Below are 55,470 nucleotides of genomic sequence, written 5' to 3'. Positions count from 1 at the left end.
TGACGCAGATCCTCATCCTTGCTCGTGATTTGATCCCGGCGCGGGCAGGTGCGCTGGCTCAACGTCTATTGGAGATCGAGACGTACCGTACCTTGGCGTTGCTGTCTCTGCCGTTGACGCGATCGATGACGTCGGAGCTGCGACGCATGGAGTCGCGCCTTGCAGCGATCACTGACGAGATGTGTACGAGTTTGGTAGAACGCCGCGATAGCGACGTGCTGCTTTCCGAATTGACCGGTCTGGCCGCCGAACTGGAAGCTGGCGTCGCGGCAAATCTCTATCGCTTCGGCGCCAGCCGTGCCTACTACGAGATCGTCGAGGAAAGGCTGGCTGCGCTTTCAGAAGTGGCCGTATCCGGATACAGCACCTGGGCGGATTTCCTGCAGCGTCGCATCGCTCCAGCCATGCGGGAGTGCCAATCCGTAAAGGAGCGCCAGGCCAAGCTCTCCGACAAACTGACCCGAGCCATCGCGTTGCTGCGTTCGTGGATCGACGTCGAACTTGAACGCCAGAACCGCGATCTGCTGGCTTCGATGAACAACCGGGCCAAGTTGCAATTGCGCCTTCAGCAAACCGTCGAAGGCCTGTCGGTCGCGGCAATTTCTTATTACGTCGTGAGTCTTCTCGGCTACCTGCTCAAGGGCATTCCGATCGTTCACGACAGCGTGGCGCCGGTGATGGCGGTTCTGGTACCTGCGGTGATGCTGACGATCTGGTGGATCGTCCGCAGGATAAGACACGCCCACAGCGACACGGCGGCGGAAGAGAAATCTTCCTGACGAGCTGCCGTCCTGGCGCGCGATAGCTGCGCCGTCCGTTTGAACAGAGGAGAACAACATGCCAAGCAATTCTTTCGGTGAATCCTCTTGTACCGCTGCGGCCTGCATTGAAGCGTTTGTAGACCTTATTCCAGTAGCCAAACGCCTTGGGCAGGTCTCTCCAGGGACATCCCGTGCGCATGCGGTACAGCATGCCCTCCACGGTCATTCGTAGATCACGCTTGTTGTAGATGGCCTTGTGCAGCAGAATTTCCCGCAGCTTCGACCAATGCTCATCGCTGAGCAGTAATCGGGGCATTGCAAGCTCGTATCGATGTTGGGTCAGAGCTTCAACGATACGGGCTTGCTCTTATAGATCAATGGGTTAGCGCGAAATGGCAACAGACCCTAGCAAACCAGTTCAAATAACGTGGCGCAGTAGTTTTATCAGGTCCAAATGCGCCGTTTGGCCTGCGTCAGTTTCCCGGCGGTCTCCAGCTGTACATACACCAAACGCCTCTGGTCATCCACCGCGTCGCAACTCCCTGACACCCCGGCCCAGCTTGCGGCGCAACAGGGCCCGCAGGGTCACCCCATCCGAGTACCCGACCTGTGCGGCGACTTGGTCGACGCTCGCGTTTCCGGTGCGCAAGAGATGGACGGCATGCTCCACGCGCAGGTCCTGGAAATACGACAACGGTGTCTTGCCCAAAACGCTTTGCAGCCGCCGCGCCAAGGTGCGCTCGCTTGTGCCCGCGGCGCTGGCCGCCTCGGCCAGCGAGAACCCCTTCGCGAGCTGACTTCTGGCCCAGCACTCGAAGCGCCCCACCATCGGGTCGGCATGCGCAAGGTGGTCGGGAATCACGAACTCGGCTTGCGAACTGCGTGCCTCGACCAGCAGATAGCGTGCTACTAGGGCCGCCAGCGCCGGACTGCGCCCCCGGATGATGCGCAAGGCCAGGTCGACGTGGGCCAAAGCGGCACCCGCGGTAGTGAAGTGTGTCGAGTTCACGATCATGCGTGACTCGTCCAGCGTGACGTTCGGATAGCGCTGCCGAAACATCGGCCCCAGCCACCATGACGTCGTCGCACGATGCCCATCAAGCAGGCCACTCTCTGCAAGCAAGAAACTACCGGAGCAGGCGGCACCAAGGTGCGCGCCAGCGGTGGACCACTGCTGTAGCGCGGCGACCGCATCGGGCACGTCGGGGCGTGTGAGCCGAGCCGAGAGCGTGTCGGGCAGCTTGTCACCAAACGCGGGCACGAGCACGACGTCTGGTTCCGGCACACCACGCGCAGGGACCACGGGGACCGTCAAGCCTTGCGCAGTTCGGATGCGACGCCGCACGCCCACCAGCGTGAGCTCTATGTGCGCGGGAGCCTGTGGAAGCGAGCCCGCCATCGCATTGGCCAAGCCCACTGTGTCGGTGAGCGCCGCAAGCCCCAGATCAAACACGCCGTCACAAACAAGGATGTGGAGTTTCATGGCAACAATGATATCAATATTGTCATTATTGTCTATAGAGATGGCTGTCATGACGACTTAGACTGCAGGCTCGTCGATCCATTCACCTAACCCATTTACCCAAAGGATTACAGTATGACCAAGCTCGCCCTGTTTGTTCGCCTCGAAGCCAAACCCGGCCAGGAGGCTGCGCTTGCCGACTTCCTGGCCAGCGCACTGCCGCTCGCCAACGCCGAGTCCGGCACCACTGCCTGGTTCGCATTGAAGTTTGGCCCTTCGACGTTCGGTGTGTTCGATGCCTTTGCCGATGAGGTAGGTCGCCAGGCACATCTGAACGGCCAGATCGCCGCGGCCTTGATGGCCAACGCCGCGACCTTGCTCAGTTCTCCGCCCAATATCGAGAAGGTCGAACTGCTTGCAGCCAAACTGCCTGCATGACAACCCGGCCTTGACCCAATCAGGTCACGCTGCAGGATGGGGGGCACAAGCTCTACGCAGCGATCCCCCCCCTCGATTGCACTTGCCCAGGGAGCTACCTTCCACAGCGACGGGGGGCAATATTGCAGCCAGAACTTCCAAGCTGCGTCAGCAAGCAGGGGCAACATCAGGGCTGGCTGTGATGTTCCGATTCGTCGGGTAGTTATCGAGAAGTACCGACTGTTTGCAACGTGTCGGTACCGAGAGCCGTCTGGGCGAGCCAGATTTCCGGCCCATTGGAAGTCCGCAGTCCGCAAGCGCGGATCGATCGAGCGATTTGTTGAAAATCAACGACCTAGCATCGGGCCGTTCGGGCCGTTCGGGCTAGTGAGGGTTTCTGGGGGGGCGTAACGATTCGAACTCCTGCAGGGGCTCGGTGGGGTGGAACCCTGCGCCAAACCTATGTAACTCAGCGCCTTGCGACCGCTGCAAACTCCTGCGGAAAGGTGCGGAATCCGGACCTTGATGCCCGCAATCCTACCAGTTCTGCCCTGGTCGGGTCACCAACCGAGCGCATCAGACAGGGCGCCAGTTCTATTCCCGTTTGGGAATTGAACCCGCGTCAGCATCCACTCATCCGACGTTCGATCAGGCGGTGACGAACCGCTCCCGAAATGCTCGCCGGACCTGGTCGTAAGGCACAGGGCTGGTGGCGTGCGGGACCAGCGCGCTTCTGTCGCCGATGAGGTAGTTGATCCGGTAGGTGCAGTTTCCGGAGGGGTGCAGCATGCCGGCAATCACCCGGTCGGGATTCAGAACCCGCTCCTGGATCAGGCGGTCCAGCACGCTCTGGACCTACGGCCCCAAGCCAACGAACATGGCATCTTTCAGTTCTTCGACTTCCGCCGCGAAGTGCTACAGCAGGTACTTCCTCAGCAAGGGGTGCTTGGTCATATCCGGTGAGCCACGGTAATCGTCGTCCTTTACGAATACCGGATAGCGCAGACATTGATTTTCGTGCGTTAGAGAGGGCCTCGCTGCCCAAAAGCCTCACGCGCAAACTCCAAGAAGCTGCGCAGCTTTGGAGTCATTCTTCGGTCAGGGGCATAGAGGATGTGCATTGCGGTATTCGGCACCGGGTACTGCGGCAACAGACGCACCAGTGTCCCATCGCGCAGTGCATCGCTAACCAACTCTATCGGCTGTAGAACCACGCCTAGACCAACTACAGCCGCTGCCAGCAGTGGATCACCTTGATTGATCGTTAATTTGCTTGTAATAGGAACATCTATACGCCCCTCCGGGCTGTCGAAGCTCCAGTGTGAGCGGCCATCAGAATAGGTAAACCCCAGACATTCCTGCTGCTGTAGATCCCACGGATTGATGATGGGAGGGCGACGTGCAAGATAGGACGGCGCAGCGCATAAAACCATCTGATAGGGCTCCAGTGGCAATGCCTTCAACCCACTGCTCGCCAGCTCGCCGATGCGAAATACCACGTCGTAACCATCATCAACGATATCGACCAGTTCGTTCGATAACGTTAGGTCAACAGACACCTGAGGATACCGAACCATGTATTCCAGCAGGCGTGGCGAAAGCGTGCGGATTCCGAACGTGACCGGCGCGTTGATGCGAAGGCGGCCGCTTGGTGTGCCCCGAGTGAGGGCAGCCAGGCTCTCGGCAGACTGCATGTCTGCAAGGATCAGTTTTGCTCGCGGGTAGAACGCCCTGCCGAAGTCGGTGAGGCTTTGCCTGCGCGTAGTCCGGTGCAGCAGGGAAACACCCAGATGTTGTTCGAGCATTTTCACCTGTTTCCCTACCAATTGAGGGGACAGATTCAGGTCGTCCGCAGCGGCGCTGAATGAACCCAGCTCAACTGTTTTGACGAACGTGGCCATCTGGGTCAGGCGATCCATTATAAACACTCTGTTTCTAGTAATACGCCATCGTAGGCATTTATCTAGCGCCAACCAATGACTAAATTTTTGTCACCTTTCGAGTGCCCGGATACCTTCCGGATGTACGTCGAGGCCCATTGATAAACGAGGTATTTATGATGGCACGCATTGTCAGAATTCATGAATACGGTGACGCCAGCGTTCTGAAGCTGGAAGATCTGGAAGTATCGGCACCAGCAGCAAACGAGGTGCAAATTAGTGTTAAAGCTTTTGGCTTGAACCGAGCCGAAGTGATGTTCCGCAATCACGCATACCTACAAGAAGCGGAGTTCCCCAGCCGCTTAGGCTACGAGGCCGCAGGCATCGTAACGGCAGTTGGGAGCGACGTAACCGAGATCACGATTGGTGACTCGGTCGCTCTGATCCCACCTCTGGATATTGCTCGCTGGGGCACCTACGGCGAGTTGGCCAACGTACCGGCCCACCTGGTGGTAAAGAGCCCTGAGAACTTGTCCTTTGAAGAGGCTGCGGCGTCTTGGATGCAGTACGTCACCGCCTGGGGGGGATTGATTGAACAGGCGAAGCTACGTCAGGGCGATTTTGTCATCGTTACCGCCGCGTCAAGCAGTGTTGGCTTGGCCGCCTTCCAAATGGCTCGTATGGTCGGCGCCACATCGATTGCGATCACTCGAACTCACGCGAAGAAGCAAGCCCTACTTGATGCAGGCGCTGCGCATGTCATCGTCAGCGATGAAGAGGATATCGTCGAGCGTGTTATGACGATAACTGCCGGTCAAGGCGCTCGCGTTGTATTCGATCCTGTAGGCGGGCCGTCCTTGGAACCTCTCACGCAGAGCATGGCGCGGGGCGGAATTTTGCTGGAGTACGGCGCACTTAGCTCTGAACCGACACCATTCCCACTGTTTACCGTGCTGGGCAAAAGCCTGACTTTGAAGGGCTATCTCTACGCAGAGATTGTGGCCGACCCTGAAGCCCTAGAGAGAGCAAAGGCTTTTATTCTGCAAGGGTTGGAGTCCGGTGCGTTGCGCCCGATCATCGCAAAGACATTCACACTTAGCGACATCCAGGATGCCCATCGTTTCCTTGAAGCCAATCAGCAGATCGGCAAGATCGTGGTAACTGTCTGACCAGCAATTATGGGGCTGAGAGCGTAATCCTTCGGCCCCGATTCAAGCCAGCCCTGATGACCGCTTTTGGCCGATTGCCGCCGGTCGCCAACGACGACTTTCGGCCAAAAGCAGCCACTTAACAGATCTAAGATAAGATGTGGCCGGCGCCTAAAACTTACCAATCGTTACGTGCAAGCGATTAGCAAGTCATTGCACGTAACAAGACAACTTTCCGCCTTTTAGTCGTGAGAATGACCGTGACTTTCGACTTCAGCTTGCGTCTCCGGCTCGCTGCCGCCACATGCCGACAGCAGACCTAGTAAACAAACCAGCAGCAGGGAGCGGCTCAGCGTAATTGAATTTGTCATGATGTATTCCTTCAATATCGATCAGGGATGTAAAAGCCCCGGCGCCCGTGACGCTGGGGCTATTTCTCTTAGATAACGCGTTTGACGCTCAGGTACTCACCCTTGGTCTTGAGCGTAATCGTCACGTCACGGTTGCTACGGTTTCGCCAGAACCAGCCGTGGGTGCCATCGAAAATGGCAGTGAATTCGCCTTTATCACCTTTGACCTGCTTGGCCTTGCTGTAGCTGTGGTAATAGCCCTTGGGGCCGTTGTAGGGCTCGCCATGGGTGTCGTGATTGACCGGAACGCCATCGGTTGCCCACTCGTAGCTGACCGTGGCCTTGTCCAGCATCTCCAGCTTAATTTCACTGGCCTCGCCCGGCTTCAGCGTGACAGTCACTTCATCGGACTTCAGGGCGGGCTGTGGCTCTGCTACCGGCTCTGCCACAGGGGCTGCCGCAACTTGCTCCTGAGGCGCCACCTGACTAGGCGCGGGGGCTTGAGCGACTGGAGCCGCAGCTGGCTGAACAGCTGCATCAGCGGCCGCTTCTTCGGCAAGTATTTCTTTCATTTCACCCATCTGGGTCAGGCCCAGTACGCGGCCGACGCCCGTGGGGTCGATGGCATATTCAGAAGGCATCACTACGGTGACCAGTAAGGCTGCGGCAACACCCACGGCGATCACAGTGGAGCGCAGCAGCTGGCGGCTGGTTGGCAGTTCACTCTGGGTTGGAAGCTTGGTATTGAACATGCTGAGAAATCCTTACTGAGAGACGATCAGGCCGGTGAGCTGGTAACCCATCAAGAGGAAACCGGCGCTCATCATGGCGACGTTGGCGGTGTAGGCATGGCGCCAGAAGCTGGCGGTTCGTCGCCAGTAGCCCATGACGATCAGAATGGCGCTCAGCGCCAGTAGCTGGCCAATTTCCACCCCGACGTTGAAAGCGATCAGGTTGGCAACTAGGCCATCCGCCGAGATCTCGTACTCCTGGATCTTGGTCGCCAGGCCGAAGCCATGCAGCAAACCAAAGATCAGCGTGGCCGCCTTGGTATTGGGCTGATGGCCGAACCAGCGCTGGAAGGCGCCCAGGTTATCCAGCGCCTTGTACACCACCGAAAAACCGATGATGGCGTCGATCACATAGGAACTGATGGTGATTTCCGCCAATACACCGAGCAGCAGCGTCACCGTGTGGCCCACGGCGAACAGGGTGACGTAGAGCCCGACGTCCTTCAGGCGGTAGAGAAAGAAGATCACCCCGAACAGAAACAGCAGATGGTCGTACCCGGTGAACATGTGCTTGGCGCCCATATAAATGAACGGCAGCACCATCACCCCGGAGCTTTCCTGGATAAAGCCCTTGTCGCCCTCGGCAACAGCGTGGGCCAGCGCGTCAGGCATGCCGAGAAATAGCAATGCGGTGAACAAGAGCAGCAGTATTAGCGAGCGGTTTGGGCGCGCGGAAAATGCGCCCATACCGCACATGGATAGCGAATGCATGGTTGAGTCCTACGTGACAGTGGATTGGCCGCATAGCGGCCGGTGTCAGAGCGCAAATCTTGGGCGTGGTGGCCGCTCGATCAGGAAGATCGGACTGGGAGGGATGGCGTAGCGCGTGGCTTCTATCGGCTGCGGACGCTCTGGCAGCGTACTGACGGTGAGAAGCGTGGTCAGGTATGGCGTTTCGTGCACGTGGTCGGCGGTAAGCGTGGAGTGGTAGTGATCCGCGCATCTGGCACAGACCGAAATACCCATGCTGTGGGAATGAGCATGAGCACGGTCCTCGCCGTTCCACGCACCTTGGCTCACCCCAGGGCCAAGCGCGGCGCTATGCCCGGCCCATGCCATCAGCATGACGAGGGCTAGGACAAACGTTAACTGAGCGCTGACCGGTTTACTGAGCATGGATGTGTCTTCGTTTACAGATTCGGCTGGCCGCCCGACGACAACGACAGGTTTGCCATATCCCCCCCAGGGGGATAGGATCGAAGCGTAAGTCATCGAGGCATGGGACTCAAGGCATGAGCGATCAAGAACACGCCCATCAGCACCAAAGTCATAGCGATATCATCAAAAGGTTGAAGCGTGCCGAAGGCCACCTGCGCAGCATTGTCGGCATGATCGAGGTCGGTCGCCCCTGCGTGGACCTTGCCCAGCAGCTACACGCAGTAGAAAAAGCGGTTTGCCAGGCCAAGCGCACCTTGATCCAGGACCACATCGATCACTGTCTGGAGCACGCGCTCGCGGCCACCGAACAGGGTGACACCACCGCGCTGAGTGACTTCAAGCAGATCACCAAGTACCTCTGATCTTCTTTCGCAGCACCGCGGAGCACGTCATGACCTGGATAGTGACCAAGTACCTGATCACTGCACTGATGGTGGTCTTGGTATCCGAAGCGGCCAAGCATGGCGACCGTATTGGCGGTGTCATCGCCGCCCTGCCCATAGTTACGGTGCTGACCTTGATCTGGCTGCACATTGAGCATCAGCCGGGACAAAAGATCGCCAATCATGCCTGGTACACATTCTGGTATGTGATCCCCACGCTACCGGCGATGTTGATGTTCCCACTCCTAATGTCTCGCTTCGGCTTCTGGCTGGCACTGGCGGGTTACGCATTGGCCACGTGCCTGTGTTTCGTCCTGTTTGCTCTAGCAATGCGCCGCTTCGGCATCGAATTGCTGTAATGGGCAGCCATCCTTGCCCAGCAGGCTCACCGCATAGCTTGGATCGCCTCATGCAACATGAGATGCCCACCCCCTCTGGATAAGACTTTGACCGACCGCTTACTGGCCGAAAGCAGCCCTTCGCGGACGACATCTATCGCCGACCGCTGAACACTGCCGTGCCTCCCGAAAATATCTCAAGCAGCGCTAAGTTGGGCTCAAGCGTGCCATCGAAAGGCCGGGGATGGATATACCGACACGAGAACCCTCTCGTTTTCGTTCCGAAAGACTCGACGCTGACGGCGTGGCTGGCGGCACCTAACGGAGGTGGGCGCATTGGCTAGGCTAACGCCATAAGCCAGTTGCTACGTCTATTGGAGCCAGCTCTCAACCGTGTCGTTGCCGAACTCTTTCTTCCATGCTTTGAGTGTTTTGTGGTTGCCACCTTTTGTCTCTACCACCTCACCGGTATTGGGATTCTTATACCGTTTTAGAGTTCTTTCTCGTCGTACGGCTTTGCCAGTCGGTGCGGTCGCTTGCTGCGAGGTCTTGGTTGAGCCTGGCTCAAGGATGTTAATCACGTCGCGCAGAGTCATGTCGTACTTTTGGAGAAGGCCGTTTAGCTTTTGCTCAAACGCTATTTCTTTCTGAAGCGCGTCGTCTCCTTTAAGGGCTTCTAAGCGCCTCAGATGCTCACCGATCTGAGCTTCCAACGCCCTAAATTCTGCTATTTTTGACATGTCACCACCCGTTGAAGTTTGAGAAATAGCTAAACGCTATACTGGGACTCAATTAACAATCGTATCTAAACCACGTTGGCTACAAAACAATTGGCCGCCGTGGAGGTCGCCATGCCTAATGGACCTTCCGCCCCATGCATGCGCCTGCGTACGCTTGGGCGTAGGCTTCTATTTCTGCTTGCGATAGCTCAGGTCTGGCCGCATCCTCCGCCGAGACGCCAACTGCACAAAAGGTCCCATCGACCTTGATTCCATTTCTCCGTCCATCTTCAGCGTATCGCTTGCCGTCTCGCTCACCCTCTTTTCTGATTGAATCAACGTTGTTAGCTGCGTGAGCTGTCGCAACGCATCCGATAGCGGAGACCAAAGCTAATAGTTTTATTATGTGCATTGATTCGTCTCTTTGAAAATTTAGGAATGAGACTAGAGCTTCAAGCAATAGCATCCGGACACTGTAACGGATGAGTATATGTTTACACACGCTGTATTGTTGTATCTGCTCGCTCAGCTACGTTACGTTGACAACGTTTCGCCAAGCAGATATCAGCGAGAGGTTGCAATCAATAGACAAGAACCTGACGGGTAAGCTGGTTGCATAGAGACTCACTGATTATAAGGCGGAGCTAGTTTCGGACGCGGATGAATGACGTCCTGGTATCAGGTTTCCGGATCTGTGCTTGACGGCCTGGGTGAAAACCTCGCGCCACGGAGCCCCACTGATGTTGTCCCGGGTCGAGAACTCGACGATATAGGGTTCAGCTGAACTGAATTCGATATCGGGGACTCCGAACCCGCTTCTAGCTTCTCCTGTCCCTAACGCATCATTGATATCCAGAACCAGCTTAGCTAGTGCTTGCCAGACGCTTGCGAACCACGACTCACTCTTCCTCGCCGCTGCCGCCAGCGGGACGCCAACGTTTGCCTTCATCGGCAATTGCCTGCCTTTCGATAGCCGGCTGCTGCAGCTTCGGTCTCAGAACGGAAAAGCACCGTGTTATTAGCCGACACTTTGTTATAGCTGGGGCATCCCTCGGCTAGGTGATAAACCTTGCTGTTCCGATTGCCGATGATTGCGTCGCCGCTGCGAGTCTTCGGCGCAGGTGCTGCAGAGCCCCGGACAGGAACAGCGCTCACGATTCCCTCGCGGGAAGGCTTGTGCCCTAAGCTCCAAGTGCGGTCACCAGTGATGAACAGGTTCGCGTGCCCCATCACGCTGGCGGTGCGGCGGTTCCACTCTTTCTCCCAAGCTGACACCGGCTGTATTGAAATCCTACAATCGACAGGAAAACCAGTACCAAAGTAATAGAGATCATGCCGTCCGCCGTAAGGCAGCGTGCTGCGGGTTGAAGCTGAGCACGGCGAACAGGCTGAACAGGAGCGTCAGGCCGAAGCAGACCGCCAACGCCATCGGGTTGAGACGTTCGTACAGCGCATAGCGCACCAACTCCACCGCGTAGGTGAAGGGGTTGAACGAGCAGATCCAGTACAGCCATTCGTTGGCCTCGCGCATTTTCCACAACGGGTACAGCGCGGAGGATAGGAAGAACATTGGAAAAATGACGAAATTCATCACCCCGGCGAAGTTTTCCAATTGACGAATACCATTGGACAGCAGCAGTCCCAACGCACTGAGCATCAGAGCCACCAGCAGCAGTGCAGGCATTGCCGCGAACAGGCCAGCGGCCGGTGGCTGCACTCCATAGAACCAGGCGACGAGAAGAAACGTATAAACCTGCAGCAGCGAGATCAGCGCGGTCGCCAGCAGCTTGCTGGCGAGCAGGAAACCGCGTGGCAGCGGGCTGGTAAGCAGCACACGCATGCTGCCCATCTCGCGGTCATAGACCATCGACAGCGAGCCCTGCATGCCGTTGAACAGCAGGATCATGCAGGCCAGGCCGGGGACGATGTAGGTTTCGTAGGTGATGTAGGTGTCGTACGGCTCGATGATTGCGATGCCCAGCGCCGCGCGAAAACCGGCCGCAAACACCACCAGCCACAACAGCGGCCGCACCAACGCACTGAAGAACCGCGAACGCTGCTGGACGAAACGCAGCCACTCGCGCCAGACGATGGCACGCAGGCATTCCCAATAGGCAGTCATGAGTAATGCTCCAGAAGTGGAAGAGGGCAGGGCGCCGGCGCTTCACGCCGCGGCCGGCTGGCGGGTCAGACGGCTGAATGCCTGCTCCAGACTGCCATCCACGGCGGACAACACCTCGGCACGGCCCTCGGCGGCCAGGTTTCCACGATTGAGGATCAGCAGATCGTCATCGGCGCGGATTTCGTCCAGCAAATGGGTGGTCCAGAGCACGCTCATGCCTTCATCGCGACAAAGCTGGCGGACGTGGTTGTTGAGGGCCTGGCGACTGGCCGGATCGAGTCCGGCGCTGGCTTCGTCGAGGAGCAGGAGGCTGGGTTCGTGCAGCAGGGCGCGGGCGATTTCGACGCGACGACGATGGCCGCCGTTGAGCTCGCGGACCTTGGTCTTGCGACGCTCGCCGAGCTGCTGACGGTCCAGTTCCAGCTCGATACGGTCGTTCGCCAATTTACGTGGCATCCCATGCAGCGCGGCGTGGTAGCGCAGGTTCTGTTCGACGCTGAGGTCCAGATCCAGGGTGCTCTGCTGGAACACCACGCCGAGGCGGCGAAGCGCCTTGCGCGGCTGATCGCGCAGGCTATATCCGGCGACTTGAATATGTCCCTGCTGCAGGTCGTAGAGCCGTGTGAGCAGCGCGATCAGCGTGGATTTGCCGGCGCCGTTCGGGCCGAGCAGGGCAGTAAAGCGTCCGGCTGCGGCACTGAAACTGACATCATGCAAAGCCTGACGGGCACCGTAGGCGAAGCCGACGTTCTCCAGCTGCAGAGCGGTCATGGCGCAACCACCACGCCCCAGGGGTAGCGGCCAACCTTGATCGACTTCACCACCTTGAGCGTATCCACATCGATGACCGAGACGTCGCCGCTGACGCCGTTGGTGGTCAGCAGTCGGCTCTCATCGAGATTGAATGCCATGTGCCAGACGCGCCGACCGACCAGCAGGTAATCGAGCACCTCGTAGGTCTTCGCATCGACTACTGCTACATGATTGGCGGGGCCGAGGGCGACGAAGGCGTGCTGGCCGTCTGAGCTGAGCTTGACTCCGACCGGCTGAACCTTATCCCGATGCACCCCCTTGATCTCAAAATTGATGGTCTTGAGGATCTGCCGCTGGTCGACGTCGACCACGCTGACCGTGCCGCCGATTTCCGACGACGCCCAGAGCACCGTGCTGTCCTTGCTGAATTCGACATGGCGCGGGCGTTGGTCGACCAGGGTGTTGTCCACCAGCGCATTCGTGGACGTGTCGATCCAATGCAGCATGTTGGTGGTTTCGCTGGTATTCACCGCCCATTTGCCGTCCGGGCTTACGGCCATGCCTTCGGGCTCCACGCCGACGTCGATCTGGGCGAGCACTTCTTCGTTGTCCACGTCCACCACGGTGACCAGCGCATCGTCCTCGTTGGAGATGTACAGCCAGCGGTTGTTGGGGTGCAGGGCGAATTGCTCGGGGTCCGCGCCGGATGGCAGCTGCTTGATGATTCGGCGCGTCGCCAGATCCATGACTTGAACGGTGTCCGAGTCGCTGGCACAGATATAGAGCAGCTTGTTGTCGTGCGAGAGCGTCAGGCCGCGCGGGCGTTGACCCACTTCGAACGTTTCCACCGTTTCGAGGGTTTCCAGGTCGATCACGCTGATGCTGTCGTCCTTCTCGTTGGAGACGTAGGCGGTGGCGGCCAGGGTCGATCCGCTGGCGCAAATCAGCGTATAGGTGATGGCTGTGGCAAGTAGAGTTCGAATCATCTGAAAGTTCTCTTGTTGTTGTGTGGCGCCATCAGCGGGTGGCGGAATCTGATTGCTGATCCATGTGTTTCAGGTAGTCGTCGGCCTCGGTCTGGCCGCCCTTCGATGCGCTCATCAGCCACTCCCGAGCCGCCTGCCGATCGATGGCGACGCCACGGCCTTCAGCCAGTGCGACGCCCCAGTGGTAACGCGCAAGGCTGACGTAGCTGGCGTCGTCGGGCTGCTCGGCGCCGCGCTTGAGCAATGTCGCGGCGCGTTCGAGATCCTTGTCGACGCCGCTGCCGCTCTCGTACATCTGCGCCAGCGAAATCATCGAGTAGATGTCCTCCCAGCGCCGTACACAGTCCTCGAAGATCTGCCTGGCTGCATCGAAGTTGCCGGTCTTGGCGGTGACGTAGCCGTACAGGCATTTGATCCGCTTGGGGCTGTCGATGTAGGCCTCGTATCCCAGCTCGTCGGCTCGCCCGGCGGCTGAGGTGAAGATCAGTGCTCCGGACAGCACGGCTGCAACGAGGCGCACGGCGGGAACCGTGTTCATGATTTGGCCTCGCTTAGCCGGCATTCACTTTCCGGTCGATCGAAGCCCAGGGTGTCCAGCTCGCTGGTGGGATGCAGAAAACCATCCTGCGGCGAGTTGGAAACCAGCCCGCGCGGATGCACCAGTGGAATCGGCTGACGTAGCTGACCATTCCAGGGGCGGAAGGTGAGTTTGCGGCCCTTGAAGCCATCCATTGGCAGGGTGTCGCTCAACGAAACCTGACGAATAGTCTGCGGGTCGGTCACACCGAGCTTGGTGATCGCGGTGGCCAGGCTGCGCACGCCGATCCAGGCGGCGAAGTCGCGATCGTTCATCCAGCGATTGGCGAGGGCTTCGAAACGCTTTTGCAGCTGCGCGGCGCCATAGGTCTCGACTGTCTTGTGCCAGCCGGTCGGGGTCATGCCCTGCGTGCCGACTACCGGGCGCGGCAGCCAGGTGTGGTAGGGCACGTACTCGCCGAAATCGCCGCGCTCATCCGCGACCACCACCACGTCGTAGTCGTCGGCTTGGGTGAACAGTGGCATGTCCGCCTGGGCGGTGCGGCGCTGGTCGTTATCGAACGACCAGGGCTTCTCTTCGATGATTTTGTGACCGAAGCGCTTGGCCGCGCGCCGCAGTGCCTCTGCGTAGGTCTGATCCTCTGGCGTCGGGCCGCTGATCAATAACCAGCGGTTCCAGCGGCGTACGGCAAGAAACTGAGCCAAGGCATCGGCCAGCATGCTGCGGCTGGGCAGGGTATGCAGCACATTGGCGAGGCAGTTTGTGGTGCGCAGTTCGTCGCTGGCGCTGCCTGCGTTAATGAGGAGGCTGTTGGGCATTGCATTGGCGAGCTGGCTCAGGTTGGCGGCCGGTGCGTTGACCACGAATAAACGTAAGCCTTCCCGATGCAGCTGACGCGCGTCTTCAAGGAGTTGCTCGGGAGTATCGCTGTTGATGGTCGTCAATGTGTAGCTGTGCTTGAGAAAACGTCCGGTGGTGTTGCTGTCGATGATGGCCAACTCGGCGCCACGCTGCCCGGCATCGATTGGCTCGGGAATCACGTTGGAGAGAAGCGGACCCGGATCCGGGCGGTAACCCAGATACCCGATCCGCACCGACAACGTCTCGCCGGGCCCCGGCGCAGCGGTGGCAACAAGCGGGGCGCAGGCGAGGGCGATGAGGTAGCCGGCTCGTTGTACAAAATGGCGCATGGGCAGCTCCTATGGCGTTGCGGCCAGCATAGGAACCATGGCGGGGTGGGGAAATATGCAGAAAGTTCCAGTCACTGTGTACCAAGGTAGAAAATAAGCGTCCCGCGGCTGCTCATAGGATAGGGCCACCGATAACAATAACGAGCAGACCCCTATGCCTCCATTCAAAGCGCTGGCGCTCAATTTGCTATTCCTCGGCAGCTTGATCGGCTTCGATCATGCTCACGCGACGGGTGATTTGACGTTGCGCACCCAGGCGCTGCCTGACCTCAAGTTCGGCTCCGAGGAAACGGACTACGCGGTCTCGCAGAAGGAATACCAGCTGGAAACCGGCGTTGCCTATCAGCTCAAGGTCATCACCGACGGGCAAAAGGAATGCGCGTTCCAGGCGCCCGAGTTCGCCCGGTCGATCTTCCTGCGCAAAGTCGAGGCAGGTGGCGTGGAAATCAAGGCCGTTACCCTGGTCGAGCTGGAGTTCGAGGAAGCAGGTGAGGCGGAGATCTTCTTCTTGCCGGTCAAGCCGGGCACCTACCCGTTCTACTGCAAAGGCCTGCAGAACAAGGGGATGGAAGGCCGGTTCGTGGTGAAGTAGCGCGCTCGGCCATGAATCCGGGCCTGCGCAGCGGTCCCACGACGCCGGAGACCCCATGTATGTCCGCTCTCTGGCGAATCTATTTACTGGTCACGCTGTTTTTCGTTCTGGTGGCGGCCGTCTGCCTAGCGGTGCTTTTACGTCAGGCCAGCCATGATGTGCAGCGCGAGCTCAATGCCGCGGCGGCCGTCGTCGAATACCTGAGTGAGATGGCTGAACGCGATCCCGAATCGTTGCGACCAGGGCTCACCGATAGCTTGCGGCATGTTCGCGTCAGCTGGCTGACGGCCGAAGATTCGACAGGGCATGGTGTAGATCAGACGTTCAACGACGGTCTCAGCGCCTGGCTGTATCCCGCCGAGTCGGCGCCGGCAACCGAGCGGTTACTCGCTGACGGCCGGCATCTGCGGATCAGCGTCGATCCGCGCGATGAGGTTGAAGAAGTTCGGGATTCGCTGTTGCAACTGCTGACGCTGTTTGCCCTGGCGCTGTTGCTCAGCCTGCTGGCGATCCGCTGGGCGGTGCGCCCGGGCGTGCGCGTGCTGACCGAGTTGCTCGGCGCGCTGGTGCGCATCGCCGAAGGCCGGCTCGATACTCGACTGTCGTCGCACCGCCTGCCCGAGGCGCGCCGATTGACCGATCACTTCAATCACATGGCTGCAGCCCTCGAGCAGGCGCGGGGCGATAACGATCAGCTCACCCAGGCGTTGATCGCCTTGCAGGAGCGCGAACGCACCCAGCTGGCTCAGGCCCTGCACGATGACCTCGGCCAATATGTCGCTGGTATTCGTGCACGGGCTTGTCTACTGCGTTTACAAGCCGACAAGCCGGACGCAGTACGCGATACCGCGCATCATCTGGAGCAGCACAGCCTCGATCTACAGAACGGCTTTCGCATACTGGTGCGCGATCTCTATCCGGTGATGCTCGACCACCTTTCGCTGGAAAAGGCCATCGAGCAACTTGTCGAGCAGTGGCAGGGCTCGCTGGGAATCGAGTGCCGGCTCCAGCTCCGAGGACCAATTCCGGTTTTGTCCATACAGAACAAGCTTCATCTCTATCGACTGGTGCAGGAAGCGCTGACCAATGTGGCTCGCCATGCGCAGGCCAGCAGCGTTCAGCTGCACCTGCGCGGAAGTGCGAACGGTCTTCGATTGCTGCTTCGTGATAACGGCCATGGTCAGCCGCCAGCTCGGGCAGGCGTTGGTCTGCGGTCGATGCGCGAGCGCGCCCGCTGCCTCGGCGCTCAATTGCGCTTCCGGCATCGCCCTGGAAGCGGATGGGCGCTTTATCTCGATCTGCCATTCAAAGGAGCATCGTCATGAACATCCTGTTGGTAGATGACCATGCGGTGGTTCGGCAGGGCTATGCCAGCCTGCTTACAGCCTTACTGCCGGAGGTAGTCGTGACCGAGGCCGCGAGCGGGGAGCTGGCACTGCAGCGGGTGCAGGAGGTAATTCCCAGCCTCGTCGTACTTGACCTGGGCCTGCCTGGAATCAGCGGACTGGAAACCTGTCGGCGGCTGCGCCAGCGCCTGCCGCTGCTGCCGGTGCTGATTTTCAGCATGCACGATGAGCTGGCGCTGGTCCGCCAGGCTCTCGATGCTGGCGCATCCGGCTATCTGACCAAGCGTTGTGCGCCAGACGTATTGGTCGAAGCGGTGCGCAAGGTGCTTGCTGGACAGCCATTCATCGAGCAGCCGTTGGCGACCGAGTTGGCCTGCCAGCGGCCTTCGGCCACTCCTATGAAAGGCCGTCTGGCTGAAATGACGCCACGCGAGATGGAAATATTCCTCATGCTCGCCCGTGGTATCGGCAAACGCGAGATTGCCGAGCGGCTCTGCATCAGCAGTAAGACCGTTTCCAATCACATGGCGCTGCTCAAGAGCAAACTGGCGGTCAGCTCCCAGGCGGAGATGGTGCATCTGGCCATTGATCACGGGTTGCTGCGCGTCGGTGATCGCACACTATGCGAGGCTTGAACGTTGGATCAAAAGAAGCGCTTGAGCGGTTTCGGCTTGTTCATGTTCTTGAGCTTGGACAATTGATGGTCGGCTCGTCCCGGCCGTTGCGGGCTTTTTACGAGCCCGTTCCTGATAATTTTTTCTAGCGCTCGACGTCAGGCGCACGCGCCCTTTTTCGAAAATCCGCACTGCCTCAGGTCGACTAGCTGAAGCCAATAGAAAGGGCAGCCTCACCAGGGCCCCGGTATTCCAAAAAATCGTATGGACGGTCGGCGATCAGCAGGCCAGAGCCGGCATTGCATCGAGCATCTGGTTCGAAGGCCTTCGTTCCGGATTACTCCGGCGGTAGTAAGACCAATCGCCACGGGGTCGGGAAAAATTCCCGGCAGCACCGGGAATTTTTCCCTATCGGCGGTGCGCGGAAGCTCTCGATAATCAGTTCTGGCAGTTTGCCAGCCGACATCGGCCAGCATGGAGAGTCGCCCGCAAACCCGCCCCGGCACGATCCGCCAAACAAGAACAAGGAATGCCCATGCAATATCAGATCTGCCGCAGCTGGACGCCCCGTCGCACGCTGCTTTCGCTCGCCGTTGCCGGCTTGTTGCCTGGTTTCGCCCAGGCTGAGGAGCCACTCGAGCTCAAGAGTGATGAGGTTGTCGCCACGACTCCGCTGCCCGGCATCGATCTGCCGAAGGATCGGGTTCCGGCCAACATTCAAACCCTGGACGACGAGCGCCTGCGCAAGCTGGGAGGGCAGTCTCTGGCAGAAAAACTGCAGCGCGGTCTGCCGAGCGTCAACCTCAACGAGACCCAGGGCAACCCCTATCAGGCAGACCTGAATTACCGGGGCTTCACCGCTTCGCCGCTACTGGGCACGGCCCAAGGCCTATCGGTGTTTCTCGACGGCGTGCGCATCAATGAAGCGTTCGGCGACGTGGTGCACTGGGACCTTATTCCCCAGGCCGCCATCGCTGGGGCGGCTCTGGTGCCTGGCTCCAACCCACTGTACGGCCTCAACACACTCGGCGGCGCCCTGGCGCTGGAAACCAAGCGGGGCGACACTCATCCTGGCGGCGCGGCGCAACTCTACGGCGGCTCCTTTGGCCGCTACGGTGGCTCAGTGGAGCATGGCGGCCAACATGAGGAGTTTTCCTGGTACTTGGCGGCCGAAGGGATGGATGAAGACGGCTGGCGCGACCATTCGCCGTCTGAGGTAGGCCAGCTGTTCGGCAAATTCGCCTGGACCACAGACAGCACGGACCTGGCCCTGACGCTGGCTCATGCTGACAACGATCTGATTGGTAACGGACTGATCCCCGAAAGCATGCATGAGCAGGACCGCGACGCGATTTTTACCTATCCCGACCAGACTGAGAACCGTAGCCACCTAATGGCGTTTTCCGGCAGTCACTGGCTGAGCGATAGCGACCGGCTGTCCGGCACCGTCTATTTGCGGCGCACCCGCACAGCGACCCTTAACGGTGACGGAAACGATGAGTACGAAGACGAATATGAAGAGTGGGAAGACGACGGCTTCCTGGCCGGCGAGGGTCCGGAAACCGGCGTGCTGAACCGCACCCGTACTAGCCAGCGCGCCTACGGCCTGGCCCTGCAGTGGTCCCGTCATGCCGGGGCCCACCAGTTCGCCTTTGGCCTGTCCCACGACAACACCCGCGCCAGCTTTCACCAGAGCGAGCAAGGCGGTGAGCTGACCGATAAGCGCGGCATTCTTGCCACCGAGGCCGAAGACCCAGCCAATAGCCTGTTGGGTCGCACCCGCACTTCCAGTCTCTACGCCACCGACACATGGTCGCTAACCGACGCGCTGCAGCTGACCGGCTCGCTACGCTACAACCGCACCCGGGTAGTCAACACTGATCGCATGGGAGATGACCTCAATGGCGATTTCACCTATCGCAAGCTGAACCCGGCGCTGGGGTTCGCCTGGCAGTTACAGCCCGCGGTGACCCTCTACGGCGGTTACTCCCAAGGCAATCGGGCGCCGACGCCGATCGAACTGGGTTGTGCCGATCCGGAAAATCCCTGCAGCCTGCCCAACGCCATGGCCGCCGATCCATTCCTGGAACAGGTCGTCACTCGCACCCTGGAATTTGGCGTGCGCGGCCAGCTGGCCAGCGGCACCGAATGGAACGTCACGGCCTTCCGCAGCCTTAACCACGATGATCTGCTGTTCGTCGGAACCGGTGGTAGCAAGGGTTACTTCACCAACTTCGGCCGCACAAGGCGCCAAGGTATCGAGCTGGGCCTGGCCGGCGAGCAAGGGCCGGTCGATTGGCGGGTGGATTACACCTACTTGCACGCCACGTTACAGTCCTCTGCATGCATCCTGGCCGAGAACAACAGCACCGAGGGCGAGGGCGGCTGCCCGGATGACGAGATTCACATCTCCCGTGGCGACTACCTGCCAGGGTTGCCGAAACACAACCTCAAGCTCGGCTTGGACTGGAATCTGAACGATCGGCTTCGTATCGGTACAACTGTGCTGGCGTATTCCGAGCAGTATGTGCGGGGCAATGAGAACAATCGTCATCAGTCCAACGACGAGGTCGAGGGCAGCGGCACACTGCCGGGTTATGCGGTGGTCAATCTGAGTGCCGATTACCGCTTCGCTCGTGACTGGACTCTGTTCGGTCGGGTCGACAACCTGTTCGACAAGCGCTATGCCACGAGCGGCGCCTTGGCCGAAAACCCTTTCGTAGGCGCTGGCAATGCCTTCGAAACCGACCCGGAGGAGTGGCGCCACGAGCAGTTCATCGCGCCCGGTGCGCCGCGTGCTGGCTGGTTGGGCGTACGTTACGTTTGGGATGCGTTGTAAGCGTAAAAAACGACGGCACAGGGAGGTGCGTGTCGACGATAAAATCATTGGCCGGACCTCTCAGCAGTCGCGGAGAGGTCAGCCAGATCTCGGTTCAAGCTGCAACACAACGTGCGAAAGGACATCCAGCGCCGGATAGACGTTGGGGCAGGGATTGCGAAAGGAACCCGGCAATCCTTCGTTGAGTATGCATTTCAGGCCGGACGGTCCGTCGTCCAGGCCGAGCCTCATATCACTCGATCCAGTAGCAACGCTCGCGACTGCGCATCCAATGCAAGAAATACCATCAGCGCGGCATAGGCATCGTTGGCGGCATAACGCTGCTGCGCTTCGGCCAGATTTTTGTTAGCCCAGTTGGAAGTCGACACGCTGCGTGACTTGCTTATACCGGCACCCAGTACCGCCGCCACCGCACCGCGAAGCCCGACCTGACCCTTCTTGCCGTGATATCTCAGCGCCGAACCAAGATCGACGCTGTGCCGCAATTCGATCCCCAACCGGGTGCGTAGACGGCTGCGATCGGACGCCAGACCGAATCCGACTTTCAATACTTGGTCCGTCTCCAGCACCCGCTTAGCGGCCTCGACGCAACCGGGTATTCCGATCTGAAAAAGATAGGCTTTTGTTGGCGTTGCGAACTGAATGAGGTGAGGCCCGCTGGACAGCTCGCCTACTGTGAAGGTGGGTTTGGATTCGGTATCGAACCCGATCTGTGCAAAGGTCAGGATGTCGTCGACGGCCTGGGCGAATTCCTCGGGCGTCGACGGCGTGACGATACGGTCGAGGGCGAGACCGTCGAAGCGGGGCAGGCGCTCGAGGTCGGTCAACTGGGGAATGCGGATATCGATAGGGCCTCCACTTCAAGCCGCTGAATCGTCGCCCCTGGGAACGTGCGCGCACCTGCCATTAAAGCGCATGGCGCGCTGGTTCGATGCACCCGTCCTATTACTTCTCCCAGTCCACTGGGCAATCGAAGCAACCGTCCATATTGCTGCCTTGAAAGGTTGCATAGTGTCGGCGTGCGCCAGTCAGGGTCGCGTTGCCGAGATTGGCATCGTTGAGCTTGCCTTCCTGCAAATTAGCGTCGGTCAGATTCGCATGGTCGAGGCTGGGCGGAACTCAACCGTGCAGGATTGTTGCCAAGCAAAGAACAATTGGTGCGTGCCGAGCGCATCACCAATGAATGGCGCGACAAGCTCGCCGCCGAGAACCATCCCTGCAAGCTGATCTTCGTCACGCCCGACTATTACGAAGAGCGTCCCAAGGGCTGCATGAACGGCTGGGGCAACCTGTTTCTCGACATCACACCGCTACCTTGTCACAGCGCGCGTCAACTGCCGATCAGCTTCCCTAACGTTCGCGAGCAGAGCATCGAGCAGATCTGGAAGCATTCTTTTGGCTTCAACAAGTTTCGCGGTTTCGATTGGATGCCCGAGCCTTGCCAATCCTGCGGCGAGAAGGAAAAGGACTTCGGCGGCTGCCGCTGCCAGGCTTTCATGCTCACTGGCGATGCGGCCAATGCCGATCCGGTGTGCAGCAAGTCTGCGCACCACGACAAGATTCTTGCCGCCCGCACCGAGGCCGAAGAAGCGCCACGCGGGCTTGATGAGCTGACCTTTCGTAACGAGAAGGCATCGAAGCTGATCCTCAGGGTATAAGGTCATCGATTGACGCCTAACCGACTGGAACCGTTTGGATGACCAAGACCGCAATCCCCTATGGCTTCTGGCCCAGCGACTGGACTGCCGAAGATGCCGCCTCTGCAAGTTGTGACTTTGCCGAGCTTCGCGCTGGCCATGGGGGCGTGTTCTGGGTTCAGTACGATCCGGCCGATGCGCGTTCCACGTTGTGGTATTGGCACGCTCGCGGCTTGCGTAGCCTCACGCCGCCCGGGTTCTCGCTTCGCAGCCGTGTATACGAATACGGCGGCGGTGCCTTCTGCCTGACCGACGCCGGGGTTGCGTTCGTCAACGAGCAGGATCAGCAAATCTACCTGCAGGGCCTATCTACGGACGCAGCGACGCCGCCCATCGCGCTGACCGATGACGACGCTTGCCGGTACGGTGATCTGCAGTTCGACACGCGCCAGCGGGCCATTCTCGCCGTGGAAGAAACCGCCGAAGAAGCTCGCTCAGAGCATCGTCTGGTCAGCGTTTCGCTGGTTGATGGCAGCCGAAGCGTACTTATCGAGGGGAGCGACTTTTACTCGTCACCGACCTTGGATGCGACAGGCCAACGTCTTGCCTGGATCGAGTGGCAACGCCCCGAACAACCTTGGACGTCCACCAGCCTCTGGATTGCCGAACGTACCGAAAATGATCGCTGGGGAGCGCCGCGGTGCCTGGCCGGCGCAGCGGGAAATGAGTCGCTGCAACAGCCGCGCTTCGCTCCGGATGGCGCCTTGTATTGCCTGACTGACCGCGAAGGCTGGTGGCAGCCTTGGAGAATGCAGGACGACAGCCTTGTTCCGGTAACCGGCGCGGCTGCGGCTGGGTGTGATCATGCCCCGGCGCCCTGGCAGCTGGGAACGGTGAGCTATCTACCCTCGGCGGACGGCGCTTTGCTGTTGACACGCATAATGGATGGCTACGGACTGTTGTTCGAACAAGACAGCCAAGGTAATGAACGCCAGCTGGCGATGGAATTCAGCCGTTGCCGCCAACTTGCTGCCGACGAGCGACACTTTTACTGCATAGCAGGCTCGTCGGGCCTGACGCCTGCCGTGTTAGCAATCGACAGGGTTACCAGCTGCATCGAAATGCTCGCCGGAGGCGAACAGCCTTTGGCGGCCGATCAGTTGTCGTGCCCCCAGGCGTTCAGTTTCGCTACCGGGCAAGGCGAGGTGGCGCACGCATTTTTCTACCCGCCGAGCAATGCACAGTGCCAAGGTCCTTCACAAGAACAGCCATCGCTCGTGGTGTTCATGCATGGCGGGCCTACGTCCGCCAGCTACCCGGTCTTCGATCCGCGCATCTAATATTGGACTCAGCGCGGTTTCGCCGTGGCTGATATCAACTACCGCGGCAGCAGCGGTTTCGGGCGTGCTTATCGTCAGCAGTTGCGAGGCGAATGGGGTGTGATCGAAGTGGAAGACGCCTGCGCCGCGGTGCAAGCGCTCGCCACGAACGGCCAAATCGATCCGACGCGAACGTTCATCCGGGGTTCGAGCGCGGGCGGTTACAGCGCGCTCTGCGCACTGGCTGCCAATGCTGGCTTCAGCGGCGGTGCGAGCCTCTACGGCGTCAGCGATCCGCTGGCGTTGCGCCGGGTGACGCATAAGTTCGAGGCCGATTATCTGGACTGGCTGATCGGCGATCCCGAGGTCGACGCCGAGCGCTATCGGCAGCGAACACCGTTGCGCAATGCGGCGCTGATTCAGGTGCCGGTGATCTTTTTTCAAGGCGGGCAGGATGCGGTCGTGCTACCCGAGCAGACCGAGTCCATGGTCGCCGCGCTGCGCGAACGGGGCGTGGAGGTCGAGTATTGTCTCTACCCGGAAGAGCGCCACGGCTTCCGGCAGGCGACCAACCTGGCCGATGCGCTGGAGCGGGAATGTCGCTTCTATCAGGAGCTTCTTCGCTGAGCCGGCTGGCATTCATGGCCGTATGCACCGTTGTGGATTGCTTTGATCGTAGAAAACAGTAGGCTTGGCGAACGTAACAAAATAATAACTATAGGCCGTTGTATGAGCCCCAATCATAGTCTGCAGCGCAAATTCGTTTCCCCCGAGATCGTGTTTGGTGCGGGTTGTCGGCACAGTGCTGGCAACTACGCGAAGAACTTTGGCGCACGCAAGGTGCTGCTGGTTTCCGACCCAGGTGTGGTTGCCGCAGGGTGGATCGGCGACGTCCAGGCAAGCCTGACCCGCCAGGACATTGACTACCATCTGTTTACCCAGGTCTCGGCCAATCCTCGTTCCGAGGAAGTGATGCTGGGCGCTGAGGTCTATCGCAACGAAGGCTGCAACGTCATCGTCGCGGTAGGCGGTGGCAGCCCGATGGACTGCGCCAAGGGCATCGGTATTGCGGTCGCACATGGTCGCAACATCATTGAATTCGAAGGCGTCGACACGCTGCGCGTGCCGAGCCCGCCGCTGATTCTGATCCCAACCACGGCCGGCACCTCCGCAGATGTTTCGCAGTTCGTGATCATCTCCAACCAGACCGAGCGGATGAAGTTTTCCATCGTCAGCAAGGGCGCCGTACCCGATGTGTCGCTGATCGATCCGGAAACGACCCTCAGCATGGATCCGTTCCTCTCGGCCTGTACCGGCATTGATGCGCTGGTGCATGCCATCGAAGCCTTCGTCTCGACCGGCAACGGGCCGCTGACCGACCCGCACGCATTGGAAGCGATGCGCCTCATCAATGGTCATCTAGTGCAGATGATCGCCAATCCGGCAGATATCGAGCTGCGCGAGAAAATCATGCTCGGCAGCATGCAGGCCGGGCTGGCGTTTTCCAATGCGATTCTCGGTGCAGTGCATGCGATGTCCCATAGCCTTGGCGGCTATCTCGACCTCCCGCATGGCTTGTGCAACGCAGTGTTGGTCGAGCATGTAGTGGCGTTCAATTACAGCGCTGCGCCCGAGCGTTTCAAAATTGTGGCGCAAACATTCGGCATCGATACGCGCGGCATGACCCATGCGCAGATTCGCGATGGTCTGGTCGCTCATCTGGTTCAGCTCAAGCAAGCCATTGGTTTCAACGAAACGCTGGGGTTGCATGGCGTGAATCTTTCGGACATCCCTTTCCTGTCGCGGCACGCTATGCAGGACCCCTGCATCCTGACCAATCCTCGCTCGTCGACCCAGCGCGACGTCGAAGTGGTATATGCCGAAGCACTCTGAGCAGGACGACGCTCTCGCTGGCCTGCTTGGGCTTGGCACGCATTCGGCTCGTAAAAGTCACTATCCAGAACTGGTTGCGCGCCTCGAAGAGCTGGAAGCCGAGCGCAATCGCTACAAATGGCTGTTCGAACATGCAGTGCATGGCATCTTTCAAGCCAGCCTGCAGGAAGGCATCCGCGCGGCCAATCCCGCATTGGCAGGTATGCTCGGCTACGACAGCCCCTCGGACGCGCTCTGGGGGCTAACCGATCTATCGCATCATCTATTCGTCGGCGGTGAGGAAGAGCTGAACCGCATCCGCCGCATTCTTAGTGATCAACGGGGCCTGTTTGGCTATGAGACCCGCTTGCGTCGCAAGGACGGTAGCGCGATCGACGTAATAATGAACTTGCTGCTCAAACCGGATGAAGATGGTTTGGTCGAGGGTTTCGTTGCCGATATCACCGAGCGCAAATTGGCCCAGCTGCGGTTGCTGCAGCTCAACGAGCAGTTGGAACAGCGCGTCGCCGAACGAACTGTCGAACTGCGCAAGGCCCGTGATGCAGCCGAGGCGGCCAACCAAAGCAAGGACAAGTATCTAGCGGCGGCCAGCCACGATCTGTTGCAGCCGCTCAACGCGGCGCGCCTGTTGATATCGACCTTGCGCGAGCGGAGTTTGCCCGGCGCGGAACGGAATCTCGTCGAGCGAGCGCATCAGGCGCTGGAAGGTGCGGAAGATTTATTCACCGACTTGCTGGACATTTCCAAGCTCGATCAACGAGCGATCAAGCCGGACATTGAGGTGTACCGTCTGGATGAAGTGCTGCTGCCGCTGGTTTCCGAATTCCAATCGGTGGCGGAATCGGAAGGTCTTGGCTTCGACCATTACATCCCGGCGTATGCGCTGCGCAGTGACTTCCGGCTGTTGACGCGTATTCTGCGCAATTTTCTTAGCAATGCCTGCCGCTATACGGATGAGGGCCGGGTATTGCTGGGCGCGCGCAAGCGTGGCGAATTTGTGCGGATCGAGGTCTGGGACACCGGCTGCGGCATCGAGGCGGATCAGATGCAGTCAATCTTTCTGGAATTCAACCAACTGGGCGTTCAGCGCGCCGCTGAACGCGCGGGGGTCGGCCTGGGACTAGCCATCGTCGACCGGATCGCCACCATGCTCGACTACCACATACATGTTCGCTCGCAGCCGGGTCGCGGCTCGGTATTCAGCATTGACGTGCCCCTGGTCGCGGTGCCGTGGGAATCAGTCAGCGAAGCGCCTTTGATGATGCCAATGATGGGCGATCCGCTGCCAGGGCGCCGATTGTTGGTACTGGATAACGATCTGAGCATTTTGCACAGCATGGCCGCGCTACTCGGGCAATGGGGTTGCGAGGTGCTAGTCGCCTCCGACGAGGCGGCTGCTCTGGCGGCTCTGAATGAGCTGCCGCCCGAGTTGATTCTTGCCGACTACCATTTGGATCAGGGTGCGACCGGCTGGAACGTGGCGCAGGCCTTGCGGGTACATTTCGGCGTCCCGATCCCGGTGGTGATGATTACCGCTGACCGCAGCGACCAGTGCCGCCGTCAACTGCAAGGCGTCGGAGTCCCGGTGCTGAACAAACCGGTCAAAGCTGGAAAGCTGCGGTCGATCCTAAGCTACCTGCTGTATCGTAATGAGCAATCACTCTAAACGGCGTAAGCCAGTTTTGAGCGCCGTTGACCTATTCAGTTGTGGTCATCGTCCTTGAAGCGGGAGATCGAATGGGTTCATGGCTGAGTAATCTACCAACCTGAGCGCCACGCGAAGGTGATCTGTGCAGTCGCTAGAAAAGATCTTAGACGTCATGACAGAACTTAGTGGCTTTATCGGCCGGCATAGCGCCAATCCGGTCATTTGTCATCCTCCCGTAGGCTGCAAACAATCCTATCGATCGAACGCAGTGGTCCAGTGCGGTATGGTGCAATCGGGCGACCGCTATCGTTTCGACCAGTTTCAGGGCTACGACCGCAACCGCACCCCGGGGCGACTATTTCGACACTCACGCCGAGCGCCTCTCCTGGTCACATCAATTACACAAGAACCTTTCCGTCTTCTTTTTTCGGTACCGCGTACCGATTCTTCGTCGCTCCCGATACTGCTCGCATAGTCATGGATGAGCCTTTAGTGAAGTGATCCTGCTCGCGCAGCTATGGTGGTGGTGCCTCGTTCGTGTATAGCAGCCCGCGATCGCGTGTGACTAATCGTTAGGCCACTTTCGGCCAATAGCGGGCGCTCAGGCTAGTCAAACCAACTCCTGCGTTCGAGGACGCCCAGAATATACGTCTCGACTATTGATATTTAGTTCGGCTTCCTCGCCACCAGAGCAGCCGGTCGCCAGAGGTGCTTCTAACCAAACGCTAGTATCACCAGTCGATGGGTCAGCTGACAATGCAAGCCGTGCGCCGTGTAGAGATGCATCCCAGCACGGCCGCTTTGGCATCTTGCTCCCCTATGATCATGCGTATGCAGGTATGGCCTGTTCACTCGCCAGCGCAACTGCGTCTGCGCCAGCCGCAATGCGCATCGGCGAGGTTGAGTCATTGGCTGGGGTAGTGGACTTGCTCGATCCAGATCGCCGCGACAAGGTTCTGCGCGTTACCGATGTGAGCGACGTGTGGGGCATCGGCAGGCGGATGACCGAGCATCTCAATAGCATGGGCATTCGCACCGCCAGGGACCTAGCCCAGGCCGACGCCTGGACGCTGCGCAAGCAGTTCAGCGCGGTGGTGGAGAAGACTGCGCGCGAGTTGCGCGGTACGCCGTGCCTCGATCTCGAAGAGCTGGCACCACCCAAACAGGAGATCTGCTGCTCGAGAATGTTTGGCAAACGCCTGGAAGAACTCGCGCCGATGGGAGGCTGTGGCCACCTATGCTGCGCGTGCCAGCGAGGAACTGCGGGCGCAGGGCTCGATGTGCAAGCGAGTGCGTGTGAGCATTCGCACCGGCATGTTCAACCCGGCCGAGCCCAAGTTCGCGAAGGGCGTGGTATGCGAGCTGCCGTACCCAACGGACGAAACCAGGTACATCACCCGGGCGGCAATCGCCGGGCTGGAGCACGTCTATCGAGAGGGATTGGCTTTCAGCAAGGCCGAGGTGCTGCTGATGGACCTACGTCAGCGAGGCGAGTACACCGACGATCTGTTCGCCGAAACCCAGCCTGCCACTTCGGAAAAGGTTATGGGCGTGCTCGACGCGGTCAACGCTAAATGGGCGCGCAATGCGCTGCGGCCCGGTCGGGTAACCATGGCGCCCAATCGGTGTATGCGGCGGGAGATGATGAGTCAGAGCTATACGACCAAGCTTGCTGAGCTATGGAACGTACGGTGCATCTTAGAGAGCAGCAGACAATCGCATGAAACGAGAGCTGCTGCCTTGGGATCTAAGAAGCCTAGAATTCAGGGAGATTTCCTAAGTTGTCTCGCTTGGTGCTGTTTCTGTCAGTTGTCAGGAACTCGTCTTCGATCACGTGCACCCGCGCGCCGTTTTCCCACTTCTTGGTAGTCGCGTTGAAAGTGATCGTTTGGAAAGAGGCTTTCTCTAACCTGACAAAGTCGGCTACGAATGCCCGTTCCACAGTTCTCCGTGTACCAATTTTGTTATTTAGGTCCTGATGTACTCTAACGTAAGCTATGTGTTTACGGTCGTCGTTGTAGCGTACGGCTGAAATGCAAAAGTCTGTCATAGTGGATCCTTGCTGTATGGCTAAGTGCCGCTATGAACATGTGGCGCTCGTCTGAGCTTTGCAAGGCTGCCCAAAGTTTATTGTTGTAGTTTGACTGGCCAATTGCAAAGTGTTCACATGGGACTCGGCCACAAAAAAGCCCGGCGCTTGCCGGGCTTTCCGTACCAATTTTCGTACCACATCAGGGGGGTTTAGGGGGAATCGGTAGGCCGTTAGCCCCGGCATCCGCCCCTAATGTTTCGATTCAACTATTTTTGGTAAGCCGCCTAATCCGCCGCATGACTGACATTGCGGGCCTTCCGCTGGTCCGAGGGGTGAAATGTACCGATTCTGTACCAGGATCGCGAATTCGCCGCTGCTCCGTGGGCCGCGAAGGCATTCTGTAGGATACCGTTTTCAAGCGTTGGGCGTGGAGTGCCGCAGCGGTCCGCCAGGCTCGCCAAATGGTAAATGCGACCTGTATGACGCTATGATAGCCAAATGAGTGTTGACATTTCCGCTCGCGCGTTCTCCGTTATTGAGCCGCCTGAATTTACGTTGACCCATGGCGTCCAACGAAGGTAAATTTGATAACGGGTGTGTGAATAACCTGTGCATAGTTTTTTCGCCCAGCCGCATATGGAGAAGAGATGCGTCTTAGTAGGGCTAGCACTGGCCACCAAATAATTGATCGCTTGAATGCCTTACATCAAGAAGGGGCTAAATTAGTGCCGCTTCAAAAGATGTCATTAGAGCGGGAAATTGAAAAGCTTAAAAGCGCAAATCTCGCCGAAGGTTTGATGGTGCTTGGTGCTTACTATGCGTTCTGTGGTGATGAAGAAAAAGCGATAAATCATCACCGCTTGTCGCTTAATGCGAGCGGTAGAGATTACGTTCATCTTACAAACTATGCTGTAACGCTGAGCCAACTGCAGCGTTTTCCTGAAGCAATTAAAATATTTCAAGAAGCACATTCTAAGAGTCCAGCCGATGCTGGGCTTATTCAGCTTTTGGCTGATGCATGCTTTTACTGCTGCGCCTACGAGACCATGAAGTCTTGCCTTGAGTTGTATTTGAAAGCATCACAGGACGCCGACATTATGAATAATTCGGATGTTGTTGCAGTCATCACAATGGGATCGGATTTGGATCGCCTCGGCATATCAGAGACCCAGGCAATCCAGATATATGAAAAGGTTGAGGACGTTACCAGAAAGCATAACGTCTGGATCAGTGGTGGTTCGAGTGAAGTGTTCGACTCCGACGGCCATAAGTATGTAAACGTCCAGCTGAGTATCAATGCTCCTGGGAAGCTTCTTATGGAGATGAATGAAGAGCTTAGCGAATTAATATCAGATGACTTAGCTATCGATTGCTGGAATAAGTTAATTTATTCATTCGTATATACCGACAAATGTGATCAGCAGCAGCGAGTTCTGTAAATGCCGGTAAGTAGTCTGGGGTTTCTGCAAGAGGCGCGTTGGGTTTTCGACGAGCATTGCAATCGCGAGGATAGATCTCGTTTGGTTATGAGCCGCGCATACTATGGGCTCTATCATTGCGCACTTGAGCATGCCGATGCGTTGGTTTCGCCGCCTCTATCTGCCTGCAGAGGTAGTTCTCATGTAAAAGTATCGTCCTTTTATCAGGACCATTTTGCTGGAGGGCGTGAACTGACCAGGCAATACCGTAAAATCGGCATCAATCTTCTCAGGCTGCACGGCCAGCGGGTCAAAGCTGACTACAAGCTGGATGAAGACATATACGTTCAAGACGCTGAGTCAGTGCTGCTGTCCTGCGAGAAGCTTTTCTCCGAGCTCGAGGAGCTGAAGGCAGCTGCATAACTCCTTCGCCAACTGCACATGTCACATTTGAGAGAGCCCCTTTCAGGGGCTTTTTTGCAGTCAGGGCTTGGCTAGTTTTTCGAGTTCCAAAAAGCCGCGAACCGATCGATTCATCCACCGCGCATAGCGTTCGAGCAGAACCTGAACACCGTGACCGAGCTGTTTAGCCACAAACGCTGGCGTCATCCCGGCCATTAAGCACACCGTGGCGTAAGTGTGGCGCGTCGCATATTGACGGCGCTGGCATATGCCCAGCGCTTTGAGCGCAGCGTTCAGGTGCCGCTTCGGTGTGTTCTCTGAAGCAATAAAATCTCCTCTTCCATCCGCAGGGGTGTATACGAAGGCGCTTTCGCCCTCGTTCATCGCCAGCGCGCCTCTCAGGGTTGCCAGCGCCCTGTCACTCAGTAACACGTCGCGAGCGTATTTAGTTTCGACACGCCCGTGAATCTCGCCGCTCACCATCACCCGCCGAACCCTTGCCCATCGCCGTTCCAGATGACCATGCCAGGTTGTAGGGCCAGCATCTCGCACGTAGGAAAAAGGGGGCAGATTTATTTTCTCTACTCGATACGGCCGCTTCTGGCCGAGTCCTGCCCTAAGCTTCTGACAGTAGTCGGCGAAGAGGTGGCCTTGCAGAACTTGGGGGCACTGATTGGACTGACGCGTGACAGCGCGAGGCGGCTCCTGAAGAGTTGGCTGAGTCAGCAAAGAAGTCTTGGCTCTATTGGTAGTTCCATGTCCTAGATCAGGTTCTGATTTCACAATCTTCCTCAATCAGCTTCTGAATACGACCAGTTTCATCCAGCCTGGCGGTAATGAGCAGGTGAGCTGGAACGGTTCCACCCAATCTGCGGGTGTATTCCTCTTTCTCCGCGAGCATGTTCACCTCTCTTGCAGAAGGGTAGTGACGCAGAGCGCTTGTAGCCTGATGTTTTATCTCATCGCTGACCTCGCTGCTCGTTATCAGGCTGTTGAGGAATCGCCGCACTTCAATAAGTGCGGCAGTGCGTTCGATCGGCATAGTCATGGTTGTCTCCGCAGCTCATCAAAATATGCTGGCTACGACAGCTGGTTCTGCTGTCTTCCGGCTTCCTGTGCCCAAGAGGATGTAAACGCTATTTTGGGTTTCAAAAAGGCAGTTGCTTTTTCGATCGACCAAGAGCGTGCTTCTGACCCAATCGCCAAGAGAAAATCGACGGGCACTATCTGTTACTACGGTGTGGGCATAGAGAAGGATTGGCTGAAAACCTTGCTCTGTAATCAGTGCCTTCTTGTCATCTGAAATATCGAGATCGACGAGTATCCATTGCCTTACTGAACAGTATGGTTTCCCTGGGCAGAACTCCCGAGCCAGAGCGATGCCAGCAGCCTCGTCGTCACAGGCGCTATGCATTGCATTGCCTTCGCTTGCTAGAAAATCATTGATTTGTTCAATGCTTATTTTGGCCATACTGAACTCCAGCGTGCAAAGAAGGCACGACGATAAGGGTTAGAAGGCAACATACCTGCGGCTCAGTCATCACTCCTTTCCAAAAAAGTTATTAGCGCTTATCAGCGCGAATTCGTCCGCGGAGAAGGGCTTGTCATCATCGAACATGACGTTGACCATGCGCTCTCTACGCAAGCTACTTAACACTCGGAAAAAGCAGAGCTCACAGAGGTGGACCTGGTAGTGCTCTCCGTCATGCTGAGCGCCATAACCCCATTGCGCTTCGAGCCTGCCATATTGCAAGCCATAACCGGGGATGCGGGTACTAGAGGAGCAAACGTCGCAAATCACATCCTCAATCACGGCTACCGTCGCCGGCGATTTGATTTCCATGCCAACCTCTGGATAACTCTCTAGTCAATGAAGCAGCCGACCTTGGCCGTTTACATGCGTGTGCTACTCCAGTGAACTTGGCGTCACACCATCAAAAGCAAGCCAACAACTGCTGCCTATAATGCTGAGAAAAACTGACCTGATAAGCTGGTTCAGCTGCAAAATCAGCAAGCGAAATGATGTTCGTTGCCCTCGACTCAATAGCCTGCCCAGCTCTAAATAAGGCTGCACCATCCACCCCATTGACGTTGCCAGCAGTACCAATCAACTCAGGACTCAAATCTGGGGTGGGGCTCGGAATTCGCACCTCATTCAGCACCGCCAAATCATCTGGCAAGTCATCTGCTATTCGCTCCGCGAAGCTTTGCAGCGTCGGTTCCGCAAGCATGAATAGCCATGCTCGGTCATCAGATTCACCTGTGCGTCGCAACACCCGCCCCAGCACTTGCCGGTAGTGCAGTTCGGTGCGGATACGGCTGAGATAGCAGCACACTTGCAGGCGCGGGATGTCAGTGCCTTCGCTAATCATTCCCACAGCGACAATCCAGCGGCAGTTACTGCTCCGGAATCCGTTGATCACCTGCTGCGCATCCAGGGTCTTGTTGGTCACAATGCGCCAAACCTCGCCCCTAGCGTCCAGTGCCTGGGCTATCTGCTGGGCGTGTTCGATGTCGGTAGCAACCACTAAACCAGCTGCATCAGGTTTCATCTGGCGAAGCTCATTGAGCTTGCTGCAGCCAATGTCGAGAAGCTGATCAATCAACTCGTCATGGCGCAGCAGTTCCTCGTAGGTGACGGGTGACTCACCCAAAAGCCTGGCAATGCTGGGAAAGAGCTTCACAGAGCTATCAGAACCCAATTCTTCCGTGAGTTTCACTTTCTGATTATCGAGCAGAACGATGCGAGGGGATCGGCACACGCCATCGGCAATGGCGTCTCTCAAGCCGTAACGGTAATCACAGATCAAATGCCCCGCCGGCGAGGAGTAGCGGGCTAAGGCAATGGCCTTATCGTCCGAACGCCAGGGCGTGCCAGAAAGGGCCAGCGTGAAGGCAGCGCGATCCTGTAGCCGATGCAGTATCTGCTGCCCCCAGCCATTGCTGAGCAGCGGATCGTGGCCGGCGCAATGGTGGATCTCGTCGAAAACCACGAGCACCCGATAATCATCAAGCAGCTGCCAGAATCCCTCATCACGGTATTCCATGGCCTGATAGGTATAGGCCGCCCCCACGGCACCTATCTGGCCATTCAGACGCTTGCCTAGCACAACCTCAAAGGTCGAACGAAATCCCTCAACGACCTGGCAGGAGGGCGCAAAGCACAGCACCAGATCAATTCTGCCCTGCTCAAGCAGCCGGCTGGCCAACTCTGCGGCCATGCGCGTCTTCCCAGCCCCCGGCGTTGCCTGGCAAAAGAAGTGCGGCGTGACGGTAAAGTGCCCCAATGCCTTGGTGATGCAGCTGTTCTGCCAGCTGCGCAGCGGTCTACTCATTGTGGCGCAGCGAGCGTTTTGAGGGTTTTTTCGATGGCGCGCAGATGCCCTAGAAGGCGAGAACTGCGATCCCTGGCTTCGAGGTAATCGCCTTCAACCTTGTCCCGTAAATGTGGCATATGGTCTAGCAGCAGCTTGAATCGCTCCGCCTCACCCATTGTAGTGAGGAAGTCCAAGCGGATTTCCTTGTGGAGCGCTTCCAGCTGCAAGTCCGTATTGGCTGACGAGTTTAACGGCGAAGCTTCAAGGGCGCGCACGGCGATGCCTGGTTCGGGCAGTCCGGTAGCCATAAGGCTATTCTCAAAACCGTTATCTATCAGCTCTAGTTGCACATGTGCAGGAGTAGGCTGCAGATGGTAGACCTGTCCTCGAACGCGACGATCCTGGTCAGGTAAAACTAAGCCCGCGCGCACTAATCGACGGATTTGCTCATATACATAGCGGCGAACATCGGCGATACGGAAATGTGTTCCCTTCAGGCACGCGGCATAGGCATCACGCAGATCACGGGTCGTAAACGTTGTACGCCCTTGCTCCTGAAGCAGCTCATACAGACGCCTGTCAAAGATAAACGAGGCCGATTTCATTGAGCCACCAGACGAGTTAACGCGAAAGAAATGCGGATTATAATCCGTGGCTCGCGCGTCCGCAAACGCATGATAGTGCCGCCTCAAGTTGTATTGAGACGGTCATGGATAAGTTGGCGAAAGCGTTAGGGGAACGCATCCGCGTGCAGAGGAAGGCCTGCCGGATTTCCCAGGATGCATTGGCGCTGGCGTGTAATATCGATCGCAGCTATGTAGGGCGGATCGAGCGTGGCGAGGTCAACATCACCGTCGAGAAGCTCTACCGCATCGCAGGCGAACTAGCCTGCGATCCTTCAAGCCTTCTGCCACAGCCATCTGAAATCTAACCCGAGCAAGTAATACCAGCGCTCAAGAAGGTCATACGGCGGCGCCTTTACCTTGCCCCAAACCGCCAGCCGCCGTCAGCATCTTCAAGATCACCTGCGCAAACGCCCGGCACTTGGTCTCGTTATCCAGCACTTCGAGCGACAGCTTCCCATAGTCGGTGATTGCGTCGAGAACGGTATTGAGAACGCGCTTGGGGGACAGGCCGTGCATCACTTGCTCCACCGAGTGGTTGTTCACCTGGGCCATCACATCCTCTTGGCGACTGATGCGCTGGGCGATGCCGGTGAGGAACTGCAACTGGTCGTCATCGCTCATCTCGGACCGAAGATATCGTTCAGCGCTTCGAGGATTTCCGATAGGCGCTTTTCTCCGGGTCATGCGGTTTACCGCTGCCTACGTCGCTGCCGGGTTGAGGGTGCCCTAAGAGGTGATGAACCTCTTCTTTTAAGAAGAACTTTATTTGCTGCCTCATAACAGGAGATCGGCTGGCGTTACCTGACAAGAAGCGATTACAGGAGAACTTACAAAAAGTTAAGTTTGGAGCGTGAATTTGACCCAAAGTCAGCAAAAGCTAACTAAAAGTTCTGCCCCGACACAGGATTGAGAGGATAAAGATGCTAGGTAGGCTGGATAAGCGCCTAACCACGAGGGCTCGACTGCGGCTCGTAAATCGTGACTAAAATCTAATAGGGCAGATACACATATTGAGCCATGGAGACGAGTGCCCGTGACGAGGAAAAAATGAGGCGAATCCCGCCGCTGTGGGCGGGTCGAACCGAACTCGCAAAGCTACCGGAATGCATCTGGCAGGGCAAACCGGGGTGCTGACTCGATGCTGGCGCTTTGATGGCTCTCAGGGCATCCTTGACGCCGTTCGGGCGTTGGTCCGATGCCGCGCTCGCCGCAACGCCACAAAGGACTTAATCGTTTGATCGATCAACATCCTTCCCCATCCGTGTCAGCCCGCCTCGACAGGCTTGTCCGCAGGATTGCTGTCACCTGTGCGCGCTTTCTTGTGCCGCTTCGCCTGCGCGCTCGTTGGCAACTGTTGCGCTATTCGGCGACGGCGCTCGGGGCGATCGAAGAGCGGATTCTGATCAGCGACTTCAGTGGCCGTCTGCAATTTCTCAACAACCAGGCCGAGGCAATGTTCGGCCTGAGTAGCCGCGAGGCTCCACGTTATCGTCTGCAGGAGCTGCTGCCGAATCTGGATCCCCTGGCGTTCGACGCGACCAATTCGACGGTTGATCTGTGCCTTGAGGCCGTGCGACTGCTTCAGGAGGGGGAAAGCCGTCTCTTTTCGATCACGCGGCGGGCTTTGCACCTGGCGGGTGAGCTGGAGCCGTCTGGTTTTGTCTGGGTCATGCGCGATATCACGCGTGAGTGGTCGGCGCAGGCAGCACTGGTTGAGCGTGAACGGTTCTGGTCGGAGGTGCTGCGCGCAGTGCCGGACACCCTTTATGTCCAGGATCTGGAGGCCGGCAAGCTGCTGTTCAGCAATAGCAACCTGGCCGCGCGGCTGGGCTACAGCGAAGAAGAGCGCGGCGACGACAGCAACCTGTTCTGGCGACGCATCAGCCACCCGGACGATCAGGAGTACATCTGGCGGCTGCTGGCCCTGCGCGGTTCGATGATTGACGGCGTCGTGCAGGAGTCGTTACTGCGCTGGCGCCACCGTGACGGCAAATGGCATTGGTTCTGCGTGACTGAACAGGTCCTGACGCGCAATGAGCAGGGGAAGGTGCAGCGCTTGATTGGCGTGGCCCGGGATGTCACTGCGAACATGGAACACAGCCATTCCCTGCGTGATAGCGAACGTCGCTACCGGATGCTCGCCGGTAGCCTGCGCGATGTGGTCTTCACCACCGACAGTTCGCTGCGCATCGACTACATCAGCCCTTCGGTGCAGACCGTGCTTGGCTACAGCCCGGAGTGGGCGGCGCAGCATGGCCTGGATCGAGTGGTGGCCAAACCGCGTCAGGCGGCGCGCTTCTATGACCTGATGAGGCGGGTGCGCGATGCTTCGGTCAGCCCGGTTGAACTGGCTAAGCTGGGGCAGACCTTGCAGGCGCAAACCCTGTATTTCGACTGTCTCGCGGCCGATGGCCGGTCGGTCGCGATCGAGCTGCGGATGATGCTGATCTCCGACGAGAACAACCGGTTCGATGGAACCCTGTGCATTGGCCGGGATGTCAGCGAACAGCGCCAAGCCGAGACGGCATTGCGCCGCGCGGCGACCGTATTCGACCATTCCACGGCGGCCATCGTTGTCACCGATCCCGCCGGCAAGATCGTCCAGGTCAATGCGGCATTCGTCCGGATCACCGGCTACAGCGTCGACGAGATCAGAGGCGAGCTGCCGATGGTGCTCAGCGCCGACCGTCAGCAGGCCAATCAAATGGACTATGTGCACAGCCAGGTCCTGCAGACCGGCAGCTGGGAAGGGGAGTTCTGGCTCAAGCGCAAGGGTGGCGAGACTTACCCATGCTGGATCGGCATTACCGCCGTTCGCGACGATGAGAATGAGCTGGTGAGCTATGTCTGCTTTTTCAGCGACATGAGTGAGCGCAAGGCCAGCGAAAAGCGCATCCACCGGCTGGCCTATTACGACGGGCTGACTCAGCTGCCCAATCGCACGCTGTTTCAGGACCGTCTGCACAGCAGCCTGCAATTGGCCGCCCGGCGCCGTGGCTGGGTGGTGCTGATGTTTCTCGATCTGGATCGCTTCAAGCCAATCAACGATTCGCTCGGTCACGCCGCCGGTGACCGCATGCTCAAGGACGTCGCAGTGCGCCTGGCGTCGTGCGTTGATGAGGACGACACGGTGGCGCGCATGGGCGGCGATGAGTTCACCTTTCTGTTGCGCCCCGGTGGTGATCGCGACGAGGCGCTGAGCCGGGCAATCCATGTGGCTGAACGGGTCCTGGGCAGTCTCGCCGAACCGTTCGTGCTGTCTGGCCGAGAGTTCTTTGTCACCGCCAGCATTGGCATTGCCCTGAGCCCACAGGATGGCAACGACATCAGCCAGCTGATGAAAAATGCCGACACCGCGATGTATCACGCCAAAGAGCGCGGCAAAAACAATTTCCAGTTCTACCAGGCCGAGATGAATGCCAGCGCACTGGAGCGTCTGGAGCTGGAAAGCGATCTGCGCCACGCCCTCGAACAGCAACAGTTCGTGCTGCACTACCAGCCGCAATACCTCGCCGACGGCCATACGCTGACCGGTGTCGAGGCATTGCTGCGCTGGCAGCACCCGTCCCGTGGTCTGGTGCCGCCCGGCGAGTTCATTCCGGCGCTGGAGGAATTGGGGCTGATTGTCGAGGTAGGCGACTGGGTCATCGGCGAAGCCTGCCGGCAGATCGGAAACTGGGAGCGGGAGGGCGTGGTGGTGCCGAAGGTTTCGGTGAACCTTTCGGCCCGCCAGTTCGCCGATGGTCAGCTGGGTCAGCGCATCGCCGGGATTCTCGCGTTCAGCAAAATTGCACCGAGCCGGCTGGAGCTGGAGCTGACCGAGAGCATCCTGATGCAGGACGTCGGGGGCGCGATGCGCATGCTCGATGCGCTCAAGCAGCTCGGCCCCTCGATTGCCATCGACGATTTCGGCACCGGTTACTCTTCGTTGAACTACCTCAAGCAATTCCCCATCGATGTGCTGAAAATCGACCGCAGTTTCGTCGATGGTCTGCCCGAAGGCGAGCAGGATGGGCAGATAGCCCGAGCGATCATTGCCATGGCGCATAGCCTCAGTCTGTCGGTGATCGCCGAGGGCGTCGAAACCCAGGCGCAGCTGGACTTCCTTCGCGAGCATGGCTGCGACGAGGTGCAGGGTTTCTATCTCGGCCTGCCGGTGCCAGCGGCAAAGTTGAAAGCGTCAATTTCAAACTGCAAGCAGCAGGCCACAGTCGGCCAGCTAGAACCAGGGGCTGCGTTGTAACGGGGCTGCAACCGCTAGCAGCTTGTCTCATGTTGTAGATGACCACGGCTCATACCCGCGCTCCGGCGGATGAGGTAGAATCCGCGCCTCTTTATTACCGCCAGCTGATTCTCAGGGGACTGCCATGTTCAGCCGTGATTTGACCCTCGCCCGTTTCGACGCCGATCTCTTCGCTGCCATGGAGCAGGAAGCCAAGCGTCAGGAAGACCACATCGAGCTGATCGCCTCGGAGAACTACACCAGCCCCGCGGTGATGGAGGCCCAGGGTTCGGTACTGACCAACAAGTACGCAGAAGGCTATCCGGGCAAGCGCTACTACGGCGGTTGCGAGTACGTCGATGTGGTCGAGCAGCTGGCCATTGACCGCGCCAAGGAACTGTTCGGCGCCGACTACGCCAACGTCCAGCCGCATGCCGGCTCCCAGGCCAACAGCGCCGTCTACCTCGCCCTCTTGCAGGCCGGTGACACCATTCTGGGCATGAGCCTGGCCCACGGTGGCCACCTGACCCACGGCGCCAGCGTGTCCTCCTCCGGCAAGCTGTACAACGCCGTGCAGTACGGCATCAACGACCAGGGCCTGATCGACTATGACGAAGTCGAGCGCCTAGCCCTCGAGCACAAGCCGAAGATGGTTGTCGCTGGTTTCTCTGCCTACTCGCAGAAACTGGATTTCGCCCGTTTCCGCGAGATCGCCGACAAGGTCGGTGCCTACCTGTTCGTCGACATGGCCCACGTAGCTGGTCTGGTTGCTGCTGGTGTCTACCCGAACCCGGTGCCGTTCGCCGACGTAGTGACCACTACTACTCACAAGACCCTGCGCGGCCCACGCGGTGGTCTGATCCTGGCCCGCGCCAATGCCGAGATCGAGAAGAAGCTGAACTCTGCAGTGTTCCCAGGCGCCCAGGGAGGCCCGCTGGAGCACGTCATCGCCGCCAAGGCGGTGTGCTTCAAGGAAGCGCTGCAACCTGAGTTCAAGACCTACCAGCAGCAGGTTGTGAAGAATGCCCAGGCCATGGCCGAAGTGTTCATTCAGCGCGGCTTCGACGTGGTGTCCGGTGGTACCCAGAATCACCTGTTCCTGCTCAGCCTGATCAAGCAGGACATCACCGGTAAGGACGCGGATGCTGCTCTGGGCAACGCTCACATCACCGTAAACAAGAACAGCGTACCGAACGATCCGCGTTCGCCGTTCGTGACTTCCGGCCTGCGCATCGGTACTCCGGCCGTCACCACCCGCGGTTTCGGCGAAACCGAGTGCCGCGATCTGGCTGGCTGGATCTGCGACATCCTCGACAACATGGGCGATGAGTCGGTAATCGAAGCAGTTCGTGCCAAGGTCGAGGCGGTCTGCGCCAAGTTCCCGGTCTACGGTCAGTAAGACGCTTCATGCAGTAACGAAAGCCCGGCCCTGTGCCGGGCTTTTTCGTTTCAGTGAGGAATCGCCCGCGTCACTGCGCGTCAAGGCTAAGTGCCATCTGGTACTGTGCCTGCCGCGCCGCCTGGGTTAAGTTTCACTCACGTTTTGCCAGATATAGGTCATCGGAGAGGCTCGATGCAGCTCAAGCACAAGATTGCCGCGCTCAGCATCCTGCCCCTGCTATTGGCTGTGGCGGTGGTCTGCGCGCTGGTGCTGTTCCAGAACCAGCGGCTCGGCGAGCAGCAGGCGAAGCTGATCGAAAGCAGCATCCTGGCGAGCAAGCAGGCCGAGCTGAAGAACTACGTCGAGATGGCCTTGAGCACCATCGCGCCGTTCTATGGCAGCGGTCTGAACGATGAGGAGACCAAACAGAAGGTGCTCGCTGCTTTGGGGCGCTTCAGTTTCGGCAGCGATGGCTACTTCTTCGTCTACGACCGCAGCGGGCGCAACCTGATGCATCCGCGCCAGAGCGAGCTGGTCGGCAAGGATCTGTGGAACATGACCGACCCTAACGGTTTGCCAGTGATCCAGGCGTTGATGCGCAGTGCCGAGACAGGTACCGGATTCCAGCGCTACGCCTGGCAGAAGCCGTCGACCGGACAGTTCGCCGCGAAGCTGGCCTATGTAGTGATGCTGGAGCGTTGGGGTTGGATGCTGGGCACCGGCATCTATCTCGAGGACGTAGATGAGGCGATTCTGCAGGTGCGCGAAGAGGTCGCCAGTGGCATCTACACCACCATGCTGGCCATCGCCGGCGTCGCGCTCGTCGCGGTGTTGCTGGTCTTCGCCAGTGGGCTGACGCTCAATGTCAGCGAACGGCGACTGGCTGACCGCAAGCTGCAGTTGCTGACCCAGCGCATTGTCAGCTTGCAGGAAGAAGAGCGTTCTCGTGTTTCTCGCGAGCTGCATGACGGCATCAGTCAGCTGCTGGTGTCGATCAAGTTCCAGTTTGAATTGGCCAGTCATGAGCTCGCCAGCGGCAATCCCAATGCGCTGGCAACGCTGGATCGGGGCACCGAGCGGCTGGCGGGGGCGATTGGCGAGGTGCGGCGCATCTCCCATGATCTGCATCCATCGCTGCTCGACACGCTGGGTCTGTCGGCGGCTGTTGGCCAGCTTGTGGCCGAGTTCGAACAGCGCAGCGGGCTGAAAATGCTATACAGCAACGACCTCGGTGAGAACGATCCTGACGATTCGGTGGCAGTTGCGCTGTTCCGGGTGTTGCAGGAAGCGCTGGCCAATATCGAGCGTCACGCTGCAGCGCAGTCGGTGCACATCAATCTGGACGGCGACGACGCGTCGGTGCGCCTGCGGGTGAGAGACGACGGAATCGGCTTCAATCCGCGCCATCTCGACAGCATCAAGGGCGGCGGCATCGGTCTGCGTAACATCCGCGAACGGGTGGAACACTTCGGTGGACGTTTCAGCCTGCTATCTGAATCCGGTGGCACCGAACTGGATGTCACCTTGCCGGCCCGGGCCGGTTGAATTGTCGAACATTCAATAATAAGAGGCTCGCTCGATGAACCCGCAAGCGTGTATCAAGGTGGCTTTGATCGACGACCATGCTTTGGTTCGGGACGGCGTCCGCGCCTTGCTGATGGCCGTGCCCGAACTGGACGTGGTCGGCGAAGCTGGCAGCGGCGCCGAGGCGCTTGAGCTGCTGGGTCGTGTCACGGCCGATGTCGTGTTGATGGACATCGGGCTGAAGGATGTAAACGGTCTTGAACTGACGCAATCACTGCGCCAGCAGTTTCCCGGCTTGCGCGTGCTGATTCTGAGCATGTACGACAATCAGGAATACGTGAACACTTCGGTCAAGGTCGGCGCCAGCGGCTATGTACTGAAAGATGCGCCCTCACGGGAAATCATTGTCGCGATCCAAGCGATTGCCGCCGGAGGCACCTATTACAGCGAGGGTATTGCCGAGAAGCTGGCCAGCCGGAGCGCCGAGGAGCGCGAGCTCACGCCTCGTGAGCGTGAAGTGCTGCTGATGCTGGCCCAAGGGCATAACAACAAGACCATGGCGCGTACCCTGCAAATCAGCGTACGGACGGTCGAAACGCATCGCCTGAGCATTCGGCGCAAACTGGATATCGACCGCCCGGCGGATCTGATGAAGCATGCAATGGTGCATGGCTGGCTCCCAGGGCAGCATTAACTTGGCAACTGTCAGCGCCGCCGGGATGCGCTACTAAAAGCAGGCGGCGTTACGCGGTGGCTTCTGTAGGATAGGCGCATCCAATACATCGGGACGCGCCATGAGCCACGCCTCTGTCAGAATGATTCCGCCTCCACCCCTGGTCTATCTGGCCTTCATGGGTGGTGCTTGGGGGGCGTCGAAATGGGTGCCTCTCGACCTGCCTGAACACGAACTGGTGTTTTATGCCGGCTGGGTATCGATAGCGGTCGGCATCGTGCTGATGCTCTGGTCGGCGCTGGAAATGCATCGCTATCGCACCACTATCAACCCCTACGGCAAGCCGAGCAGTCTTTTGCAGAGCGGGCCGTTTCGTTTTTCGCGCAACCCGATTTATCTCGCCGACACCTTCATCTATTGCGGTGTTGGGCTGTTGCTCAACAGTGTCTGGCCGTGGCTCCTATTGCCCTTGTTGATCGTCTGCATGCAACGCACCGTGATCGTTCACGAAGAGCACCTGCTGATGCGGCTGTTTGGTGACGACTATCGAATCTACCGACGGCGTGTCCGGCGGTGGCTCTGAGCAGGTGGGTGGTGATGTCGCCTATAGTGAGTAATGAAGTCTTCGGGGAGTGGACATGATGAACGAGACAACCAGCGACCGCCGGCGCTTCCAGCGCTTTGAATTCGATGCCGAAACGGAGCTGGTGCAGGGCCAGCGTCGCTGGCCTGTCCAGCTGCACGATCTTTCCTTGAGGGGCTTGTTGGTGCACCGCCCGGCTGGCTGGGATGCCGATCCCTCCCAGCCGTTCGAAGCCCGCATTCGGCTCTCGGATGACGCCGAGGTGCGTATGGAAGTAGAGATGACTCGTGGCGAAGGTGAGTTGGTCGGGCTGGTCTGCCGGCATATCGATGTCGACTCGATCAGCCACCTACGGCGATTGGTCGAACTTAACCTGGGCGACGAAGCGCTGCTCGAACGTGAGCTGGCAGCGCTTGGCGAGCCGCGATAGCGCCGGGATTACTCGAACAGCGCGTCCAGGGCCTGCTCAAGCCGCGTTACGGCAATTACTTGTAGCCCGGCGGGCGCCTCCTTCGGTGCGTTGCCCTTGGGCACAATGGCGCGCTTGAAACCATGCTTGGCGGCTTCTTTCAGTCGCTCCTGGCCGCTCGGCACCGGACGGATCTCCCCGGACAGACCGACCTCGCCAAACACCAACAAGTCGGTATCCAGCGGGCGGTTGCGCAAGCTGGATATCACCGCCGCCATCAGCGCCAGGTCTGAGGCCGTCTCCAGTACCTTCACGCCGCCGACCACGTTGATGAACACGTCTTGGTCGTAGGTCGGAATGCCGCCGTGGCGATGCAGGACGGCCAGCAGCATGGCCAGGCGGTTCTGGTCGAGGCCAAGGGTGACGCGGCGCGGATTGGCCATGTGGCTGGTATCGACCAAGGCCTGCACCTCGACCAGCATGGGGCGCGTGCCTTCCCAGGTGGCCATTACGACGCTGCCGGGCACCGCTTCCTGAGCGCGGGTGAGAAAGATTGCCGAGGGGTTGGTGACTTCCTTCAGGCCCTTGTCGGTCATGCCGAACACACCCAGCTCATTGATTGCGCCGAAGCGATTCTTCACTGCGCGCAGCAGACGCAGGCGACCATCCGATTCGCCCTCAAAGTAGAGCACGGTGTCGACCATGTGCTCGAGCACGCGCGGGCCGGCCAGCGCACCTTCCTTGGTGACATGGCCGACCAGGAAAATTGCCGTACCACTCTGCTTGGCGAAGCGCACCAGCAGCGCGGCGCTTTCACGGACCTGAGCGACGCCGCCGGGGGCGGACTGCAACTGCTCCGTGAAGATGGTCTGGATCGAGTCGATCACCATCACCTTGGGCTTTTCCAAGCGTGCAGTGGCGATGATGGTTTCGATGCAGGTTTCGGTCATCACTTTGAGCCGGTCCTGCGGCAGATCGAGGCGTCGTGCACGCATGGCGACCTGCTGCTGTGATTCTTCGCCGGTCACGTAAAGGGCCGGAAACTGGCGGGCTATGTTGCAGAGGGTCTGCAGCAGGATGGTCGACTTGCCAATGCCAGGATCACCGCCGATCAGCACCACCGAGCCGTCAACTAGCCCGCCTCCGAGCACCCGGTCCAGCTCCCCGGAGGCGGTGGAGAAACGTGGTACTTCCTCGACGCTGACTTCGGCCAGCGTTCGGATGTTGGCTTGCTCCCCAGCCCAGCCTGCGCGGCCCGATGGTGGGGCTGCGCCATCGATAATGGTCTCCACCAGCGTGTTCCAGGCGCCGCAGTCACCACATTGACCGGCCCATTTGGGAAAGGTCGAGCCGCATTCGGTACAGCCATACATGCGCTTGGCCTTGGCCATGGGAGACTCCGCGTCGGATGAGTGGAGTCGCATGATAGCGGCTGACTTGATCGCCATCAGCCACAAGCGCCACTTAACCCTCCAGACTGTAAACAAACCGAACAGGAGTCATCCCATGCGTCACTTGTTGTTTCTGCACCTGCTAGGTGCCAGCGTCTGGGTAGGCGGCCACTTGGTTTTGCTGTTCAGCGTGCTGCCCGGGGCTCTGCGCCGGCGTGATGTGCAGCCGGTGCGGGCTTTTGAGCAGCTCTATGAACGGGTCGGAATCCCGGCCTTGCTGTTACAGATTGCCACCGGCATATGGCTGGCAGGGCAGTGGTTGCCGCACGCGCAATGGTTCGGCGACTCGCCAATCGCTCATCTGGTTCAGGCCAAGCTGGTGCTGCTGGTTTTCACCGCAGCGCTGGGTGTACATGCAAGGCTGGCGATAATCCCGAAGCTCGATGCGCAGCGCTTGCCGCAACTGGGTGTGCATATCGTGCTGATCACACTGACAGCGGTGGCCTTCGTCTGGGTCGGGTCTGGCTTTAGATTCGGCGGGTTGTTCTAACAGCCACAGCGCGGTCTTTCAGTTCTCACAGAAGAGAGAAACCGGCTGGATGCTAGCGGCTGGACGCGTTTGAAAGGTTAGCCAAGGGGGAGAAGATATCCGCGACCCGTCACGCCAGGCGAACCGAGGCTGACGGGTGGGGAGGGCCGAGCAGGATTAGCCGCAGCAGCCACCGCAGCAGCTGCCGCTGGCACGCTTGAGGTCACGCGCAATGTCGTCCTTGAGTGATACACGCTCCAACTTGAGCGCGCTGAGGGCTTCGTCATCGAGCAGTTCAACACCGTCCTCGACACGGCAAATCTGCTTGTCCAGTGCCTCGTAGGTTTCAGCCTTGCGGGCGAACTTGGGATCCTGCTGACGCAGCTGATGAAGCTGCTCGAGCTTTTCGGGGAAATCCTTGACCAGGGGGTGATGTTCGACGTGCATGGTGCCGCTCCGGTTGGATGAGAAGAGCTGTACCTTAGCGTTGCGCCACACGATTCTTTTTGACGGCGATCAAGCAGTCCGTACTGTCGCCTGCCGCTCATCGCTGAAGCTCTCTGGCTCGCAACCTAAACCCAATCTATGCTGCAGCTTGTCGAAGCGCTACGGCGGACGATCCGACCGCAAAAAACTATCCGATTGAAGGAAAGCAAGATGGGAATGATCAACGAATTCAAGGCATTTGCCGTCAGAGGCAACGTCATCGACATGGCGGTGGGGATTATCATCGGCGCCGCCTTCACCAAGATCGTCTCGTCCTTTGTCGCCGATGTCGTGACGCCGCCGCTGGGTATGTTGATCGGCGGTGTCGATTTCTCGGACCTCTCCATTGTGCTCAAGCAGGCGGTTGGGGATTCGCCCGCAGTGACCTTGAGCTATGGCCGCTTCCTGCAGACAGTGTTCGATTTCAGCATTGTGGCCTTCGCCATCTTTCTCGCCGTCAAGGGCCTCAATAGCTTGAAGCGCAAGGAGGCGGAGGCCCCGTCTGCACCGCCAGCGCCGAGCAAGGAGGAAACGCTGCTTACCGAGATCCGGGATGCGCTGCGTGCGCAAAACCGACCCTGAGCCTGAGGGATTCCAGCGGCGTTCGATCTCTAAAGGCTTTGGCCTGATCAGGTCGCGATCAGCCGCTTGAGCCACTCCAGCAATACGCTCGGCAGTAGTTCCGGTTTTGGCAGCAAGGCGTATTGGTGAGCGCCGAATACTGTGGGTAAGTAGTTGGCTGCCTGGCGGTCGATTGTCAGGCAGAACGTCGAGATTCCCTGCAGATTGGCCTCGGTCACGGCCTGTCGCATGTCCTCTACGCCGTAGCGACCCTCGTACTCATCCTTGTCGTTCGGCTTGCCATCGGAGAGCAGCAGCAGCAGTCGATGCGTGGCGGCCTGCTGCAGTAGCTCGCTGCTGGCATGACGGATCGCCGCGCCGGCGCGGGTGTAATGTTCCGGCTCGAGCGCGCTGATGTACAGGGCCACTTCCTGGCTGAAGGGTTCGTCGAAGCGTTTCAGTTGTCGCACGATCACGGCGTCCGGGCCTTCGCCCGAAAAGGCCTGCACGGCGTAAGGCTCACCCAGGCTTTCCAGCGCGATGCAGACGACGAGCAGCGCTTCACGCTCCACATCGATGATCCGGCGCCCGGCTGATACCCAGCCGTCCGTCGAGCCGCTGACATCGATCAGCAAGGTAATCGCCAGATCCCGTTCCGCAGTGCGTCGGCTCTGATACAGCGCATCGGACAGCGAGCCGCCGGCTCTGAAGTCGGCATAGCTGTCGATATAGGCCTGCAGGTCGATCTCATCGCCATCCAGTTGTCGGCGACGCGTTACGCGGCGGGCCCTCAGCATTTCGAAGCGCCGGCGGATCTGGTTCAGCATCGAACGATGCTCATCCAGCGTGGCTTCTACCCATTGCGGGGAGCCGGGCAGATTGGGCAGCACGCGGACTATGGCGCCGGGTTGGCGGTAGTGCCCGGTGTGGTAATCCCATTCCGGATAGGAAAGACCTTGGCCGTCGGCGATAGCACGTTTGAGCTGCAGGGCCGTGTTGCTGTCTGGCGGGTCGTCCGAAATCAGCACCTCTTTAGGGCGCCCCGGTGTCGAAACCAGGCGTGCCTCGGGCAGTTCGGAAAGCATGTCGCCGTATTCGTCTGCGCTGGTGTCCTCGTCATGGTCGACTGGGCGACTCAGGCCCAGCGGGTCCTCTGCGTGCTGGTGCGGCTCATCGGCCTGCACCATGAACACTCCCTCGTCGTGTTTGTCCTCGTCCTCGGCGGCTTTGCGGATATCCGGGCGCCTGGGCAAGTGGGCGCTGCGCGGCGGTGCTGTGTCAGTGGAGGTTTGGCCGTCTGCGGGCAGCGCGTTTGCTGACCCTTCCGCTGCGCTGCTGGGCCGAAAAAGGTGGCCGGTCCAGCAGTCCCGCAGTAGCGGGGCATTGCCCAGTGAACGGTCCTGCGGTGACAACCCCAGCGTGCTCAGTACGGGATCGATTAGCCGCTGTGAATGCGCAGGCGATTCGCTGAGCGGGAAATCTTCTGGCGTTCGGCCGCACGGGCTTGCGAGCAACTGACGCAGCAGCAATTCGAGCGGCTGGCGCGCCTGAGAGAACGCGGTGAGTAACGGGCGTTGCCGCAAGGCCTGTCGTCGTAAATGCTCAATGGCCGAGCCCATGCCTGGCAGCATTTCGACCAGCGTCTCATCGACCGCCCAGGCTTCAAGTAGCAGATAGACGTCGGCCTGTAGTGGTGGAAGCGTTCCCTCGATGAAGCTGGCACTGCCGCGTTGAGCACGTATCGCCTGTTGCAGCGCCATGATTCGATAGTGTTCGTGACCGCGATCGATGTCCTCAATACCGGAGTCGGCGGGCAGCCACAGGTGCTTGCCGTCGGTAGCCGGAATTGCCTGGCTCTGCCAGGGATGCTGAGCCCGGCGAAACAGCCGAGCCAGCACGGTGGGTATCGGCGGGAGCTGCGCAATTCTGATCGGGTAGCGTGTACCCGTGACGGCAGTAATCAGCAGGTCCAGGCGAGGCGCCGCGTCAGCAAGCGTTACCGTAGGCGGGCCTTTCGGCAGCGGACGATGACGGCGCCATAACCTCTGCACGAACACCGTGGCATGGCGTGCGGCGTCGCTGACCAGCTCCTCGGCTTCAGCCATGCCGACAGGAGCCGATGCGGCGACGTTGCTCGGCGTATTTGTTGGCCGCGGCTGGGGGGCGAGGGGACATGCAATGTCTAAACAAAGGTGCCGTTAACCAGATCGCGCAGGGTGCTGACCATCGAGGGCTCGTCGGACAGCGGTGACACAACAGCGGCATAGCAAGCCTCCCGTACTGGAATGCCGCAGAGGGTCAGCGTGCCCGCCGCAATCAGCAGTCGGGTGCTGGGGACCTCTGCCAATCCGCGGTCACGCAGCTGGCGGATACGGCCTGCGAGGCTGACCAGTCCCTTGGCCAGGGCCGGCTCGACTCCGCTTTCATGCTGCACGATCAGCGCCTCGTGTTCGGGTGCTGGGAAATCCAGGTCCATCGCGACGAAGCGCTGACGGGTGCTGGGTTTGAGGTCTTTAAGCATGCGCTGGTAGCCGGGGTTATAAGACACGACCAGCTGAAAACCGGGTGCTGCCTGGACGTTCTCACCGGTCTTGTCGATCGGCAGAGTGCGTCGGTAATCGGTCAGTGCGTGCAGCACCACCACCGTGTCCTGCCGCGCCTCGACGACCTCATCGAGGTAGCAGATCGCACCCTCACGAACGGCTCGGGTCAGCGGTCCATCCTGCCAGACGGTACCGTCATGGCGGATCAGGTAACGACCGATCAGATCACTTGCTGCGAGATCGTCATGGCAGGGAATAGTGATCAGCGGCCGACCAAGCCGCCAGGCCATGTGTTCGACGAAACGCGTTTTACCGCAGCCGGTCGGGCCCTTGAGCATGACCGCCAGCCCCCGGCTGTGGCAATGCTCGAACAGCGTGACCTCGTTACCCGCCGGCCGATACCAGGGCTCGTCCTGCGGTCGCCGAGCGGTGAGGTCATGAACAGACTGATCCACGCCCACCTCAGACGGCCCTGTCTGCACGCATGCCGGTTTCTGTTAGCTCGTGGTCGTCTGCCTCGAAACGCGGTCGGTAACTGAAGAAGTCGTAGATAAATAAGCCGACGCCAACGGAGAAGATGCTGGCGGTGGAGATCAGCATCACGAAGTGAATCTGGATTTTCAGCTGCGCATCCAAGTAGCCCATGCCCATGATCCGCTCCAGATACACCTGGCCGATCCCCGCCGTGGCGAAAGAAAGGGTCATGCCGAACATGCCGGCCAGCTGCAGCCAGAAGGCCCAGTAACCGATCGTTGTGCCTTGCTCCGGCCGCTTGTTGGTCAGCGATGGCAGGGCATAGGTGATCATCGCCAGCACGATCATGGCGTAGGCGCCGTAAAAAGCTGCGTGGCCGTGCATGGCGGTGATCAGCGTGCCGTGGGTCCACTTGTTGACGCTTGGCCAGGTGTGCGCCAGCCCCAGCAGACCTGCACCGAACAGCGTGAAGATGGTGCTGCCAAGCGCCCAATGCAGCGCCAGCGAATTGGGATGCGCCATGCCCGAGCGGCGCATGGCGCTGTAGGCGTACATCGCCATGCCGATGATGGCCAGCGGCTCCAGCGCGCTGAAGAAACCGCCAATTGGTAGCCAGTAATGAGGCACGCCGACCCAATAGTAGTGGTGCGCCGTGCCGAGAATGCCGGCAATGAACACCAGGCCGACGATGACGTACAGCCACTTCTCCAACACTTCACGGTCCGCCCCGGAGAGGCGAATCAGCAGATAGGCGAGGAAGGCCCCCATGATCATCATCCATACGCCTTCCACCCACAGGTGAATGGTCCACCAGCGGTAAAAGATGGAAACCGTGTAGTTCTCGTAGTGCAGCAGCGCGGGAAAGAACAGCACGGCGGAGCTGACCAACCCCAGTAGCAACACGCCTTCGGTGGTGGTGAATCGGCCGGATTTCTTGATGGTCATGCCGATGTTGTAGAGGAATATCAGCATGCAGATGACGATGACGATCTTGTGCGGCAGCGGCTGCTCCAGAAGCTTGTTGCCTGTGCCGTAGCCGAACAGGTAACCGATGACGGCAGTAACCCCCATCGCGGTCCATAGTCCCAACTGGATGTAAGCGAGCTTGGTGCTGTGTAGTTCGGTGCGCGATTCATCGGGCACCATCCAGTAGGTCGCGCCCATGAAGCCGGTCAGGACCCAGACGATCAACAGGTTGGTGTGGATCACCTTGGTGACATCGAACGGCAGGATACTCAGCAGCGGGTCCGGCCCCAGGTATTTGGTTGCCGACAGCAGGCCGAACACCAATTGCAGTCCGAAAAGCACCATCGCTACGGCGAAGTACCAGTAGGCGACCGATTGTGATTTATAGCGCATGGCTGAACCCCTGCATGTTCGTCCGGCGAGCTTTGCGCACCGCACTCATTTGAATGACGCCAGGTACTGCACCAGTTGATCGACTTGCTCGTCGGTCAGCGATTCGCCGTAACCGTTGGGCATGAACGACACGCCCTCGGCCGAATACATTTCCCCAGGATGCAGGTAGGCGCTTGGCGAAACGATGGATTCGCGGATATAGCCTTCGACGCTGTCGGCTTCGCCCTCGTAGCCGGGCGAGTCGAGGGTTTGCTGGGCCCGTGTTGCTAGCCCAGCCAGTGTTGGCCCGGCGAGGTTCACACCGGGAGCGATGGAATGGCAGGCGTTGCACGCCGGGGTAGCGGTGCGGAATAGCGCCTCGCCGAGGGCAATCGGGCTTTCGTCTCCGGTGACTGGTCGAGCGCCCGGTGGCATCTGGTTCTCAGTCTTGCCGGGTCCGGAAATGTCCTGCTGGGCAATGGTGAGACTGGTGCCGGGGATCGAGGAGCCGGTGACCAGGATTGGTCTCGGTGGCCAGCCCTGATTGTCGACATTAGCGACCCAGTCGAGGAACGCGATGAGGTCGTCGATCTCCTCGTCTTCGAGGTTGGGGTTGGGCATCAGTCGGCGATGCTGTTCCTCGTTGTAGAACCGCTCCGGCTCCTTCATGAAGGCCTTGAGATAGGGCGCACCGCGAAGTTGCGTGATCTTGGTCAGGTCCGGTGCGTAGTAGGCTCCTTCGCCAAACAGCGTATGGCAATTGATGCAGTTGTTTGCGTGCCATACGTCGTTGCCGCGGGTTACGGCCGGGGTAATGCTGTCGGCATTGGTCAGCTTCGGGAACTGTCGGTGGCTGTCAATCGTCAGCCCAAGGAATACCAGTGAGGCAACCAGGGTTGAGATGATGGCGAACAAGCGGGTCTGTCTTTTGTTCATCGTAGGCTCCGCTCAAACACCGATACCGGCCCAATGGACGATACCCATGACGCCGGCGTAGATGACTGCAGTTGCCATCAGCGCCAACACCACAAAACTGAGAACTCTGAAGAACTTCACCAAAGTGATGATCCTTTCGTTGGCCGAAGCGTTGTTGCACGGCTGGCGTTAGCCAGAGCTTGTTTGGCTTGCGTCCGCTCAGGTTTCAGGTCGGCGCTGGATGTTCACCAGTACCACGGCATCGGAGAGCGCCCGAAGTGCGTGTTCGGCGTGGCCTTCGAGATAGAGGTGATCATTCACCTGCATGGTGTGCCAGGTGCCGTGCGCATGGACGTCTACCGTGCCTTGCAGGCACAACAGCGTGACGGCGCCGGCGACGGCGTGGGGCGGGAGCTGCTTGCCTTCCGGCATGCACAGGCGCATGACTTCGAGATCGGGTGTGCTGACGATTGCTTGCGATTGAACTGCTGATAGTTCTGAGTGTGTGAGGACGTTGACCACTTCCCCGGATTGAGCATGGTGCAAAGCCATCGGCGTTCACCGTTTTGGTGCATGTCACCGGAGGCTAGTTCACGAAGGGGGATGCGTCGAGGCAGGTTAGGGTTTCGAGCCTGCGGCCTGAGGCCGCAGGTTCGACTTCCTACCTCTTATTCGGGGCGAGGGGTGTTTGACGTGCTGGCTGGTAAAACCGGGTAAGCCACGTGAGGCTGTTCGCCCGTCAGGCTGCGCAGGAAGGCCGCGATGGCACCGACCTCGTCTTCCTTGAGTGTGCGGCCTAGCTGGCTGTCGCCCATGATCGCCACCGCCTGTTCCAAATCCCAGACCTCACCACTGTGAAAATAGGGTGGCGTCAGCGCTACGTTGCGCAGGGGCGCGGCGCGGAACACGTACTCGTCAGTTGCCGTATTGGTTACGGTGAAGCGGCCCTTGTCCCCAGACGGCAGGATTTCTGCACCAGGCTTTTTGATCACGCCAAACGGGAAGTAGCCCTGGCCGCCCACGTTGACGCCGCTGTGACAGGCGGTGCAGCCCGTGTCCATGAACAATGCCAGGCCTTCTTTCTGCTTGGCGTCGAGCGCCGTGTCGTCGCCCTTGAGGTACCGGTCGAAAGGCGCGTCCGGTGTGATCAGGCTGACTTCAAACGCCTCCAGCGCATAAGCCATATTGTCGAAGCTGACCGGGTCCTTGTCGTTCGGAAAGGCCTGCTTGAACTCGTTCGCATAGTCCGGGATGCTTTTGAGCGTCGCGACGACCCGCTCTGGGGTGTTGTTCATCTCGACCCCGGCTTGCACCGGGCCCTTGGCCTGGGCCTGCAGATCTTCTGCGCGGCCATCCCAGAACTGGGCGGCATTGAATACGGCGTTGAGCACGGTGGGTGAGTTGCGTGGGCCTTTCTGCCAGCCGTGACCGATCGAAGTGGTGACGTTATCGCCACCGCCGAGGCTGAGGTTGTGGCAGGTGTTACAGCTGATGACGTGGCTGCGCGATAGGCGCGGGTCGAACCAGAGCTTGTGACCCAGTTGCGCCTGATCAGGGCTGACCGCTTTACCGCGAACCTCCGTGACCTTTGCCGGGATCGGCTTGAATATCGCATTGGCGCGTTCGCGCAACTCGTCGGCGTTAGCCATGTTTGAGATCAGCATCAGTCCGCTGAGCAGAACGGGTACAGAGCAGCGCATCACGGAGTCCTTTTTCTATGTTGTCTGCCCTATGAGGCGCTTCTTGCGCGCCAGGCAAGTTGACTTGAATCAAGGCGGCGGTCGTCATCGCCTGCCCGTCTGTCGCAGGGATGGATGCAGGGCTCTGCGTTGTCCTCCAGAACTCGGACATTCTCGGCCTGCGCACGCCGATGGCAGGCAACAGATGCGGTCGCTGAGACGGAGATTCGTCAGGCGTCTTTTTGTAAAACGCTGAGCCCCACGAAAAAGAAACCCATGGGGAAATAGAAAGTCGGCAACAACGCCAGGCAGGCGTCTTTGTGCTGGGGCCGACGCTGCCGGCAAACCTTCGAGTCGCATCTTGCTGGACCTTGCAGCCAGCGGGAGGCATCGCCAGAATGGCAGCATCAATCGTGGCCAAAAGGCCACTCCTGCAAGGATTTCCAATGCCCGAAACTGTCGCTGCCGGCCTGCGCCTGGCGCCTGATGCGCTCACCCGTCCCTTCGAACCCAGCCAGTTCGCCTTCAAGACCACCGATGAGTTGGAGCCCTTTCTCGGCGTGCTCGGACAGGAGCGGGCTGTCGAGGCGCTGCAGTTCGGCGTGGCGATGCCGCGCCCTGGCTATAACGTTTATGTAATGGGTGAGCCGGGGACCGGGCGGTTCTCGTTCGTACGTCGCTACCTCAAAGCTGAAGGCAAACGACTGGATACGCCCTCGGACTGGCTCTACGTAAACAACTTTGACGAGCCACGCGAGCCGCGCGTGGTAGAGCTGCAGCAGGGCGGAGCGGGCGAGTTCATTGCCGACATTGGTCAGCTGATCGACAACCTGATGGCGACCTTTCCGGCGGTATTCGAGCATCCAAGCTTTCAGCAGAAGAAGAGTGCGATTGATCGTGCCTTCAACCAGCGCTACGACAAGGCATTGGATATCATCGAAAAGCTGGCGCTAGAGAAAGAAATCGCGCTCTACCGGGACAGCACCAACATTGCCTTCACGCCCATGAAGGACGGCAAGTCGATGGACGAGGCGGAATTCGCCCAGTTGCCGGAAGCGGAGCGCGAGCGTTACCACGAAGACATTTCCGCGCTCGAAGTTCACCTTAATGAAGGACTGGCCAGCCTGCCGCAATGGAAGCGCGAATCCAGCAATCAGCTGCGGCAGCTTAATGACGAAACCATCAGCCAGGCGTTGCAGCCTTTGCTGGCGCCTCTTTCAGAGAAATACGGGGAAAACGCGGGCATCGAGGCCTACCTCCAAGCCGTGCAGGTCAACCTGCTGAAAACGGTGGTCGAGCAGCTGGTTGACGAAAACCGTCCCGATGCCCAGACCCGTCAGCTCCTCGAAGAGCAGTACAGCCCCAGCCTTGTGGTCGGCCATCCGCTCGATGGGGGTGCGCCAGTGGTGTTCGAGCCGCATCCAACCTACGACAACCTGTTCGGTCGTATCGAATACAGCACCGATCAGGGCGCGCTTTACACCAGCTATCGTCAGCTGCGTCCCGGTGCGCTGCATCGGGCCAACGGCGGCTTTCTGATGCTTGAAGCGGAAAAGATGCTCAGCGAGCCCTTTGTCTGGGAAGCGCTGAAACGTGCCCTGCAATCGCGCAAGTTGAAGATGGAGTCGCCGCTGGCTGAGTTGGGGCGACTGGCCACGGTGACGCTTAATCCGGAAGTCATCCCGCTCAATGTCAAAGTCGTGATCATTGGCTCACGTCAGCTCTATTACACCTTGCAGGACCTGGATCCGGACTTTCAGGAAATGTTTCGCGTGCTGGTGGACTTCGATGAAGAAATTCCGCTGGCCGAGGACAGCCTCGAGCAGTTCGCACAACTGATGAAAACGCGCACTTCCGAAGAGGGTATGGCGCCGTTGACTGCGGCGGCCGTCGCGCGCCTGGCCACTTACAGTGCACGTTTGGCTGAGCACCAGGGGCGGCTGTCGGCAAAGATTGGTGATCTGTTCCAGCTGGTTAGCGAGGCGGATTTCATCCGTCAACTGGCCAAGGATGAAGTCACCGATGTCGGCCATATCGAGCGCGCGCTGAAAGCCAAGGCCACTCGAACCGGACGTGTCTCGGC

At 59.1% G+C, this 55,470-nt stretch carries 52 protein-coding genes and 7 pseudogenes (2 of these 59 only partly in view); 26 read left to right on the top strand and 33 right to left on the bottom strand.

The features are described 5' to 3' along the window. A protein-coding gene (locus tag ACQKIK_RS05660; protein ID WP_499135024.1) for a DUF3422 family protein crosses the window boundary here: on the top strand, positions 1-779 show its 3' portion. The gene continues 361 nt to the left of window position 1, outside the view; 779 of the gene's 1,140 nt are visible here — the last part of the coding sequence; its start codon lies off the left edge, out of view; its stop codon occupies positions 777-779. Positions 780-882: 103 nt separating this feature from the next. Here ACQKIK_RS05660 and ACQKIK_RS05655 read toward each other — a convergent pair. After that, a pseudogene (locus tag ACQKIK_RS05655) lies at positions 883-1,077 on the bottom strand (transposase); the annotation flags it as partial. A gap of 204 nt (positions 1,078-1,281) precedes the next feature. Continuing rightward, complete coding sequence (locus tag ACQKIK_RS05650) at positions 1,282-1,590, bottom strand: helix-turn-helix domain-containing protein (RefSeq protein ID WP_499135204.1); 309 nt, start codon at positions 1,588-1,590, stop codon at positions 1,282-1,284. A 768-nt stretch (positions 1,591-2,358) separates the two neighbouring features. Between ACQKIK_RS05650 and ACQKIK_RS05645 the strand changes: the two genes are divergently transcribed. Continuing rightward, the gene (locus ACQKIK_RS05645) at positions 2,359-2,661 is read left to right on the top strand and encodes a putative quinol monooxygenase (protein WP_036993207.1); all 303 of its coding nucleotides are present in this window, start codon (positions 2,359-2,361) and stop codon (positions 2,659-2,661) included. Between the two features lie 627 nt (positions 2,662-3,288). Here ACQKIK_RS05645 and ACQKIK_RS05640 read toward each other — a convergent pair. Beyond that, entirely contained in the window at positions 3,289-3,486 is a 198-nt protein-coding gene (locus ACQKIK_RS05640) for a hypothetical protein (protein WP_023082110.1), read from the bottom strand. Positions 3,487-3,662: 176 nt separating this feature from the next. Next, positions 3,663-4,559 carry a LysR family transcriptional regulator gene (locus tag ACQKIK_RS05635; RefSeq protein WP_499135021.1) on the bottom strand — a complete coding sequence of 299 codons (897 nt, stop codon included), beginning with the start codon at positions 4,557-4,559 and terminating at the stop codon, positions 3,663-3,665. A gap of 140 nt (positions 4,560-4,699) precedes the next feature. Here ACQKIK_RS05635 and ACQKIK_RS05630 point away from each other — a divergent pair, with 140 nt between their 5' ends. Continuing rightward, complete coding sequence (locus ACQKIK_RS05630) at positions 4,700-5,689, top strand: zinc-dependent alcohol dehydrogenase family protein (RefSeq protein WP_042927614.1); 990 nt, start codon at positions 4,700-4,702, stop codon at positions 5,687-5,689. Positions 5,690-5,910: 221 nt separating this feature from the next. On the opposite strand, the gene ACQKIK_RS05625 is transcribed toward ACQKIK_RS05630, so the two are convergent. The 4 genes from ACQKIK_RS05625 to ACQKIK_RS05610 all read right to left on the bottom strand — a co-directional run bounded on the left by ACQKIK_RS05625 (position 5,911) and on the right by ACQKIK_RS05610 (position 7,925). After that, on the bottom strand, positions 5,911-6,039 hold the full coding sequence (locus tag ACQKIK_RS05625) for a hypothetical protein (protein WP_255342263.1): 129 nt from the start codon (positions 6,037-6,039) through the stop codon (positions 5,911-5,913). A 68-nt stretch (positions 6,040-6,107) separates the two neighbouring features. Further along, positions 6,108-6,770, bottom strand: coding sequence for a transmembrane anchor protein (locus ACQKIK_RS05620; protein ID WP_241530669.1), 663 nt, complete (start codon positions 6,768-6,770; stop codon positions 6,108-6,110). Between the two features lie 12 nt (positions 6,771-6,782). Next, on the bottom strand, positions 6,783-7,520 hold the full coding sequence (locus ACQKIK_RS05615) for a HupE/UreJ family protein (RefSeq protein ID WP_499135020.1): 738 nt from the start codon (positions 7,518-7,520) through the stop codon (positions 6,783-6,785). A gap of 45 nt (positions 7,521-7,565) precedes the next feature. Next, positions 7,566-7,925 carry a hypothetical protein gene (locus ACQKIK_RS05610; RefSeq protein WP_003298758.1) on the bottom strand — a complete coding sequence of 120 codons (360 nt, stop codon included), beginning with the start codon at positions 7,923-7,925 and terminating at the stop codon, positions 7,566-7,568. A 116-nt stretch (positions 7,926-8,041) separates the two neighbouring features. Here ACQKIK_RS05610 and ACQKIK_RS05605 point away from each other — a divergent pair, with 116 nt between their 5' ends. Further along, positions 8,042-8,329, top strand: coding sequence for a metal-sensing transcriptional repressor (locus tag ACQKIK_RS05605; protein ID WP_003298757.1), 288 nt, complete (start codon positions 8,042-8,044; stop codon positions 8,327-8,329). A gap of 29 nt (positions 8,330-8,358) precedes the next feature. Beyond that, positions 8,359-8,709, top strand: coding sequence for a DUF3147 family protein (locus ACQKIK_RS05600; protein ID WP_003298756.1), 351 nt, complete (start codon positions 8,359-8,361; stop codon positions 8,707-8,709). Between the two features lie 350 nt (positions 8,710-9,059). Here ACQKIK_RS05600 and ACQKIK_RS05595 read toward each other — a convergent pair whose 3' ends face one another. The 7 genes from ACQKIK_RS05595 to ACQKIK_RS05565 form a co-directional block, all read right to left on the bottom strand. After that, positions 9,060-9,428 carry a histone-like nucleoid-structuring protein, MvaT/MvaU family gene (locus tag ACQKIK_RS05595; protein WP_499135018.1) on the bottom strand — a complete coding sequence of 123 codons (369 nt, stop codon included), beginning with the start codon at positions 9,426-9,428 and terminating at the stop codon, positions 9,060-9,062. Positions 9,429-10,352: 924 nt separating this feature from the next. Then, positions 10,353-10,637, bottom strand: a complete 285-nt coding sequence (locus tag ACQKIK_RS05590; RefSeq protein WP_499135203.1) for a sunset domain-containing protein — start codon at positions 10,635-10,637, stop codon at positions 10,353-10,355. A gap of 100 nt (positions 10,638-10,737) precedes the next feature. Continuing rightward, on the bottom strand, positions 10,738-11,529 hold the full coding sequence (locus tag ACQKIK_RS05585; RefSeq protein WP_399868437.1) for an ABC transporter permease: 792 nt from the start codon (positions 11,527-11,529) through the stop codon (positions 10,738-10,740). Positions 11,530-11,571: 42 nt separating this feature from the next. Then, complete coding sequence (locus ACQKIK_RS05580; protein ID WP_399868435.1) at positions 11,572-12,300, bottom strand: ABC transporter ATP-binding protein; 729 nt, start codon at positions 12,298-12,300, stop codon at positions 11,572-11,574. After that, a complete protein-coding gene (locus tag ACQKIK_RS05575) occupies positions 12,297-13,268 on the bottom strand; it encodes a YVTN family beta-propeller repeat protein (protein ID WP_399868433.1) in 972 nt (323 codons plus the stop codon). The genes ACQKIK_RS05580 and ACQKIK_RS05575 overlap by 4 nt, the downstream gene beginning before the upstream one ends. 31 nt (positions 13,269-13,299) lie before the next feature. Continuing rightward, positions 13,300-13,806, bottom strand: a complete 507-nt coding sequence (locus ACQKIK_RS05570; RefSeq protein ID WP_499135016.1) for a tetratricopeptide repeat protein — start codon at positions 13,804-13,806, stop codon at positions 13,300-13,302. Then, positions 13,803-14,996, bottom strand: coding sequence for an ABC transporter substrate-binding protein (locus ACQKIK_RS05565; RefSeq protein WP_499135015.1), 1,194 nt, complete (start codon positions 14,994-14,996; stop codon positions 13,803-13,805). The genes ACQKIK_RS05570 and ACQKIK_RS05565 overlap by 4 nt, the downstream gene beginning before the upstream one ends. 154 nt (positions 14,997-15,150) lie before the next feature. Here ACQKIK_RS05565 and ACQKIK_RS05560 point away from each other — a divergent pair, with 154 nt between their 5' ends. The 4 genes from ACQKIK_RS05560 (at position 15,151) to ACQKIK_RS05545 (ending at position 20,387) form a co-directional block, all read left to right on the top strand. Next, positions 15,151-15,588 carry a cupredoxin domain-containing protein gene (locus ACQKIK_RS05560; protein WP_168424486.1) on the top strand — a complete coding sequence of 146 codons (438 nt, stop codon included), beginning with the start codon at positions 15,151-15,153 and terminating at the stop codon, positions 15,586-15,588. A 59-nt stretch (positions 15,589-15,647) separates the two neighbouring features. Beyond that, the gene (locus ACQKIK_RS05555) at positions 15,648-16,913 is read left to right on the top strand and encodes a HAMP domain-containing sensor histidine kinase (protein WP_168424485.1); all 1,266 of its coding nucleotides are present in this window, start codon (positions 15,648-15,650) and stop codon (positions 16,911-16,913) included. Continuing rightward, positions 16,910-17,569: a response regulator gene (locus tag ACQKIK_RS05550; protein ID WP_484599208.1), complete on the top strand. Its 660-nt coding sequence runs from the start codon at positions 16,910-16,912 to the stop codon at positions 17,567-17,569. Before ACQKIK_RS05555 ends, ACQKIK_RS05550 begins: the two co-directional genes overlap by 4 nt. A gap of 514 nt (positions 17,570-18,083) precedes the next feature. Next, complete coding sequence (locus ACQKIK_RS05545) at positions 18,084-20,387, top strand: TonB-dependent receptor (protein ID WP_168424483.1); 2,304 nt, start codon at positions 18,084-18,086, stop codon at positions 20,385-20,387. Between the two features lie 227 nt (positions 20,388-20,614). Here the strand turns inward: ACQKIK_RS05545 and ACQKIK_RS05540 are convergent, their stop codons facing one another. Continuing rightward, positions 20,615-21,214 (bottom strand): 3'-5' exonuclease, encoded by a 600-nt coding sequence (locus tag ACQKIK_RS05540; protein ID WP_178114095.1) that lies wholly within the window; start codon positions 21,212-21,214, stop codon positions 20,615-20,617. Between the two features lie 118 nt (positions 21,215-21,332). After that, positions 21,333-21,485: pseudogene (locus ACQKIK_RS05535) on the bottom strand (pentapeptide repeat-containing protein); the annotation flags it as partial. A gap of 8 nt (positions 21,486-21,493) precedes the next feature. On the opposite strand from ACQKIK_RS05535, the pseudogene ACQKIK_RS05530 reads away from it, so the two are divergent. The 5 genes and pseudogenes from ACQKIK_RS05530 to ACQKIK_RS05510 all read left to right on the top strand — a co-directional run. Further along, positions 21,494-22,045: pseudogene (locus ACQKIK_RS05530) on the top strand (SPASM domain-containing protein); the annotation flags it as partial. 38 nt (positions 22,046-22,083) lie between these two features. Continuing rightward, positions 22,084-23,970, top strand: a pseudogene (locus ACQKIK_RS05525) (alpha/beta hydrolase family protein). Between the two features lie 102 nt (positions 23,971-24,072). Further along, positions 24,073-25,236, top strand: coding sequence for an alcohol dehydrogenase-like regulatory protein ErcA (gene ercA, locus ACQKIK_RS05520; RefSeq protein WP_499135013.1), 1,164 nt, complete (start codon positions 24,073-24,075; stop codon positions 25,234-25,236). Further along, positions 25,220-26,902, top strand: a complete 1,683-nt coding sequence (locus ACQKIK_RS05515; RefSeq protein ID WP_399868415.1) for a PAS domain-containing hybrid sensor histidine kinase/response regulator — start codon at positions 25,220-25,222, stop codon at positions 26,900-26,902. The genes ercA and ACQKIK_RS05515 overlap by 17 nt, the downstream gene beginning before the upstream one ends. Positions 26,903-27,798: 896 nt before the next feature. After that, positions 27,799-28,579 (top strand): annotated as a pseudogene (locus tag ACQKIK_RS05510) (DinB/UmuC family translesion DNA polymerase); the annotation flags it as partial. A 61-nt stretch (positions 28,580-28,640) separates the two neighbouring features. Here the strand turns inward: ACQKIK_RS05510 and ACQKIK_RS05505 are convergent. After that, positions 28,641-28,934, bottom strand: coding sequence for a DUF3892 domain-containing protein (locus tag ACQKIK_RS05505; RefSeq protein ID WP_499135011.1), 294 nt, complete (start codon positions 28,932-28,934; stop codon positions 28,641-28,643). Between the two features lie 629 nt (positions 28,935-29,563). On the opposite strand from ACQKIK_RS05505, the gene ACQKIK_RS05500 reads away from it, so the two are divergent. Continuing rightward, positions 29,564-30,355, top strand: a complete 792-nt coding sequence (locus tag ACQKIK_RS05500; RefSeq protein ID WP_499135010.1) for a hypothetical protein — start codon at positions 29,564-29,566, stop codon at positions 30,353-30,355. Next, positions 30,356-30,757: a hypothetical protein gene (locus tag ACQKIK_RS05495; protein WP_499135009.1), complete on the top strand. Its 402-nt coding sequence runs from the start codon at positions 30,356-30,358 to the stop codon at positions 30,755-30,757. It begins immediately after the preceding gene. A gap of 60 nt (positions 30,758-30,817) precedes the next feature. Here the strand turns inward: ACQKIK_RS05495 and ACQKIK_RS05490 are convergent, their stop codons facing one another. The 6 genes from ACQKIK_RS05490 to ACQKIK_RS05465 form a co-directional block, all read right to left on the bottom strand. Continuing rightward, positions 30,818-31,120: a site-specific integrase gene (locus ACQKIK_RS05490; protein WP_499135007.1), complete on the bottom strand. Its 303-nt coding sequence runs from the start codon at positions 31,118-31,120 to the stop codon at positions 30,818-30,820. A gap of 382 nt (positions 31,121-31,502) precedes the next feature. Continuing rightward, positions 31,503-31,784 (bottom strand): BPSL0761 family protein, encoded by a 282-nt coding sequence (locus tag ACQKIK_RS05485; protein WP_499135006.1) that lies wholly within the window; start codon positions 31,782-31,784, stop codon positions 31,503-31,505. Positions 31,785-31,802: 18 nt separating this feature from the next. Then, positions 31,803-32,207, bottom strand: a complete 405-nt coding sequence (locus ACQKIK_RS05480) for a DUF6957 family protein (RefSeq protein WP_499135005.1) — start codon at positions 32,205-32,207, stop codon at positions 31,803-31,805. 69 nt (positions 32,208-32,276) lie between these two features. Then, a complete protein-coding gene (locus ACQKIK_RS05475) occupies positions 32,277-32,579 on the bottom strand; it encodes a hypothetical protein (RefSeq protein WP_499135004.1) in 303 nt (100 codons plus the stop codon). Between the two features lie 91 nt (positions 32,580-32,670). Next, positions 32,671-34,071, bottom strand: coding sequence for a DEAD/DEAH box helicase (locus tag ACQKIK_RS05470; protein ID WP_499135002.1), 1,401 nt, complete (start codon positions 34,069-34,071; stop codon positions 32,671-32,673). Beyond that, positions 34,068-34,658 carry a VspR family transcription factor gene (locus ACQKIK_RS05465; RefSeq protein ID WP_499135001.1) on the bottom strand — a complete coding sequence of 197 codons (591 nt, stop codon included), beginning with the start codon at positions 34,656-34,658 and terminating at the stop codon, positions 34,068-34,070. Before ACQKIK_RS05465 ends, ACQKIK_RS05470 begins: the two co-directional genes overlap by 4 nt. Positions 34,659-34,762: 104 nt before the next feature. Between ACQKIK_RS05465 and ACQKIK_RS05460 the strand changes: the two genes are divergently transcribed. Further along, entirely contained in the window at positions 34,763-34,984 is a 222-nt protein-coding gene (locus ACQKIK_RS05460; protein WP_044316198.1) for a helix-turn-helix domain-containing protein, read from the top strand. Positions 34,985-35,015: 31 nt separating this feature from the next. Here the strand turns inward: ACQKIK_RS05460 and ACQKIK_RS05455 are convergent. Beyond that, a pseudogene (locus ACQKIK_RS05455) lies at positions 35,016-35,397 on the bottom strand (type I restriction endonuclease subunit R); the annotation flags it as partial. A 951-nt stretch (positions 35,398-36,348) separates the two neighbouring features. On the opposite strand from ACQKIK_RS05455, the pseudogene ACQKIK_RS05450 reads away from it, so the two are divergent. From ACQKIK_RS05450 to ACQKIK_RS05425, 6 genes and pseudogenes are all read left to right on the top strand, one after another. After that, positions 36,349-38,922 (top strand): annotated as a pseudogene (locus tag ACQKIK_RS05450) (sensor domain-containing protein); the annotation flags it as partial. Between the two features lie 124 nt (positions 38,923-39,046). Next, the gene (glyA, locus tag ACQKIK_RS05445) at positions 39,047-40,300 is read left to right on the top strand and encodes a serine hydroxymethyltransferase (RefSeq protein WP_046163902.1); all 1,254 of its coding nucleotides are present in this window, start codon (positions 39,047-39,049) and stop codon (positions 40,298-40,300) included. Positions 40,301-40,474: 174 nt separating this feature from the next. Next, entirely contained in the window at positions 40,475-41,827 is a 1,353-nt protein-coding gene (locus ACQKIK_RS05440) for a cache domain-containing protein (RefSeq protein WP_045430373.1), read from the top strand. Positions 41,828-41,861: 34 nt separating this feature from the next. Continuing rightward, positions 41,862-42,500: a response regulator gene (locus tag ACQKIK_RS05435; protein WP_046163900.1), complete on the top strand. Its 639-nt coding sequence runs from the start codon at positions 41,862-41,864 to the stop codon at positions 42,498-42,500. A gap of 100 nt (positions 42,501-42,600) precedes the next feature. After that, complete coding sequence (locus ACQKIK_RS05430; protein ID WP_241530231.1) at positions 42,601-43,062, top strand: methyltransferase family protein; 462 nt, start codon at positions 42,601-42,603, stop codon at positions 43,060-43,062. Positions 43,063-43,120: 58 nt separating this feature from the next. Further along, positions 43,121-43,492 (top strand): PilZ domain-containing protein, encoded by a 372-nt coding sequence (locus tag ACQKIK_RS05425; protein ID WP_499135000.1) that lies wholly within the window; start codon positions 43,121-43,123, stop codon positions 43,490-43,492. 8 nt (positions 43,493-43,500) lie between these two features. On the opposite strand, the gene radA is transcribed toward ACQKIK_RS05425, so the two are convergent. Continuing rightward, positions 43,501-44,862 carry a DNA repair protein RadA gene (radA, locus tag ACQKIK_RS05420; protein ID WP_046163898.1) on the bottom strand — a complete coding sequence of 454 codons (1,362 nt, stop codon included), beginning with the start codon at positions 44,860-44,862 and terminating at the stop codon, positions 43,501-43,503. A 115-nt stretch (positions 44,863-44,977) separates the two neighbouring features. Between radA and ACQKIK_RS05415 the strand changes: the two genes are divergently transcribed. Continuing rightward, positions 44,978-45,412 carry a CopD family protein gene (locus ACQKIK_RS05415; protein WP_241530233.1) on the top strand — a complete coding sequence of 145 codons (435 nt, stop codon included), beginning with the start codon at positions 44,978-44,980 and terminating at the stop codon, positions 45,410-45,412. 156 nt (positions 45,413-45,568) lie between these two features. Here the strand turns inward: ACQKIK_RS05415 and ACQKIK_RS05410 are convergent, their stop codons facing one another. Further along, positions 45,569-45,838 carry an HP1242/YdcH family protein gene (locus ACQKIK_RS05410; RefSeq protein ID WP_045430358.1) on the bottom strand — a complete coding sequence of 90 codons (270 nt, stop codon included), beginning with the start codon at positions 45,836-45,838 and terminating at the stop codon, positions 45,569-45,571. A gap of 210 nt (positions 45,839-46,048) precedes the next feature. Between ACQKIK_RS05410 and mscL the strand changes: the two genes are divergently transcribed. After that, on the top strand, positions 46,049-46,459 hold the full coding sequence (gene mscL / locus ACQKIK_RS05405) for a large-conductance mechanosensitive channel protein MscL (RefSeq protein ID WP_499135202.1): 411 nt from the start codon (positions 46,049-46,051) through the stop codon (positions 46,457-46,459). 47 nt (positions 46,460-46,506) lie between these two features. Here the strand turns inward: mscL and ACQKIK_RS05400 are convergent, their stop codons facing one another. The 6 genes from ACQKIK_RS05400 to ACQKIK_RS05375 form a co-directional block, all read right to left on the bottom strand. Next, entirely contained in the window at positions 46,507-48,543 is a 2,037-nt protein-coding gene (locus tag ACQKIK_RS05400; RefSeq protein WP_499134999.1) for a nitric oxide reductase activation protein NorD, read from the bottom strand. Between the two features lie 77 nt (positions 48,544-48,620). Continuing rightward, positions 48,621-49,436, bottom strand: a complete 816-nt coding sequence (locus ACQKIK_RS05395; RefSeq protein ID WP_241530235.1) for a CbbQ/NirQ/NorQ/GpvN family protein — start codon at positions 49,434-49,436, stop codon at positions 48,621-48,623. 7 nt (positions 49,437-49,443) lie between these two features. Beyond that, positions 49,444-50,814 (bottom strand): cbb3-type cytochrome c oxidase subunit I, encoded by a 1,371-nt coding sequence (locus ACQKIK_RS05390; RefSeq protein WP_241530236.1) that lies wholly within the window; start codon positions 50,812-50,814, stop codon positions 49,444-49,446. A 45-nt stretch (positions 50,815-50,859) separates the two neighbouring features. Beyond that, on the bottom strand, positions 50,860-51,729 hold the full coding sequence (locus ACQKIK_RS05385; protein ID WP_045430347.1) for a c-type cytochrome: 870 nt from the start codon (positions 51,727-51,729) through the stop codon (positions 50,860-50,862). A 198-nt stretch (positions 51,730-51,927) separates the two neighbouring features. After that, on the bottom strand, positions 51,928-52,260 hold the full coding sequence (locus tag ACQKIK_RS05380; RefSeq protein ID WP_045430344.1) for a cupin domain-containing protein: 333 nt from the start codon (positions 52,258-52,260) through the stop codon (positions 51,928-51,930). A gap of 116 nt (positions 52,261-52,376) precedes the next feature. Beyond that, on the bottom strand, positions 52,377-53,408 hold the full coding sequence (locus ACQKIK_RS05375) for a cytochrome-c peroxidase (protein WP_045430341.1): 1,032 nt from the start codon (positions 53,406-53,408) through the stop codon (positions 52,377-52,379). Between the two features lie 425 nt (positions 53,409-53,833). Between ACQKIK_RS05375 and ACQKIK_RS05370 the strand changes: the two genes are divergently transcribed. After that, positions 53,834-55,470 carry the 5' portion of a Lon protease family protein gene (locus ACQKIK_RS05370; RefSeq protein WP_045430338.1) on the top strand. It continues 814 nt past the right edge of the window, so the window shows 1,637 of its 2,451 coding nt (coding positions 1-1,637); its start codon is at positions 53,834-53,836; its stop codon lies off the right edge, out of view.

Origin of the sequence: Pseudomonas sp. NPDC047961 (assembly GCF_050272435.1) — a bacterium.
Classification (GTDB): Bacteria; Pseudomonadota; Gammaproteobacteria; order Pseudomonadales; family Pseudomonadaceae; genus Stutzerimonas.
This window is presented reverse-complemented; position numbering and strand designations above follow the sequence as displayed.

Excerpts from the sequence above, each read along its gene's own strand:
- ACQKIK_RS05385 (WP_045430347.1), bottom strand. The coding sequence starts at position 51,729 with ATGAACAAAAGACAGACCCGCTTGTTCGCCATCATCTCAACCCTGGTT.
- ACQKIK_RS05545 (WP_168424483.1), top strand. The coding sequence starts at position 18,084 with ATGCAATATCAGATCTGCCGCAGCTGGACGCCCCGTCGCACGCTGCTT.
- ACQKIK_RS05635 (WP_499135021.1), bottom strand. The coding sequence starts at position 4,559 with ATGGATCGCCTGACCCAGATGGCCACGTTCGTCAAAACAGTTGAGCTG.
- ACQKIK_RS05390 (WP_241530236.1), bottom strand. The coding sequence starts at position 50,814 with ATGCGCTATAAATCACAATCGGTCGCCTACTGGTACTTCGCCGTAGCG.
- glyA (WP_046163902.1), top strand. The coding sequence starts at position 39,047 with ATGTTCAGCCGTGATTTGACCCTCGCCCGTTTCGACGCCGATCTCTTC.
- ACQKIK_RS05505 (WP_499135011.1), bottom strand. The coding sequence starts at position 28,934 with ATGACAGACTTTTGCATTTCAGCCGTACGCTACAACGACGACCGTAAA.
- ACQKIK_RS05460 (WP_044316198.1), top strand. The coding sequence starts at position 34,763 with ATGGATAAGTTGGCGAAAGCGTTAGGGGAACGCATCCGCGTGCAGAGG.
- ACQKIK_RS05595 (WP_499135018.1), bottom strand. The coding sequence starts at position 9,428 with ATGTCAAAAATAGCAGAATTTAGGGCGTTGGAAGCTCAGATCGGTGAG.
- ACQKIK_RS05410 (WP_045430358.1), bottom strand. The coding sequence starts at position 45,838 with ATGCACGTCGAACATCACCCCCTGGTCAAGGATTTCCCCGAAAAGCTC.
- ACQKIK_RS05570 (WP_499135016.1), bottom strand. The coding sequence starts at position 13,806 with ATGAACACGGTTCCCGCCGTGCGCCTCGTTGCAGCCGTGCTGTCCGGA.
- ACQKIK_RS05630 (WP_042927614.1), top strand. The coding sequence starts at position 4,700 with ATGGCACGCATTGTCAGAATTCATGAATACGGTGACGCCAGCGTTCTG.
- ACQKIK_RS05415 (WP_241530233.1), top strand. The coding sequence starts at position 44,978 with ATGCGTCACTTGTTGTTTCTGCACCTGCTAGGTGCCAGCGTCTGGGTA.
- ACQKIK_RS05425 (WP_499135000.1), top strand. The coding sequence starts at position 43,121 with ATGAACGAGACAACCAGCGACCGCCGGCGCTTCCAGCGCTTTGAATTC.
- ACQKIK_RS05615 (WP_499135020.1), bottom strand. The coding sequence starts at position 7,520 with ATGCATTCGCTATCCATGTGCGGTATGGGCGCATTTTCCGCGCGCCCA.
- ACQKIK_RS05465 (WP_499135001.1), bottom strand. The coding sequence starts at position 34,658 with ATGAAATCGGCCTCGTTTATCTTTGACAGGCGTCTGTATGAGCTGCTT.
- ACQKIK_RS05470 (WP_499135002.1), bottom strand. The coding sequence starts at position 34,071 with ATGAGTAGACCGCTGCGCAGCTGGCAGAACAGCTGCATCACCAAGGCA.
- ACQKIK_RS05610 (WP_003298758.1), bottom strand. The coding sequence starts at position 7,925 with ATGCTCAGTAAACCGGTCAGCGCTCAGTTAACGTTTGTCCTAGCCCTC.
- ACQKIK_RS05565 (WP_499135015.1), bottom strand. The coding sequence starts at position 14,996 with ATGCGCCATTTTGTACAACGAGCCGGCTACCTCATCGCCCTCGCCTGC.
- ACQKIK_RS05495 (WP_499135009.1), top strand. The coding sequence starts at position 30,356 with ATGCCGGTAAGTAGTCTGGGGTTTCTGCAAGAGGCGCGTTGGGTTTTC.
- ACQKIK_RS05435 (WP_046163900.1), top strand. The coding sequence starts at position 41,862 with ATGAACCCGCAAGCGTGTATCAAGGTGGCTTTGATCGACGACCATGCT.
- radA (WP_046163898.1), bottom strand. The coding sequence starts at position 44,862 with ATGGCCAAGGCCAAGCGCATGTATGGCTGTACCGAATGCGGCTCGACC.
- ACQKIK_RS05475 (WP_499135004.1), bottom strand. The coding sequence starts at position 32,579 with ATGGAAATCAAATCGCCGGCGACGGTAGCCGTGATTGAGGATGTGATT.
- ACQKIK_RS05375 (WP_045430341.1), bottom strand. The coding sequence starts at position 53,408 with ATGCGCTGCTCTGTACCCGTTCTGCTCAGCGGACTGATGCTGATCTCA.
- ACQKIK_RS05430 (WP_241530231.1), top strand. The coding sequence starts at position 42,601 with ATGAGCCACGCCTCTGTCAGAATGATTCCGCCTCCACCCCTGGTCTAT.
- ACQKIK_RS05645 (WP_036993207.1), top strand. The coding sequence starts at position 2,359 with ATGACCAAGCTCGCCCTGTTTGTTCGCCTCGAAGCCAAACCCGGCCAG.
- ACQKIK_RS05605 (WP_003298757.1), top strand. The coding sequence starts at position 8,042 with ATGAGCGATCAAGAACACGCCCATCAGCACCAAAGTCATAGCGATATC.
- ACQKIK_RS05560 (WP_168424486.1), top strand. The coding sequence starts at position 15,151 with ATGCCTCCATTCAAAGCGCTGGCGCTCAATTTGCTATTCCTCGGCAGC.
- ACQKIK_RS05500 (WP_499135010.1), top strand. The coding sequence starts at position 29,564 with ATGCGTCTTAGTAGGGCTAGCACTGGCCACCAAATAATTGATCGCTTG.
- ACQKIK_RS05580 (WP_399868435.1), bottom strand. The coding sequence starts at position 12,300 with ATGACCGCTCTGCAGCTGGAGAACGTCGGCTTCGCCTACGGTGCCCGT.
- ACQKIK_RS05380 (WP_045430344.1), bottom strand. The coding sequence starts at position 52,260 with ATGGCTTTGCACCATGCTCAATCCGGGGAAGTGGTCAACGTCCTCACA.
- ACQKIK_RS05620 (WP_241530669.1), bottom strand. The coding sequence starts at position 6,770 with ATGTTCAATACCAAGCTTCCAACCCAGAGTGAACTGCCAACCAGCCGC.
- ACQKIK_RS05485 (WP_499135006.1), bottom strand. The coding sequence starts at position 31,784 with ATGACTATGCCGATCGAACGCACTGCCGCACTTATTGAAGTGCGGCGA.
- ACQKIK_RS05555 (WP_168424485.1), top strand. The coding sequence starts at position 15,648 with ATGTCCGCTCTCTGGCGAATCTATTTACTGGTCACGCTGTTTTTCGTT.
- ACQKIK_RS05575 (WP_399868433.1), bottom strand. The coding sequence starts at position 13,268 with ATGATTCGAACTCTACTTGCCACAGCCATCACCTATACGCTGATTTGC.
- ACQKIK_RS05400 (WP_499134999.1), bottom strand. The coding sequence starts at position 48,543 with ATGGCTGAAGCCGAGGAGCTGGTCAGCGACGCCGCACGCCATGCCACG.
- ACQKIK_RS05490 (WP_499135007.1), bottom strand. The coding sequence starts at position 31,120 with ATGAACGAGGGCGAAAGCGCCTTCGTATACACCCCTGCGGATGGAAGA.
- ACQKIK_RS05480 (WP_499135005.1), bottom strand. The coding sequence starts at position 32,207 with ATGGCCAAAATAAGCATTGAACAAATCAATGATTTTCTAGCAAGCGAA.
- ACQKIK_RS05585 (WP_399868437.1), bottom strand. The coding sequence starts at position 11,529 with ATGACTGCCTATTGGGAATGCCTGCGTGCCATCGTCTGGCGCGAGTGG.
- ACQKIK_RS05590 (WP_499135203.1), bottom strand. The coding sequence starts at position 10,637 with ATGGGGCACGCGAACCTGTTCATCACTGGTGACCGCACTTGGAGCTTA.
- ercA (WP_499135013.1), top strand. The coding sequence starts at position 24,073 with ATGAGCCCCAATCATAGTCTGCAGCGCAAATTCGTTTCCCCCGAGATC.
- ACQKIK_RS05600 (WP_003298756.1), top strand. The coding sequence starts at position 8,359 with ATGACCTGGATAGTGACCAAGTACCTGATCACTGCACTGATGGTGGTC.
- ACQKIK_RS05440 (WP_045430373.1), top strand. The coding sequence starts at position 40,475 with ATGCAGCTCAAGCACAAGATTGCCGCGCTCAGCATCCTGCCCCTGCTA.
- ACQKIK_RS05625 (WP_255342263.1), bottom strand. The coding sequence starts at position 6,039 with ATGACAAATTCAATTACGCTGAGCCGCTCCCTGCTGCTGGTTTGTTTA.
- mscL (WP_499135202.1), top strand. The coding sequence starts at position 46,049 with ATGGGAATGATCAACGAATTCAAGGCATTTGCCGTCAGAGGCAACGTC.
- ACQKIK_RS05515 (WP_399868415.1), top strand. The coding sequence starts at position 25,220 with ATGCCGAAGCACTCTGAGCAGGACGACGCTCTCGCTGGCCTGCTTGGG.
- ACQKIK_RS05650 (WP_499135204.1), bottom strand. The coding sequence starts at position 1,590 with ATGGTGGGGCGCTTCGAGTGCTGGGCCAGAAGTCAGCTCGCGAAGGGG.
- ACQKIK_RS05550 (WP_484599208.1), top strand. The coding sequence starts at position 16,910 with ATGAACATCCTGTTGGTAGATGACCATGCGGTGGTTCGGCAGGGCTAT.